The organism is Aeromonas sp. OTU364 (genome assembly GCF_038440395.1).
GTDB lineage: Bacteria > Pseudomonadota > Gammaproteobacteria > Enterobacterales > Aeromonadaceae > Aeromonas.
The window spans coordinates 1-53,669 of the sequence record NZ_JASATR010000014.1 but is presented as its reverse complement, the minus strand read 5'-3'; the positions used below and the strand labels follow the sequence as shown (position 1 = coordinate 53,669).

The following is a 53,669-nucleotide window of genomic DNA, read 5'->3' as shown; positions in this document are numbered from 1 at the left end:
GGTCTCCCCCAGCGCCAGCTTGGCGGCCACCCAGTCCTGCAGTTGTTGCTGCCAGCCACCGGTCAGAGCAGGCTGGCCGGGCTCCGCCGTGCTGGTGATGGGAGTCAGCAGCTCGGTGGGCAGATCGCCGACCAGCACCTCCTGACCGGAGGCCATCACGGTCAGCCAGCGGCAGACGTTCTCCAGCTGGCGCACGTTGCCGGGCCAGGGCAGGCGGCTGATGTAGGTCTGGGTATCCGGGTGCAGGCTCTTGGCCTCCACGTTCAGCTCCTTGGCGGCTCTGAGCAGGAAGTGCTGGGCCAGCTGGGGTATGTCCTCCCGGCGCTCCTTGAGGGCGGGGATATGGATGCGGATGACGTTGAGGCGGTGGAACAGATCCTCCCGAAATTCGCCGTCGGCGACCCGTTTCTCCAGATTCTGGTGGGTGGCGGCGATGATCCGCACATCCACCTGCACCGGTTGATGGCCGCCGACCCGGTAGAACTGGCCGTCCGCCAGCACCCGCAGCAGCCGGGTCTGGACGTCCAGGGGCATGTCGCCTATTTCGTCGAGAAACAGGGTACCGCCGTCGGCCTGTTCGAAGCGGCCGTGACGTATGTTGTTGGCGCCGGTGAAGGCCCCCTTCTCATGGCCGAACAGTTCGGATTCGATAAGATCCTTAGGGATGGCGGCCATGTTGAGGGCGATGAAATTCTTGTGGGCGCGCGGGCTGTGCTTGTGCAGGGCATGGGCGACCAGCTCCTTGCCGGTGCCGCTCTGGCCGTTGATGAGCACCGAGATGCTGGAGCGCGACAGCCGGCCGATGGCGCGAAACACCTCCTGCATGGCGGGAGCCTCACCGATGATCTCCGGGGTGGTGGTGGCCTCCTGCTGGCGCGCCTTGCGCTTGGTGCGCTGCTCTTTCAGATGATTCTCGGCGCGGCGCACCAGGGTGACCGCCTCGTCGATGTCGAACGGCTTGGGCAGGTATTCGAAGGCGCCGCGCTGGTAGGCGTTGACCGCGCTGTCGAGATCCGAGTGCGCCGTCATGATGATGATGGGCAGATCGGCCTGGCGGCGGTGGATCTGCTCCAGCAGGCTGAGGCCGTCGATGCCCGGCATGCGGATATCGGAGAGGATCACGTCCGGTGAGCGCATCTCCAGCGAGCTCAGCAGGGCTTCGCCGTCGGCAAAGCTCTCGCATTCGAAGCCTTCGCTGCCAAGGGTACGCTCCAGGACCCACCGGATGGAGCTGTCGTCATCGACGATCCACACTTTTGCTGTCATGAGGTTCCCTTACTTGCGAAGTGGTAGGTAGATGGTGAATTCGGTGTGGCCGGGCCAGCTGATGCAATCTATGCGTCCCTTGTGCTGATCGATCAGGTTCTGGGCGATGGAGAGGCCAAGGCCTGTGCCCCCCTCCTTGCCGGTGATCATGGGATAGAAGAGGGTGTCGCGAATGGCATCGGGAATGCCGGGACCGTTGTCGATGATCTTGATCTCGGCGGCCAGGCGGTAGCGCTGACCGTGGATGGTGATCTGGAAGGCGGTGCGGGTCTTGATGCGGATGAGCCCGGTCTGATCGCCGAGGGCCTCGGCGGCATTGCGGACTATGTTGAGAAACGCCTGCTGCAGCTGGTCCGGCTCCATCTCGAACTCGGGAATGCTGGGATCGTAATCCCGCTCTATGCGGATCTGGGGCGGCAGCTCCAGATCCACCAGACGACGCACCTGCTCCAGCACCGAATGCACATTGTGCATCTGATGGCGTCCCGGTCGTTGGGGGCCGAGCAGACGATCGACCAGCACCCGCAGGCGATCGGCCTGCTCGATGATGATGCCGGTATATTCACGCAGGGCCGGGTCCGGCAGCTCCTTTTGCAGCAGCTGGGCGGCGCCGCGCAATCCCCCGAGGGGGTTCTTTATCTCGTGGGCCAGCCCACGCACCAGCTCCTTGGCGGCCTGCTGCTGGGCATGTTGCTGCAGCTCCTGGCTGATCTTCTTCTGCTGATCGATCTTGCGCAGCTCCACCACCATCAGCCGCTGCTCGTGGTCGGCCATGGGGCTCACGCTGATCTCCACCAGCCTGGGCTCTCCCTCCACCACCAGGGTGACTTCGCTGTCGGTGAAGCCCTGCCCTGAAATGAGGCACTGCTTGAATCGTTGCAGGTCGAGGGAGATGTGCTCCAGCAGATGGGGCAGTTCGATCCCGATCAGTCGCCGTTCGCTGAGGGAAAGCAGCTGTTCGGCCGCCGGGTTGACGAATTGAATGCAGAGCCGCTCATCCATCAGGATGACGGCGGTCAGCAGGTTGTCCAAGAGTGTCTTGGCGTGATCCAAGCGGGTTGGCACAGGTTTCTCCCTAAAACGGTGCTTTACACCTGTTATGCACCGATATGGTGCATTGAGTTTACCCGCATCGGTGCGTCACATCACCCCTAATTGGCCTTGGGGGTGGCTTTGGGAGCCTGATTCACAGTCGTTCTATGCAGGTAAAAGGTGGCTGCTTTGGATTTAGCAAGGATCGTACCGTCTTTGGCGAGCAGCTCGAGCCGCGCCTCGTAGGCGCCGCGAGGGAGGTTCTCCACCCGGATGGCCAGGCTGTTGTGAACGAGGGGAATGGCCTTGTCGTTCAGCAGCAGGCGCACGTCATATTGCACCGGCGCCTGGGGGTGGACCTGGGCCTGGAAGACGATGTTGCCCGTGTTGTCGCGCAGTGTGCTGCCCGGCTCGGGGGAGAGCAGTTCTATCTCCAGGGGGGCGGCCTCCAGGGCCTTCCTGGCATCGACGCCGGTCAGGCTGTTGAAGTCGTCGACCTGGACCGAGTGGGGCGAGGTGCCGATGAGGGGGGAGACCCGCAGGTCGATTTCCCTGGCGTTCTTGCCGGGGGGAGGGGCGTCAGTGTAATGGGTCACCCCTTGGGGATCTATCCAGGAATAGACTCTGGCCGCCTGGGCGGTGCAGGAGATCATCAGCAAGAGGCCCAGCGTCCATGTCGGGTGTACTGTTTTCATCCATCTCTCCTTGACGGGGTTCACCTTAATCCTATCAGAGAAAAAAATGTCGGGCTTATTGTCGGATCCGCGGTGAAGAATGGGCTCGACGAGCCGTATGCCCCATGCTATGTGAGGCCATGAGTCATGATATTTCAGCCCCTTAGATAAAAAACCCGCCAGATGGCGGGTTTGTCATGATGAAGCAAGGACACCGGATTAGACGGAGTAGTACAGCTCGAACTCCAGCGGGTGCGGGGTCATGCGGACACGATCCACGTCATGCTGCTTCAGCTCCAGGTAGGAGTTGATGAAGTCGTCGCTGAAGACGCCGCCACGGGTCAGGAACTCGCGATCAGCATCCAGTGCGGACAGGGCCTCGTCCAGGGAACCGGCAACGGTCGGCACTTCTGCGGCTTCTTCCGGCGGCAGGTCATACAAGTTCTTGTCCATGGCATCGCCCGGATGGATCTTGTTGATGATGCCGTCCAGACCGGCCATCAGCTGGGCAGCGAAGGCCAGGTAGGGGTTGGCAGCCGGATCCGGGAAGCGCACTTCGATGCGGCGGGCTTTCGGGCTCGGCACAACCGGGATACGGATGGAGGCAGAACGGTTGCGGGCGGAGTAGGCCAGCATGACAGGAGCTTCATAGCCCGGCACCAGACGCTTGTAGGAGTTGGTGGTCGGGTTGGCGAAGGCGTTGATGGCCTTGGCGTGCTTGATGATGCCGCCGATGTAGTGCAGCGCCATCTCGGACAGACCGCCGTACAGGTCGCCGGCGAACAGGTTGACACCGTTCTTGGCCAGGGACTGGTGGCAGTGCATGCCGGAGCCGTTGTCACCGAACATGGGTTTCGGCATGAAGGTGACAGTCTTGTTGTAGGCGTGGGCCACGTTGTGGATCACGTACTTCAGGACCTGCACTTCGTCCGCTTTCAGCGTGAGAGTGTTGAAGCGGGTTGCGATCTCGTTCTGACCGGCAGTGGCCACTTCGTGGTGGTGGGCTTCAACGACCTGGCCCATCTCTTCCAGCACCAGACACATGGCGGCACGGATGTCCTGGGAGGAGTCAACCGGCGCAACCGGGAAGTAACCACCCTTGACGAAGGGACGGTGACCCTTGTTGCCGTGCTCGTACTCGGTACCCGAGTTCCAGGCAGCTTCTTCGGATTCGATCTTCACGAAGCTGTGGCCCATGGTGTTGGAGAAGGTGATGTTGTCGAACATGAAGAATTCCGGCTCCGGCCCGAACAGCACGGTGTCAGCGATGCCGCTGGCTTTCAGGAAATCTTCGGCACGCTTGGCGATGGAGCGCGGATCGCGGTCATAGCCTTGCATGGTGGCAGGTTCAAGCACGTCACAGACGATGTTCAGCGTGGTCTCTTCGGTGAACGGGTCCAGTTTGGCGGAGGCCGGATCCGGCATCAGCACCATGTCAGACTCGTTGATGCCCTTCCAGCCGCCGATGGAGGAGCCATCGAACATCTTGCCGTCTTCGAAGAAGTCTTCGTCGACCTGGTGGGAAGGAATGGATACGTGCTGCTCTTTACCCTTGGTGTCGGTAAAACGCAGATCAACAAACTTGACTTCGTGTTCCTGGATCAGGGCCAAAACGTTCTGGGCTGACATGCTAAGTAACCTCCGGTGTTAAAACTCTTTGGGTGAATGCGTCATCACATTCACATAAGCCAGTATCGTGCCAAGTTTGTGACAGCTTGATTTCAGGGCATTTGCACCCTTTCAGGCTGTCGGGACACCCGCTTTCATGCTTGGCTGCGCCTCAAAGTGGTGCAACCTTGGATCGTTTTGGTGCACCATTGTGGTGCGCCAACGTGCCAAGGCCATCTAAGCAGGCTTTTGGCGCGGGGTCCATGATCCAGATCCCCTGTTGTACGCGAATGGTCTGCAATTCTGCTAGGCAGATCACAAAGGCGAGAGTACAATTAGCGCCCAATTTTACCCGGTGATTTGAGGCGAGAATGTTAGAGAATTTACGCAATATTGCGATTATTGCGCACGTTGACCACGGCAAAACGACTCTGGTTGATAAGCTGCTGCAGCAATCCGGCACTCTGGATCGCACCAGCGAAGGTCAGGAACGGATCATGGACTCCAATGATCTGGAACGGGAACGTGGCATCACCATTCTCGCCAAGAACACTGCGATCCGCTGGAACGACTACCGTATCAACATCGTGGATACCCCGGGTCACGCCGACTTCGGTGGTGAAGTTGAGCGCGTGCTCTCCATGGTTGACTCCGTGCTGCTGCTGGTTGACGCCGTTGACGGCCCGATGCCGCAAACCCGTTTCGTGACCCAGAAGGCATTCGCCCAGGGTCTGAAGCCCATCGTGGTCATCAACAAGATCGACCGTCCGGGTGCTCGTCCTGACTGGGTAATGGATCAGGTCTTCGATCTGTTCGACAACCTGGGTGCCACCGATGAGCAACTGGACTTCAAGGTTGTTTACGCCTCTGCACTGAACGGTTGGGCCACCCTGGACCAAGACGTACCGTCCGACAACATGGAACCCCTGTTCCAGGCCATCGTCGACAACGTCGAAGCCCCTGCTGCGGATACCGAAGGCGGTTTCCAGATGCAGATCTCCCAGCTGGACTACAACTCCTACGTGGGCGTCATCGGCATCGGCCGTATCACCCGTGGTCGCGTCAAGACCAACCAGCAGGTCACCATCGTTGGTGCCAACGGCAAGAACCGTACCGGCAAGGTCGGTCAGGTGCTGGGTTACCTGGGTCTGTCCCGTACCGAAGTGGCCGACGCGCAAGCGGGCGACATCATCGCCATCACCGGTCTGGGCGAGCTGAAGATCTCCGACACCATCTGTGACAACAATGCCGTCGAAGCCCTGCCGCCGCTCTCCGTTGACGAGCCGACCGTGAACATGACCTTCCAGGTCAACACCTCGCCGTTCGCCGGTAAAGAAGGCAAGTTCGTCACCTCCCGCAACATCCTGGAGCGTCTGAACCAGGAGCTGGTCCACAACGTGGCCCTGCGCGTGGAAGAGACCGAAGATCCGGACAAGTTCCGCGTTTCCGGCCGTGGTGAACTGCACCTCTCCATCCTGATCGAAAACATGCGTCGCGAAGGTTACGAGCTGGCGGTATCCCGTCCGGAAGTTATCCTGCGTACCGTTGACGGCGTTCTGCAAGAACCGTTCGAAACCGTTACCGTCGACGTGGAAGAGATCCACCAGGGTTCAGTGATGGAGCAACTCGGCCTGCGTAAGGGCGAGATGACCAACATGACCCCGGATGGCAAGGGCCGTGTCCGTCTGGACTTCATGATCCCGAGCCGTGGCCTGATCGGCTTCCAGACCGAGTTCCTGACCATGACTTCAGGTACCGGCCTGCTGTACCACACCTTCGACCACTACGGTCCGCACAAGGGTGGCAGCATCGGTGAGCGTCAGAACGGCGTGCTGATCTCCAACGCTACCGGCAAGGCCCTGACCTTCGCCCTGTTCGGTCTGCAAGACCGTGGTCGTCTGTTCATCGGTCACGCGACCGAAGTGTACGAAGGCCAGGTGATCGGGATCCACTCCCGCTCCAACGACCTGACCGTCAACTGCCTGAAAGGCAAGCAGCTGACCAACATGCGTGCCTCCGGTACCGACGAAGCCCAGGTGCTGACTCCGCCGATCCGCATGACCCTGGAGCAGGCTCTCGAGTTCATCGACAACGATGAGCTGGTCGAGATTACTCCGAAGGCCATCCGTATCCGCAAGAAACTGCTGACCGAGATGGATCGCAAGCGCGCCGGTCGTGCTTGATCGATAGCTGTTCATCGACAGACCAAAGAGAGGCCTTATGGCCTCTTTTTTTATGGGCGCGCGGTGGTCTCTTGCTCCTGCATGGTCGATTTTTATGGTCGCGCGGCGGTCTCTTGCCTCTTGGATGGTCGATGCGATGGCCGTGAGCCGGCTGATGGGTGGTCAGATGGGCACCCTATCTGACACAATATCTGCATGATGACGCTTACGAGAATCAAGATGCAGCAGCAAATCCGCGGCCGCCTGGCCCACGCAGTCTCCTTCTTGCGCCACGATGGTGCCCATTTCGCCCAGTTTGTCTGGGGTCGTTTCCAGCAGGACAGGCTGACGGTCACCGCCGGCTACCTGGCCTATGTGACCCTGCTCTCCCTGGTGCCCATGGTGGCCGTGGTGTTCGGCATGATGTCGGCCTTCCCGGTGTTCCAGACCCTGAAACAGCAGATGGAACAGTTCGTCTATCACAACTTCGTGCCCACCGCCGGCGAGATGCTCAAGGAGTACATAGACGGCTTCGTGGCCAATGCCACCAACACCACCGCGGTCGGCATAGGCGCCCTGATAGTGGTGGCCCTGATGCTGATCTCGGCCATCGACAAGAACCTCAACTACATCTGGCGCTCGACCCAGAATCGACCGCTGGCCCAGGCCTTTGCCATGTACTGGATGATCCTGACCCTGGGCCCCGTGCTTATCGGAGCCAGCCTCGCCATCTCCTCCTACATACTGTCGCTGAAGCTGTTTGCCGCTGACAGCCTGTTTGGCGCTGGCTACCTGGTGCTGCGCAGCCTGCCGTTCCTGTTCTCTGTGTTCGGCTTCCTGCTTATCTATACGGTGGTGCCCAACTGCAAGGTGCGGCTGACCCACGCCTTGATCGGCGCCCTGGTGGCGGCCACCCTGTTCGAGCTGGCCAAGCGCGGCTTCTCCATCTACATCACCAACTTCCCCTCCTATCAGGCCATCTACGGCGCCCTGGCGACCATCCCCATTTTGTTCGTCTGGGTCTATCTGAGCTGGTTGGTGGTCTTGCTGGGGGCAGAGACCACCGCCTGCCTGGGGGAGTACGAGAAGCCCGGCAATGAGGAGCTGGCCTGAGTCAGCCACTCATTGTTGGCACCGATATTCATTCTGTTCGTCTGGGTCTATCTGAGCTGGTTGGTGGTCTTGCTGGGGGCAGAGACCACCGCCTGCCTGGGGGAATACGAGAAGCCGGGTGCCGAGGAGCTGGGCTGATCCCCTCGCTTATTGCTAACATCAACGACCGCCTTTGGGCGGTCGTTCGTTTCTGACAAGACAAAGGAGTTGCGGGTGATTGCATTGATCCAACGGGTATCCGAGGCCAGCGTGACCGTCGAGGGGGAGGTGACCGGGGCCATAGAGCAAGGGCTGCTGGTGCTGCTCGGGGTGGAGCAGGGGGATGACGAGGCCAAGGCCGACAAGCTGCTGCACAAGGTAAGCGGCTATCGCATCTTCTGTGACGAGAACGGCAAGATGAACCTCAACGTGAGCCAAGTCGGTGGCAGTCTGCTGGTGGTCTCCCAGTTCACACTGGCGGCGGATACCGGCAAGGGGATGCGACCCAGCTTCTCCGGTGGTGCCCACCCGAGCGATGCCGAGCGGCTCTATGACTACTTCGTTGCCCAGGCCAGGGAAAGCGGCGTGCCGACGGAGACGGGACGCTTTGCCGCCGACATGAAGGTCAGGCTGCTCAACGACGGCCCCGTGACTTTCTGGCTGCAGGTGTAGGGCCAACAGTAACAGCTCGCCAAGGGGCGTTAAGCCCCCTGGCTGATGGCGTGCAGTATGACGTTGCGATAGCCCGGCACCCCGTGGGCCGTGGTGGGGCCTATCCACTCCTCGGCCAGCCTTTTGGCCTGCGCCAGTTCGAGATGGGTCCGTGGCAGCAGGTTGACGATGAGGGTGCCGTGCAGGCATCTGGCCAGCGCCTGATAGATGGGAGCCTGGAACAGCAGCAGGGGATTGCCGTCCTGGCTGAACAGGTCCAGCAGCACCAGGTCGTACTGCTCCCGACTCTCCAGCAGGAAGTGCAGTGCATCGGCGTGGTGCAGCCGTGGCGCACCTCCAGTCGGGGGCAGGAAAAACTGCTGGAACAGGGTGAGGATCTCGGCGTCCAGATCCACGCAGTCGTGGCGGGCTTCGGGCCAGCGAGCACCCAGGTGACGGGTGAGATCCCCCCCTCCCAATCCCAGCTCCAGGATCCGGCTCGCCTGTGCGGGCAGCCGCTCGGCGATGCTCTGCTGATGGGGCAGGCAGAGGTGTTCCGGTTGGCTCAGGCTCATGGCGGATTGCACCACGCCGTCCATTTCCAGCCAGCGGTGGCGGGCATTTTCCAGGATGGAGAGGCGGCGTTCGGGTTTGGCGCTGAGGTGCAATAAGTGATCGGCTTGGTACGCTTGCAGATTGAAGTCCATGAATTTGCACGGCAAGATGGCTTTCGACCAGTGTAACTCAAGGATGTCGCTATGTACCGGGTGGTCACCCCTCAAACGCCAGCGGAGCTGGATGCCTGCTACCCGCTGCGCCGGGAGGCATTGGTGCGCAAGCCCTTCCATCTGCCCGTCGGCGCAAACTCAAGGATCGCTTTATGTATCGGGTAGTCACTCCCCAAACGCCAGCGGAGCTGGATGCCAGCTACCCGCTGCGTCGGGAGGCATTGGTGCGCAAGCCCTTCCATCTGCCCGTCGGCGCAAACTCAAGGATCTCTTTATGTATCGGGTAGTCACCCCCCAAACGCCAGCGGAGCTGGATGCCTACTACCAGTTGCGCTGGGAACTACTGCGCAAGCCTTTCAATCTGCCCGTGGGCTCCGAGCGTGACGAATACGATACCGTCGCCATTCATCGGCTGATGCTGGCCGAAGACGGCACCCCCATCGCCGTCGGCCGCCTCTTCATCGGGGGTGACGAGGCCCAGATCCGCTTTATGGCGCTGCGTACAGAGTACCGGGGTCAGGGGCTGGGGGCCCGCATGGTAGAGGATCTCGAACAGCTGGCCCGGGACGAGAAGGTGAAACGGCTGGTGATGAACGCACGCCAGGAGGCGGTGGAGTTCTATCGCAGGTGCGGCTTTCTCGAGGTGGGTGAGGGGCCCGTCTCCTTCGGCCGCATTCCCCATCGTCAGATGATCAAATCCATCAGTCCGCTGCAGACCATACAGTATCGCCCCGAGTGGTGTCAGGATCTCACCACCCGCTGGTCGAGGGGGATCCCCATCAGCGAGAAGATGGGGGTGCACATCACCCACTACGACGGCCAGACCTTCCACCTCAAGGCCAACCTGGCGGCCAACCTCAACGTCCACGACACCATGTTCGCCGGCAGCATTTACAGTCAGTGCGTGCTGGCGGGCTGGGGCCTCATCTGGCTGCAACTCAAGGAGGCCGGTCTGGGCGGGGATACTGTGCTGGCGGAGGGCAACATCAAATACTACAGACCGGTGAGCGAGGAGCCTGAGGCCAGGGTCGCCCGGGAGGGGATGCCCGCCGTGCTGGCGCCGCTCAAGAACGGGGAGTCCGCCAAGTTCAGCCTGCGGGTGCAGCTGTTCAGCGGCCGCAAGCTGGCGGTGGAGTTTGTCGGCCAGTACGTGGTGCTGCCCATCAAGCGGGCGGGACACTAACCCCCTCGTCCGGCATCCGATAGCAACAAGGCCTCATGATGAGGCCTTGTTCGTCATTGCGCCGCGGTGGCGGGGGGCGTCTGGGGTCGCCGGAGCGGGCCGCTGCGCCCCTGGGCCGGGTAGCGTACGCCAGTCTCCCAGTCGCAAGTGGCTTCCCCGCTCGGGAAGCGCCATTCAAGGGTCGGGCTCTCAAGGGGGCCGCGCCAGCGCGCCAGCAGCTCGGCGCAGCGCCGCTTGTTCAGCACGCCGAGATCCAGCTGCCACTGGTCGCTGGCGAGATCGACCCCGCCCTGCAACCCGAGCAGGTGGGTGATGGTGGAAGCCCCGCCCTGCTCGATCTGCAGCTTGCCCTGCTCAGCCCTGGCCTTCAGCCTGATGTGGTAGAAGGGGGTATCCCCCTGCTGCATCGCCTGCCACAGGGTCTCGGGGGTCAGGGTGGGCGGGGTCGCCTCCTTGAACCAGTTGTCCAGCAGCGGGTCTATCCCGACCTTGTCCCAGAAGGGATCCCTGGCCTCCAGGCTCAGGCTGCCCTGCAGGGTGTGGCGCCAGTTGCCGGGGGCCTGCTCCGGCTGCGGGGCCAGATCGGCTTGCAGATCCGTCTCCAGATCCACCTTGCCCGCCAGCGAGACGGGGGCATGGAGCAGTTCGCCCCACTTCTCCAGATCCAGCTGCTTGCCCTGCAGTTGCAGGCGGCTCTCCTGCCCGGGCACCTTGCCCCATTGGCCGCTGAGGCTGAGAGAGCCCTCATCCGGCAGCTCGCTGCCGAGCCTGTTGAGCTGCCAGGCGCTGGGGGTCAGCTCCCCATCCAGCACGCCGTTGCGGGCACTCAGGCCATCCCACACCAGCTCGAACCACTTGCTCTCGATGCGTGTACGGCCGAGCAGCGGGCCCGGCTGGTTGTTCCTCAGGCTGAGATCGCTCAGGTAGAGCTGCCAGCCGGTCAGGGAGAGGGGCAGGGTGTCGTCGAAGGAGAGCACCTTGAGCCTGTCGAAGGCCAGCTTGCGCACGTCGATCTGCTGGGGGCGCCAGCCCTGCCACTCCTGCCACCACCCTTCCGGCAGGCTGATGTCCATGCCGCTCAGGGCCATGTCCTTGAGGGTCAGCTTTTGCTGTTGGGGGTCGAGGGCAAGCTCGACATTGAACTCCCCTTCGTATGCCTTGCCCTGCAGCTCGGCCTCGATCTGCCGGGGGGAGAAGGCGAGCTTGCCCTCGATGGCTTCCAGCTGGAACAGGCCGCGGCCCAGATCCGCCAGGGTGCCGGAGAGATAGCCGCTTGGCTGGCTGCCCGCCTGCCAGTCGAAGGCGGTGAGCTGACCGCTGAAGTTGTTGAGGGAGAGCTCCTGCTCTATGGCATTGACGCTGACCCGATCGAGCTGGCCCCGATCCAGGGTGATGCGGCGCAGGGGGAGCTCGCCAGGGGGGATGTCACCGAGCTCGACCCGCATGCCACGGGCCTTGAGAGCGTGCAGTTGCAGGCTGCGATCCGGCCAGTTCAGCACCATGCCGGTCTCCAGCAGACCCTCGAACAGGTTGGTGGTTAGCTTGTCCGTGCTCAGCACCTGTCCCTCCAGTCGCCCCTTGAGGCTGAGGCGGGCCAGGGTGAGTTGCGGCGTCTCCAGCTGGTTGATGCCCAGGGTCAGGTTGGCCTGGGGCTGGCGTTTCGGATCGATCAGCTCCCAGTCGCTCAGGGTGGCGCTCAGACCGCGCAGGGTCAGGGCCTCGCTGTACAGGCTCAGGTTGTCTATGGTGCTGTCGCTGATGGTGAGGGAGTGCACCGGCAGGGTCGGCAGCTGGTTCGGCAGCGGCAGCTTGATGACGGGGCGGATCAGATCCAGGTGGGCGATGCGCACGTCCCGGTTCAGCCAGTCGATGTTGTCTATCTCCAGATAGATCTTCTCCAGCTGCACCGCATCCCCGTATTGCACCTGCTCCGCCAGCAGGGTGTAGGGGTGAAGCGGGTTGAACACCAGCCGGCCTATGGTGACAGGCACGCCGGTCTGCTGGCTGATCCAGCTGGCGATGGGGCCCTTGGCCCGTTCGGCGTCGAACAGGCCGAGGCCGACCCAGACGAATAGCAGCAGGAAGGCAAACAGATAGAGCAGGGCGCGTAGCCAGGAATTCATGGATGCTTTCCTCCTGTTTTGGGGTGTGTTGTCAGGCGTTTGAGTAGTGGTCCCGCAGGCCGAGCCAGCGGCGGATCAGCGGTTCGACATGGTTGGGATGCCTATCCATGAGGAAGCGCGCCATCTTCTGCACCTGGGGAATAAGCGGCTGGTCGCGCACCAGATCGGCGATCTTGAGATCCGCCAACCCGGTCTGGCGGGTGCCGAGCAGTTCCCCCGGGCCGCGCAGCTCGAGATCGCGCTGGGCGATCAGGAAGCCGTCGTTGGTCTCCCGCAGCACCCCGAGCCGGCTCTGGGCCGTCTTGGAGAGGGGGGCATGGTAGAGCAGCACGCAGTGGGAGGCCACCGAGCCCCGGCCGACCCGGCCGCGCAGCTGGTGCAACTGGGCCAGCCCCAGCCGCTCCGGGTTCTCGATGATCATCAGGCTGGCATTGGGCACGTCCACCCCCACCTCGATGACGGTGGTGGCGACCAGCAGTTGCAATATGCCCGCCTTGAACTCCTCCATCACCCGCTGCTTCTCGATGGGGCGCATCCGGCCATGGACCAGGCCTATGTGCAGGCCGGGCAGCCGGGCTTGCAGCTCGGCTGCCGTGTCTTCGGCAGCCTGGCACTCCAGCACCTCGGACTCCTCGATCAGGGTGCAGACCCAGTAGGCCTGCTTGCCCTCCTCGCAGGCGAGTTTGACCCGCTCGATCACATCCTGACGGCGGCTGTCCGGCAGGGCGACCGTGGTGATGGGGGTACGGCCGGGCGGCAGCTCGTCGATGACGGAGGTGTCGAGATCCGCATAGGCCGTCATCGCCAGGGTGCGGGGAATGGGGGTGGCGGTCATGATGAGCTGGTGGGGATGCACCCCTTCCCGCTCCCCCTTCTCGCGCAGGGCGAGGCGCTGGTGCACCCCGAACCTGTGCTGCTCGTCGATGATCACCAGAGCCAGGCGCTGGAACACCACCTGCTCCTGGAAGATGGCGTGGGTACCCACCACCATCTTGACGCTGCCATCGGCAATGGCGGCCAGCGCCTCCTCCCGCGCCTTGCCCTTCTGCTTGCCCGCCAGCCAGCCCACCTTGATGCTGAGGGGGTCCAGCCAGTGGGCGAAGTTGATGGCGTGCTGTTCGGCCAAGAGTTCGGTCGGCGCCATCAGCCCCACCTGGCAACCGTTGCCTATGGCTTGCAGCGCCGCCAAGGCCGCCACCAGCGTCTTGCCGGAGCCCACATCCCCCTGCACCAGCCGCATCATGGGGTGGCTGCGTTGCAGATCCTGGCTTATCTCCGCCACCACCCGGTTCTGGGCGCCGGTGGGGGTGAAGGGCAGGGCGCTTAGCAGCTTTTCCACCAGGGCCGGTGCCGGCTTGAGGGTGCGGGCCAGCTGGGTCTGCGCCTGGGCGCGGACCTTGAGGACAGAGAGGTTGTGGGCCAGCAGCTCTTCCAGCACCAATCGCTGCTGGGCCGGATGCTGGCCGCTCTCCAGCAGGGCCAGCGCCACCGAGGGGGGCGGGCGGTGGAGCAGACGCAGGGCGGCGGCCAGATCGATCTGCTGGGGGTAGAGACCGGCGGGCAGCAGCTCCTCGACGCCATAGAGGTCGAGCTGGGCCAGCGCCTGATCCGTGAGGCTGCGCAGGCTGAGCTGGCGCAAGCCTTCGGTGGTCGGGTAGACGGGGGTGAGCGCCTCTTCGGTCTGGCCGGCCTGCTCCTCGCCGAGCAGCTTGTACTCGGGGTGGGCCATCTCCAGCCCGTACTTGCCGGGACGAGCCTCGCCGAAGCAGCGGATCAGGCGGCCCTGGGCCAGGCTGTTTTTCTGGGCGGCGGTGAAATTGAAGAAACGCAGGGTCAGGCTGCCGGTGCCGTCGCTGATGCGGCACACCAGCATGCGGCGGCGTCCCATGACCAGCTGGGTGTCCTGGATTTCGCCCTCGACGGCGCCGTGCAGCCCGGGGGGCAGATCGCCGATGGGCCACACCTGGGTGCGGTCCTCGTAGCGCAGGGGGAGGTGGAACAGCAGATCCTGTACCGTGGCCAGCCCGAGCCGCTCGAGCTTCTCCAGCATCTTGCTGCCGACGCCCTTGAGGCTATCGAGAGGAATTTTATCCAATTTCATCAATTAGATGCCCGAAAACACTGTAAATATGTCCAGATGATAGGGGTTGTTGCTGTCTCGATGCAAGCCGCGTTGCAGCGGCAGGGGCTTCCCGGGCGGGGTGAGCGTGCGCATACGACAAAGGCCTGCCGAACACGGGAGGCCTTTGGAGGGACGGACAGGGGAGGCGGAGAGAGCTTAGATGATCCGCTTGAGCAGGATATGGGCCCTGACCCTGTGGATCCTGGCAAGCAGCTTGCGCACCTGCTCGGGGTAATCCTTGATCTGCTCGATCTGATCGAAGTGGCTGATGCGACGGGTATGGGCCAGGATGCAGTCGCGCTCCTCCTGGAAGCGCTCGCGCAGATGGTGGTGGCGGTCATGGACCAGCAGGCCGTTCTCCAGATCCAGAGCCCAGGCGCGGGGATTGAGGTTGTTGCCGGTGAGCAGGGCCCACTCCTGGTCCACGAAGATCCCCTTGAGGTGATAGGAGTTCTTGTCGCAGCACCAGAGCATCAGGTTGAGACGGCCGCTGTCGATGTGGTGCTGGTTGCGCTCGGCAAACTTGCGCAGGTTGGTCTCGTAGAGATAGGGCAGGCCGCCTATGGTGGAGAACTTCTCCTCCGGCGGGATGAAGAAGTCGTTGGCTGTCTTGTCGCCCACCACTATGGTCACCTTGCAGCCGCGCTTGAGCAGGGCTTCCACGTCCTTGTTCAACTCCTTGGGGGGGTTGAAGTAAGGGGTGCAGATGAAGATCTCCCGCTCGGTGGCTCGCACCAGATTGCGGATCATCCGGTTGAGCTGGTTGCCGCGCTTGCCCAGGCCCACCATGGGGGTGATGGCGATCTCCTGGCTGTTGGCCGGTATGCTCTCGAATCGGTACTGGCTGGTGCGCAGGTTGTGCTTGAAGCGGCGGATCTGCCCCTTGAGCTGCTTGGCACCCGGGATGCCGGGGCGATCCAGCCGCTGCACGGCCTCGCTCTTGAGGAAGACGTCATCCACGTAGTTGACCATGCTGCGGGTCAGGGCCTGGCTGTGGATCTGGTGATAGCGATCGAAGCGGTAGCGCTCCTGCTGGTGCAGGTAGATGTCGTTGAGGCTGGCACCCGAGTAGAGCAGGATGTCGTCGAAGATGAAGCCCTTGAGGTGCAGGACGCCGAGCAGCTCGCGGCCCTTGACCGGCACGCCGTAGATCTCGATCTGGTGTTCATGGCGGGCGGCCATGGTCTGATACATCAGGTGGTTGCCCCCCTGCTTGCCCTTGCCGATCAGGCCGCGCTGGGCACGGTGGAAGTCGACGAAGACCTTGATGTCGAGGGCGGGGTTGCGCTGCTTGGCGGCGTAGAGGGCAGAGAGGATCTCCCGTCCCGCCTCGTCATCCTGCAGGTAGAGGGCGATCAGATAGATACGCTGGGTCGCGCCCGCGATGAGCGAGAGGATACGGCTCTTGAAATCCTTGGCGCTGTTGAGTACCTGGAACTGATCTGCGGCAACCGCGATCTGGGGTAAACGTGCCAGCAACTGTCGATAATGTGCCGATGAATGCATAGAGAAGCCTGAAATCACGGGATGAAGCGTTCCACTCGGGGCGATGAATAGGCAATTCTAGCAATCTGTGGCGACGGGCCCAAGCAAGAATCCGTAAAAATGTCGATGGAACGCCATATCGGGGCCGCCGGATGGGGCCCCGATATGGGGGAGTTAGAAGACGATGCTTGCCATGGCAACGATGAGGAAGGCGATGGTACCGAGCAGTGTCTCCATCACGGTCCAGGTCTTGAGGGTGGTCTTCTCGTCCATGTTGAGGAAGCGGCTGACCAGCCAGAAACCGGAGTCGTTGAAGTGGGAGAGCACGGTCGCCCCACCGGCGATGGCGATGACGATGAAGGTCAGGTCCAGATCGCTCAGCCCGGCCGTGGCCGCGACCGTCGGCGCCATCAGGGCGGCCGTGGTGGTCAGGGCCACTGTGGCAGACCCCTGGGCCACCCGCAGGGCGGTGGAGACCAGGAAGGCGGCCAGGATCACCGGCATGCCGGTGTCGGAGAGCACGTCGGCCAGGGCCGTGCCGATGCCGCTGGCACGCAGCACGCCGCCGAACATGCCACCGGCACCCGTTACCAGGATGACGGCGCAGACCGGGGCCAGGGCGTCGTTGCAGAACTTCTCGAGCTGCACCTTGCCCTGGGTCTGACGGAACAGCCAGAGGGCATAGAGCACTGTGATGAGCAGGGCCACCGGGGTCTTGCCGACCATGCGCAGCACGTTGACCCAGTCCGCACCCTTGTCGATGACACCCATGACGCCCAGGGTGTTGAGACCGGTATCCATGAAGATGAGCACCAGCGGCAGCAGCAGGATGGAGATCACCTGGCCAAAGCTCGGCGCCTTGTCGGAGAGTCGCTCCGCGGTCTCGGTGAAGCTCGGGGGCAGGGGCAGCTCAAACTTCTTGCCGGACCAGAGCCCGAACAGATAGGCACCCAGGTACCAGGTCGGCAGCGCGACCAGCAGACCCACGACGGTGAGCAGCCCAATGTTGGCGCCCAGCAGTTCGCTGGCGGCCACCGGGCCCGGGTGCGGCGGCAGGAAGGCGTGCATCACCGCGAAGGCACCGGCGGAGGGCAGGGCATATTTGAGGACTGAGCCGCCGAACTGCTTGGCCACGCTGAAGATGATGGGCAGCATGACGATGAGGCCGGCATCGAAGAAGATAGGGAAGCCGAACAGCAGGGAGGCGATCCCTAGCGCGAAGGGGGCGCGGTGGGAGCCGAAGCGGTTGATCAGGGTGTCGGCAAGCACCTTGGCGCCCCCCGTCATCTCCAGGATCCTGCCTATCATGGCCCCGAGGCCAACCAGCAGCGCGACCGAGGCCAGGGTGCCGCCGAAACCGGTCAGCATGGTGGGGATCACCTGGTCATAGGTGACCCCGGTGGCCAGGGCCGTCAGCATGCTGACCAGGGTCAATGCCACGAAGGCATGTACCTTGAATCGCATGATCAGCACCAGCAGCATGACGATAGCGCCAGCGGCTACCGAGAGCAGGTAGGCGACATCGGGTGTGTTCATCGCTCCGTCCATAAAATGTCCTCAAATGGTTCTAGTAGTTGTTCTGCACATTTCTGTGCTCCACTTCACATTGCGCAACGTTACCGGTAACATGTTACCGGTAACGTGCTAACTTAGAACCCATCAGGTAAACGTTTTTTGAAAAGTGAGAGAGAGGTCAAATAATGGCGGGCAAGAGCATTATCGTGATGGGTGTGTGTGGCAGTGGCAAGTCCAGCATAGGCCTCAAGGTGGCCAGCGCCCTGGGCGCCAAGTTCATCGACGGTGATGATCTGCACCCCCGCGCCAACATCCAGAAGATGGCGGGCGGCAACCCTCTCAACGACGAAGACAGGGCGCCCTGGCTGGAGCGGATCCGCGATGCGGCCTACAGCCTGGAGCAGAAGAACGAGCTGGGCGTCATCGTCTGCTCGGCCCTCAAGAAGCAGTACCGCGACCAGATCCGCGAGGGCAACGAATCGGTGCACTTCCTGTTTCTGGACGGCAGCCAGTCCCTCATTCTCGACCGGATGCGGGCACGCCAGGGCCACTTCATGCGGGAAGGCATGGTAAAGAGTCAGTTTGAGACCCTGGAGCGGCCGGATGGCGAGGCCGGTGTGTTTCGCGTCGACATAGACGGCACCTTCGAGCAGGTGGTCGACCGCGCCGTCACCGCCCTGGCGCAGGTGCAATGAGCCATTTCGCGCGCCCGGCCCCGGTCGATCGCGCCCGTATTTCCGTGTTGGAGACAATCCTATGACCCATCCCGTGATCACCGAGGTGACCAACCGCATCCGCGAGCGCAGTGTCGCCCGCCGCCAGGCCTTCCTGGCCCGCATCCAGCGCCAGGCCGAGCAGGGCAAGACCCGCGCCTCCCTCTCCTGCGGCAACCTGGCCCACGCCGTGGCCGCCTCCAGCTGTGACGACAAGGGGCGCATCCTCGACATGACCCGCGCCAACGTGGCCATAGTCACCGCCTACAACGACATGCTGAGCGCCCATCAGCCCTATCAGGGCTACCCGGACATCATCAAGGGGGCGCTGGCCGGACTCGGCCACAGCGCCCAGGTCGCCGGCGGCGTGCCCGCCATGTGCGACGGCGTGACCCAGGGCCAGCCGGGGATGGACATGTCCCTGTTCTCCCGGGATCTCATCGCCCAGGCCACCGCGGTCTCCCTCTCCCACAACACCTTCGACGCCACCCTGCTGCTCGGCATCTGTGACAAGATAGCCCCGGGCCAGATCATGGGGGCCCTCTCCCACGCCCACCTGCCCACCGCCTTCGTGCCCGCCGGCCCCATGGCGAGCGGCATAGGCAACGACGAGAAGGTGAAGGTGCGCCAGCAGTACGCCGCCGGCGAAGTGGGCCGCGATGCTCTGCTGAAGATGGAGTGCGGCGCCTACCATTCGGCTGGCACCTGTACCTTCTACGGCACCGCCAACACCAACCAGCTGGTGTTCGAGGCCATGGGGCTGATGCTGCCGGGCTCCGCCTTCGTCCACCCCCACAGCGAGCTGCGCCACGCCCTCACCGAGGAGGCGGCCCGTCGTATCAGCGCCATGATCCCGGGCTCCCCGGCCTACCGCCCCCTGAGCCAGGTGCTGGACGAGCGCGCCCTGGTCAACGGCCTGGTGGCCCTGCTCGCCTCCGGCGGCAGCACCAACCACAGCATCCACATGGTGGCGCTGGCCCGCGCCGCCGGCCTGGAGCTGACCTGGGACGACTTGAGCGACCTCTCCGACGTGGTGCCGCTCTTGGTGCGCATGTACCCGAACGGCCCGGCGGACGTGAACGCCTTCGAGCAGGCGGGGGCCGTGCCTGGCCTGATGCGCCGGCTGGCGGAGGCGGACCTGATCCACCTGGATGCCACCCCGGTGTTTGGCGAGATGCAGGATTACCTCAGCCGCCCCGCGCTGGTGGAGGGCAAGCTGGTGTGGCAGCCGGTGGGGGAGAGCACGGATCCGAGCGTGTTGTCCGTCGCTGGCAGCGTGTTCCAGGCCACCGGCGGCACCAAGCTGCTCAGTGGTAACCTGGGCCGCGCCGTGGTCAAGGTCTCGGCGGTCGCCCCCGAGTATCGTGTCATCGAAGCGCCGGCCCGGGTCTTCTCCTCCCAGCATGCGGTGGAGGCGGCCTACAAGGCCGGTGAGCTGAACCAGGACGCCGTCATCGTGGTGCGCCACAATGGTCCGGCGGCCAACGGCATGCCGGAGCTGCACAAGCTGATGCCGGTGCTCGGAAACCTGCAGAAGGCGGGTCACAAGGTGGCTCTGGTCACCGACGGCCGTCTCTCCGGCGCCTCCGGCAAGATCCCGGCCGCCATCCACGTCACCCCGGAAGCGCTGCACGGCGGGGCCATAGGCCTGCTTGTCGATGGCGATCTGCTGCGGGTGGACGCGGTGACCGGCAGCCTCGACTGCCTGACCGATTTGAGCGGCCGCACCCAGGCCGAGATCGACCTCACTCTGGAACAAGAGGGGTGGGGCCGTGAACTGTTCAGCGTGATGCGTCGCGCGGTATCGAGCGCCGAGTGCGGCGCCACCATCTTTGACTGAGGAAGAGCTATGCAGAACTGGAAAGTGACCCCTGCCGAGGTGTTTGCCGCCTCCCCCCTGGTGCCCGTGATGGTCATCAACGACCTGGAGCAGGCCCTGCCGATGGCCAAGGCGCTGCTCGACGGTGGCATCTCTGTGTTCGAGATCACCCTGCGCACCCCGGTGGCCCTCGATGCCATCGCCCTGATCGCCAAGGCGATGCCGGATGCCATGGTCGGTGCCGGTACCGTGCTCAACTGCGCGCAGTTTGACGCCGCCGTCGCCGCCGGTGCTCGCTTCGTCATCTCCCCGGGGATGACCCCGGCCCTGTTGACCCATGCGGCCAACAGCACTGCGCCGCTGATCCCGGGCGTCGCCACGCCGTCCGAGGTGATGCAGGCGCTGGAAGCGGGCTACGACCATCTGAAGTTCTTCCCGGCCGAAGCGAACGGCGGCACCAAGGCGCTGGCCGCCATTGCCGCGCCGCTGCCCCAGGTACGGTTCTGCCCCACCGGCGGTATCGGCCCGAAAAACGTCGCCGACTACCTGGCGCTCAAGTGCGTGGCCACCGTCGGCGGCTCCTGGATGCTGCCGGCCGATGCGGTCAAGAGCGGCAACTGGGAGGAGGTGACCCGCCTCTCCCGGGAAGCGGTTGAAATGGTTAAACGCTAAGTGCCTATCGTTTAGATAAATTGAACAGGCCACCCTTGGGTGGCCTGTTGTTTTTCCGGCTCCGGGAGGCCGGAAGGCCATTTACACTGAGCCGTCGGCTGGCTTAAGGTCGGGGGCCTGTCCTCCACGCTGTCGCCCCTTATGAGCTTTCTTCATCACGCCTACCCGCTAGGGCACCTCACCGCGCTGCACAGCCACCCCCAGGCCCAGTACTGCTACCTGCACCAGGGGGGCGGCGTCATCACAGGCTGCGACGGCGGCGGCTTGCTGGTGGCCGGCCAGCTCTGCCTGATCCCCGCCGGCTGGGCACACGAGTTTCGCGTGCTGCGCCACTCCCGCCTCTCGCTGCTCTACACCCCGCAATCGGCATCTACCACTTTCAGTCAGTTGCAGGTGAGCCCAATGCTGGCGGGTCTCTTCGCCCGTCTGCCCGAGCTGGAGGAGGGGGAGACGCGGGATGCCTATCTGAAGGTGCTGCGCCACGAGCTGGCACTCGCCCCCCCGCTGGCGGGGCAGATCCCCCTGGCCGCGGATCTGGATCCGCGCCTGCTGCGAGTGCTGGAGAGGCTGTGTCAGGCCCCCTCCGTCAAGGTGACGCTGGAGGCACTGGCGGTCGATTGCGGCGCCTCGGTGCGCACCCTCAATCGCCTCTTTGCCCGGCAGCTGGGGTGCAGTTTCCGCCAGTGGCGGGAGCGGGTGCTGATGGGGCGGGCCCGTCAGTTGCAGCATCAGGGGATGGCGCCTGCCGAGATTGCCGGGATCCTCGGCTATGAGGATCCCGACGCCTTCTCGGCGGCCCTGACGCGGGTGATGGGCCGCGGCTCAGCGCCGTGAGCCTATGTCTGCGTCCTCCTTGCCCCCCGCCAGCAGGCAGGTGACCTCCTCGGTGTGACAGAGCCGGCCCTCGCGAAAGGTGAAGAGGCCGCTCACCTTGCAGGCCAGGGTGCCGCCATCCTGGCGGGTGGCTCGAACCAGGTGGGTGGAATGGACCCGCTCCCCCAGCTCCAGGGTGGCGACAAACTCGATGGTGGCCTCGGCCAGATGGCTTCTCAAGGCGGCGATATGCTGGCGAAAGGCGGCGTAGTCGAGGGTCTCGCCATTCACCTGCTGGCAGTAGTCCGGGCTGAACCAGGCGTCGAGCTCGGCCAGGGTGAAGCCGGGATCGCAGATGACACGCTGCAGGCAGGTCTTCAATCGTTCGGTGTGGTTCATCTTCTGCTCCTGAATGTGGGACAAGCTGCGCCAGCATAAGTCAGTGAGCAGGGAGGATCCCGGGAGGACGCGCCATCATGGCGGCCACAGGCGCCAAGGTGGCGCCGGGGGATGAAGGAGCGGGATCAGCCCAGGCTCTCCCCCTCATAGAGGGAGAAGCCCATGTCCTTGCGGTGCTCGGCCTGGGGTTGCCCATTGAGCCTGGCCAGCAGCATGGCGGCCGCCTCGCGGCCGATGGCCTCGCGCGGGGTGCTGATGCTGGCGAGCTTGGGGGTCATGGCGTGGCCGATGTCGAGGGCGTTGCAGCCGGCGATGGCGATCTGCTGGGGCACGGGTATCCACCTGGCCTGGCACTGCAGCAGGGCACCGACCGCCACGTCGTCGTTGGTGCAGAACAGACCGTCGAGATCGGGATAGCGGGCCATGGCCTGCTCCAGCAGCTGGCCACCCAGGGTGAAGCTGGAGGACTGCTCGGTCAGCAGGTGCTGGCCATCCAGGCCGAAGTCCGCCATCGCCTGGTAGTAGCCCTCCATCCGCAGCTGGGTACGCACGTCGAGGCGCGCCCCCAGGTAGACCACCTTGCGCCGTCCCCGGCGCAGCATCTCTGTTACCATGGCCCGGGCGGCGGCCCGGTGATCCATGCCCACCACCATGTCGATGGGGGAGAGCGGCAAGTCCATGGTCTCCACCACCGGAATGCCGGCGGTGGCGATCATCTTGCGGGTGCGATCCGTGTGCTGGGTATCGGCGAGGATGAGACCATCCACGTTGTAGGAGAGCAGGGAGGCGACCTGCTCCTCCTCCCGCTCCGGGCTGTAGCCGTAGTGGGCGAGCAGGGTCTGGTAGCCGGCGGGCCGGGTCACCGCCTCTATGCCGTGGATCACCGCCGAGAAGACCTGGTTGGAGAGGGAGGGGATCAGTATGCCGATCGCCTTGCTGGTGGCGTTGGAGAGCATGTCCGGTGCCCGGTTCGGGATATAGCCGAGCTCCTCCACCGCCGCGGCGATCCGTTCACGGGTGCCTTCGGCCACGGCGGACGGGTCACGCAGGTAGCGGCTGACGGTCATCTTGGTGACCCCGGTCAGGTCGGCGATGTCCTGCAGGGTGGGGCGGCGCTTGCGGGTGTCGTTCATCTCGGGGTCCGGCAAAGAATGTTACAGGTAACATTACCGTTTTTGCGCAACAAAGTCAGCATATGACGCCATGACAGGAGAGGCTGGGGATGATCAAGGGCAAGTGCTTCGAGGGGAAAAGGTTCGAGCAGCAGGAGGTGGAGGGGGAGCAGTTCTCGGAGTGCCGCTTCGTCGACTGCAACTTCTCCTGGCTGGATCTGAGCGATAGCCGCTTCATCGATTGCAGCTTCTATGAGCGGGAGCGCGAGCTCGGCTGCCTGTTGCAGGGCTGCGATATGCGGGAGGCGAGCTTCCTGCGCTGCGATCTCACCCTGGCGGATCTTAGCCGCAGCCAGTGCCTGGGGCTGGAGATGCGCGACTGCCAGGCCATGGGCATCAACTTCGCCCACGCCAGCTTTGCCAACCAGATCACCGCCAAGAGCTACTTCTGCGAGGCCCATCTGACCGGCAACAATTTCAGCTACGCCAACTTCGACGGCTGCCTGCTGGAGAAGTGCGAGCTCGGCGGCAACCGCTGGCAGGGGGCCAGCCTGCTGGGGGCCTCATTGGCGGGATCCGATCTCAGCGGCTCCGAGTTTGGCCAGATCGACTGGACCAGCTTCAACCTGCAGGGCTGCGATCTGCGCCAGTGCGACCTGCCCGGGCTGGATCTGCGCCGGGTCAACCTGGACGGCGTGCAGATCAATGAAGAGCAGCAGCAGGGGCTGCTGGAGCAGATAGGGCTGGTGGTCTTCCCCTGAGCGGGGTGGAAAAGAGGTAAATTTTCATCAATGGGGGAGCGGTTGACCTGAGGGTATGCCGCCATTCGCTCCCTTCTCCCCTCGCGGGAGAAGGGCTGGGGATGAGGGGGCGCTGGCTCAGCGTCTGGCCAGCCACTTGGTCGGGTTGATCGCCTCACCCTGATAGCGGATCTCGAAGTAGAGGCCGGAGCGCTCCTGTCCGCCGCTGTCGCCGACCAGGGCCACGGGTTCCCCCTGCTCCACCTTCTGCCCCACCTGACGCAGCAGCGACTGGTTGTGGCCGTAGAGGCTCATGTAGCCGCGGCCATGGTCGATCACCAGCAGCATGCCGAAGCCGTCCAGCCAGTCCGCATAGACCACCTGGCCCGGTGCCACCGCCTTGACCTGGGTTCCCTCGCTTGCGCCTATCAGGGTGCCCTTCCACTTGAGCTCGGCGGTGCGCGGCGAGCCGTAGGAGATGAGGATGGGGCCCTGCACCGGCCAGCGCAGGTTGCCACCCGTGCTCAGACCGCCGTAGCCGTTGCTGCTCGCCTTGGCGCTGCTGCGCGCGGCGGCTTGCTGCTTCGCCACCCGGTTCTGCTGTTCGGTGACTCTCTGCTGCTCGGCGGCGAGCCTTTGCTGTTCGCCGGCCTGGCGCTGCTGGGCCGCGATCCGTTGCTGCTCGGCAATCCGCTTCTGCTCCGCGGCCAGGCGCTGGGCCTCCAGGCGGCGCTGGCGCTCCTGCTCGGCCTTGATCTTGGCGAGGCGCTCCCGCTCGGCCCGTTCGCGGCGTTCCTGCTCTTCCCGCTGGCGGCGCAGCTCTTCCAGCCGGGCCTTCAGGGCCTTCTCCGCCTTGACCAGCTTGGTGAGCTTCTGCTCGTCGTTTTGCACCGATTGCTGCAACTGGTTGCGCACCTTGGCCCGGCTCTGCTGGCTGGCCAGCAGGCTCTGGTGATGCTGCTGCTGTTCGCCGAGCAGGGTCTGCAGCCGGGTCTCGGTCTCTTTGGTGGCCAGCTGGTTTTTCGCCAGCTTGTTGCGGGTGGCGCGCAGGGCGTCTATGGCCTCGATGCGGGCCTTGTTGAGATAGTCGTAGTAATCGAGAGAGCGGCTCAGCTTGGCCGGATCCTGCTGGTTGAGCAGCAGCTTGAGGTAGTCGTGGTTGCCCGCCTGGAAGGCGCTTTCCGCCTGCTTGGCCAGCAACTGTTTCTGGTGTTTCGCTTGTTGTTCCAGCGCCAGCTTGTCCTGCTGCAGCTCGGCCAGCTTCTGCTGGTTCTGCTTCAGTTGCAGTCTGGTCTGATCCAGCTTGGCGGCGGCGGCCGAGATGGCCTGCTCGTCAGCCTTGAGCTGGGTGTTGAGCTTGGCAAGCTCCTGCTTGCTGAGCTTGAGGGTCTTCTGCTGTTCCTTGATCTCGGACTGCATGGCTCCCAGCTGCTGGTTCGCAGCCTGGGCCGTGCCGGCACCGCCGACCAGGCAAAAAAACAGCGCGCCGGCCAACAGGCCGACGCGACTGGTTTTCTGTGAAATAACTTCGCATCCCCGCATGGGGCAGGATTATTTCAGAATCATCAGGGGCTTGCCAGTCATTTCCGGCGGGACAGGCAGACCCATCAGAGTCAGCATGGTCGGGGCCAGATCGGACAGTTTGCCCCCTTCCAGCACCTCGGCCTTGCGACCGAAATAGATGAGGGGAACCGGCAGATTGGTGTGGGCGGTGTGCGCCTGACCAGTCTCTTCGTCCAGCATCTTCTCGGCGTTGCCGTGGTCGGCGGTGATCAGGCACTCGCCACCCACTTCGGCCAGGGCCTCGGTGACGCGACCGATGCAGTGATCAACGGCTTCGCAGGCCTTGACGGCCGCATCGAACACGCCGGTGTGGCCAACCATGTCGCCGTTCGGGTAGTTGCAGATGATGACGTCGTACTTGCCGCTCTTGATGGCACCGACCAGCTTGTCGGTCAGCTCTTCGGAGCTCATCTCCGGCTGCAGATCATAGGTGGCCACTTTCGGGCTGGCGACGATCTCGCGATCTTCGCCGGTGAAGCAGGACTCTTCGCCACCGTTGAAGAAGAAGGTGACGTGAGCGTACTTCTCGGTCTCGGAGATGCGCAGCTGGGTCTTGCCCTGCTTGGCCAGCCATTCACCCAGGGTGTTGACCAGGGCGGTGGGCGGGTAGGCGCAGGCAGTCTTGATGTCGGCCGCGTATTCGGTCAGCATCACGAAGTTCAGCGCCGGGGTGGCGGCGCGGGCGAAGCCGGTGAAGTCGCTGTCTACGAAGGCGCGGGTGATCTCGCGGGCACGGTCGGCACGGAAGTTCATGAAGATCAGCGCATCGCCATCTTCCATCGGTGCGGCGTCGCCGATGCGGGTGGCCTTGACGAACTCGTCGTTCTCGTCGCGGGCATAGGCGGCAGCCAGGGCTTCGGTGGCGCTGTCGGCGGTGAACTCGCCCTTGCCCTGGGTCATCAGGTCATAGGCCTGCTGCACGCGATCCCAGCGGTTGTCACGGTCCATGGCGAAGTAGCGGCCGATCATGGAGGCGAAACGACCCTTGCCCAGCTTGGCGAACAGGGCGTCGAACAGCTCGATGGAGGACTGGGCGGAGCGCGGCGGGACGTCGCGGCCATCCAGGAAGGCGTGGAAGTAGATCTTCTCGGCGCCACGCTTGGCGGCCATCTCGATCATGCCCATGATGTGCTCTTCGTGGCTGTGTACGCCACCCGGGGACATCAGGCCCATGATGTGCACGGCCTTGCCCTTGGTCACGGCGGCGTCAACAGCCTTGCCCAGCTCGACGTTCTGGAAGAAGTCGCCGTCCTGGATGTCCTTGGAGATGCGGGTCAGCTCCTGATAGACGATGCGACCGGCGCCGATGTTGACGTGGCCCACTTCGGAGTTGCCCATCTGGCCGTCCGGCAGACCCACATCCAGGCCGGAGCCGGAGATCAGGGTGCTGGTGTAGTCGCGGGCCAGGCGGTCCAGGTTCGGGGTCTTGGCGGCGGCAACGGCGTTGTGCTCTTGCTTGGTGCTGTAGCCCCAACCGTCCATGATGACCAGAACCAAAGGTTTCTTAGCTGTTGACATAAGACTATGTCCTCTCGGATAGGAATGAATTGCGGGAAGTGAAACTAGCGTAATATTACTACATCTGCCGAAATAGTCACCTGATAGCCAAGTCCTTCTCTAGCCTCGTTTTTTAACTGTTATCCCACTGTTTTCGGCATGTTACCGGCTTGTCTTTGTGCACGATTCTCCCCCTGGCGCCTCTCTCCCGAGGCGGGTGGCGGCCCCTTCCCCAAGGCGGTCTGGGGGCGGGCAATCCCTGATGGGAGCTTGCTCTCGCTTTGCCGCCAAGATGGCTGATCTTATCAAGGGCCCCATGTATACTCGGGCCCTTGTCTTGGTCCCTGGATAGTAGAAGATGCAAGAGTATTTGGATTTTGCGGCCCGCAACCCGCTGCTGACCGCAGCCTGGTTGGGCCTGGCAGGCACCCTGGTGTATACCACTGTGCGTGCTCGTTTTTCTCCGGTGAAGGCGGTGAACAATCACGGCGCCACCCTGCTGATCAACCGTGAAAATGCCACTGTGGTGGACATTCGCAGTCAGGATGAGTTTGCCAAGGGTCATCTGGCCGGCGCCCATCACCTGCCCCTCACCCAGATCCAGGCGAACAATCTGGGGCCGGTTGAAAAGCACAAAGATGCCCCCATCATAGTGGTGTGCGAGTCGGGGATGACCGCTGGTGGCGCGGGTCGCCAACTGAGCAAAGCCGGTTTCAAACAGGTATATGTGCTCAGCGGTGGCATGGCCCAATGGCGTGCAGATAATCTGCCGGTGACCAAAAAACGCTGATTTAAGGGCCTGCGCCCACTCATTTTCTTAAAAAGGAATCAAACGAAATGGCTGACGAAATCAACAACCAGGAAGTGCAACCGGAATTCCACATCCAGCGTGTCTACACCAAGGATGTCTCCTTCGAAGCCCCGAATACTCCGCACATCTTCCAGAAAGAGTGGCAGCCGGACGTCAAGCTGGACATGGACACCAAGACCAATGTCCTGGCTGACGGCGTGTACGAGGTCGTGCTGACCCTGACCGTGACCTGCAAGCTGGAAACCGAGACCGCCTTCCTGTGTGAAGTGCAGCAGGCCGGTATCTTCACCATCGGCAACCTGCCGGAGCCGCAGCTGGCACACTGCCTGGCCGCCTTCTGCCCGAACATCCTGTTCCCTTATGCCCGTGAAGCCGTGGCCAACCTGGTGAGCAAGGGTTCCTTCCCGCAGCTGAACCTGGCACCGGTCAACTTCGACGCCCTGTTTGCCCAGCACATGGCACAGGTTCAGGCCCAGCAGGCGACTGCGGAAGCCTGATAATGGCCGACCAGATCGCAATCTCGGTCTTGGGGGCGGGGTCTTATGGCTCCGCCCTTGCCATTTCTCTGGCGCGCAACGGCCATCCGACCCTGCTGTGGGGTCACGATCCCGCCCATGTCGCCGAGCTGGAACAAGACCGCTGCAACAAGGCGTTTCTGCCTGATGTCCCTTTCCCCGCCGATCTGCAGCTGACTGCGGATCTGCAGGCGGCGGTGCAGGCCGCACCAGTGCTGCTGCTGGTGGTACCGAGCCATGTGTTCGGCCAGGTGCTGGCCCGGGTCAAACCCTTCCTGCGTCCCGATACCCGTATCGCCTGGGCCACCAAGGGGCTGGAGCCGGACAGCGGCCGCCTGCTGCAGGACGTGGCCCGTGACGTGCTGGGGGAGACTATCCCGCTGGCGGTGATCTCGGGCCCGACCTTCGCGAGGGAGCTGGCCGCCGGCCTGCCGACCGCCATCTCGGTGGCGTCGACCCACGACGACTTCGCCGACGATCTCTCGCAACTGCTGCACTGCGGCCGCTCGTTCCGGGTCTATACCAATCCGGACTTCATCGGTCTGCAGCTGGGGGGGGCGGTCAAGAACGTCATCGCCATCGGCGCCGGTCTCTCCGACGGGCTGGGCTTTGGCGCCAACGCCAGAACCGCGCTCATCACCCGCGGTCTGGTGGAGATGCAGCGCCTCGGTGCCGCCCTCGGGGCCGATGCCAAGACCTTCATGGGGATGGCAGGGCTCGGGGATCTGGTGCTGACCTGTACCGACAACCAGTCCCGCAACCGTCGCTTCGGTCTGGCCCTCGGGGCCGGCAAGTCGGTGGAAACCGCCATGACCGAGATAGGTCAGGTGGTGGAAGGCTATCGCAACACCAAGGAGGTGCATCTGCTGGCGGCCCGTTGCGGCGTCGAGATGCCCATCTGCGAGCAGATCTTCAAGGTGCTGTACGAAGGCAAAAACCCGAAAGAGGCGGCCATCGCCCTGCTGTCGCGAGACAAGAAGGACGAGTGATCTGCCCGCCGCAGAATGCAAAAGGCCCCGCCAGCTGGCGGGGCCTTTTCTTTGCCGCAGAGCAGCAAATCAATAGTAGGAGTGATCGCCACGCTGGTGCTCGGTGGCATCCTTCACGCCGTTGAGCTCGCCCGGGAATTTCTCCAGCAGCTGCTTCTCGATCCCCTCTTTCAGGGTGTAATCCACCTGAGAACAGCCGTTGCAACCACCACCAAACTGCAAAATCGCCAGCTTGTCGTCGGTAATGTCAATCAAGGTCACCTTGCCACCGTGACCGGCCAGCATGGGGTTCACTTCAGACATCAGCACGTACTCGATGCGGTCGGCCAGGGGCGCATCGTCGGCCACCTTGCGCATCTTGGCGTTTGGCGCCTTGAGGGTGAGCTGGGAGCCCATCTGATCGGTGACGAAATCGATGGTGGCATCGACCAGGTAAGGGGCGCTCAGGGGATCGACCAGGCAGTCGAAGCCGCTGAAGGGCAGGTGTTGATCTTCCGGATCGACCGCGTCGGGTGGGCAATAGGATACGCCGCACTCGGCATTCTGGGTTCCCGGATTGACCACAAACACCCGGATGTTGGTGCCATCAGGCTGCTTTTCCAGCAACTTGCGGAAGTGGGCCTGGGCGGTGTCGGAAATGCTGATCATCACTATCCTCATAAACCTGAGTGTACGACTAGGGTATTCATGATAACTCGCTTGGCGGGGCTTGGGTAGCGTGTCGATGGCGAGCTTGTGAGCCCGGGCGTATCGGAATCATGCCGCCATCGGCCTGCTTGGCCGGATCCCTGCCAGGTTATTTGGGGTGTCTGAGGGTACGGCAGATGGCCCACACCTCCACCTCTGTTATGCCACTCTCATGAAGCAACCGGGTGAGCTGACCTGCGGTGGCTCCCGTGGTGACCACGTCGTCGAGCAGGGCCACGTGGCGGTAATGGTGGGGCGCTATCTGGAAGGCGCCGCGCAGGTTGCGCCGCCGCTGGCCGGCACTGAGCCGGGTTTGCTGCGGTGTGGCCCTGATCCTGCGCAGCAGCCGGGTGTCGCAGGGGATGCCGGTGAGCTCGCCGAGGGCGGTTCCTATCTCCTCTGCCTGATTGAACCCGCGCCACCACTGGCGCCACCAGTGCAGGGGGACGGGGATGATGGCCTCGGGAGGATCGTCTCCCTCCAGATGGTCGGCCAGCAGGCGAGCAAGCAGCGGCGCCAGCAGGATCTGGCCCGAGTATTTCAGCCGGGGAATAAGCAGGGAGTAGGGGAGCTGATAGTCACCGATCACCTGCAGCCGCTCCCAGGGAGGGGGCCTGCGCTGGCAGCGTCCGCACAGCAGCTCGTTTCCTGCCTGGTGCTCTGGCAAGGGGGTCGCGCACAGCCTGCATTTGCGGCAAGGCTGGTGCAGGGACTGCTGACACCAGCGGCACAGCAGAGGCTGATCATCACAGGGCTGGCGACAGAGCAGGCAGAGGCCGAGCCAGTCGGACCGGCTGCCGAGGATCGGACTTGCTTTGGCGAGCAGCCGCTTTAACATGCAGGCTCCAAGCAGATGAACAGGGATCTTGAGTCTAGATGAGCGTATCGGTTGAGCGGTTTGGCCAGGGGCAGGACCTGGTGTTGTTGCATGGCTGGGGCATGAATGGTGCTGTCTGGCACGGTATTGCCCAGCAGTTGGCGGCCCACTATCGGTTGCACCTGGTGGACTTGCCCGGGTTTGGCAACAGCCCCCTGCAGGAGGGGAGTGACTACTCCCTGCCCTGGCTGGCGGAGCAGGTCGCCACCGTCCTGCCGGAAAAATGCCATCTGCTCGGCTGGTCCCTCGGCGGCCTGGTGGCGAGCCAGCTGGCCCTGACTCGGCCCGAGCGCCTCCACTCCCTCATCACTGTCGCCAGCTCCCCCTGCTTCATGGCCCGGGATGAGTGGCCCGGGATAGCCCCCAAGGTGCTGGCGGGGTTCAACCAGATGCTGGCGGGGGACTTCATGCAGACCATAGAGCGCTTCCTGGCGATCCAGGCCATGGGCAGCGAACATGCCAGAAACGACATTCGCCAGTTGCGCCACTGGCTGGCAGAGCGTCCGGCTCCCCGGCTTGCCGCGCTGGAGGCGGGTCTCGGCCTGCTGGCCGACGTGGATCTGCGGGATGCGCTGGTCGGCCTGGATCTGCCCTGGCTGCGCATCTATGGCCGGCTGGATTCCCTAGTGCCCAAGGCGGCCATACCGCTGCTGGACGAGCGCTATCCCGCGAGCCGCAGCCTGGTGCTGGAGAAGGCCTCACACGCCCCCTTTATCTCCCACCCAGAGCCCTTCATCACCCTGTTGCGGCAGTTCATTGGCTGATCCTTGAGCGACATGCTTCAATAACGCTTCGAGGTGGTGGATAATCAGCCAACCATGAAAGGAGTGAGCCGATGCGTATCGATTCTGCCATGACCACGGGCGTACAGGGATTCCAGCGGGCCGAGCAACTGGCCGGCCAGGCATCCGGCCAGCTCGCCCGCCTCAACACCCCGTCGGGCGACCAGGTACAGGTGACGGACGAGCTGGTGAATCTCAAGGTGGCCGAGCTGCATGCCGGCGCCTCCGCCAAGGTGATCCAGACCGCCAGCGACATGCTGGGCACCCTGATCGACATCAAGGTGTGAGATGAACGTCAACGTCGCTCTGCCGTCCTTCATCCTCCATCGTCTGCAACCGCAGGCTGACATGGTTGGGGACCTTGATCGACATCAGGGTATGAGATGAACGTCAACGTCGCTCTAGCATCCCTCATCCCCCATCAACTGCAACCGCAGGCTGACATGGGTGGGGACCTTGATCGACATCAGGGTGTGAGATGAACGTCAACGTCAGTCTGCCGCTTCTGATCCCCAATCAACTGCAGCCGCAGACGGAATCAGCGCAGACTGACAACCGCCGCGCAGAGCTGGTGCCTCCCAGCCGCCAGAGCGAGGCCTCCAACGCCGAGTCCGGCGTCGCCTCCCAGAAAGACAAGTCCAGAGCCGCCCAGACCAATTCCAATCCGCCCGCCGTTTCGACCCGGGATAATGCGCAGGCCAGCCCGACGACCCCGTCCCATCGCTTCGTCGAGGCCACGGGGGAGGAGAGCCAGCGCCGACAGCAGCAGGATCCCGAACAGCAGGAGCAACAGAGGCAGCAACGCCAGCTGGCCGCGCTGGTGGAGCGGGATCTCGAGGTGCGCAAGCACGAGCAGGCGCACCAGATGGCAGGCGGCGAGCATGCGGGCAGCCCCAGCTACCAGTTTTCCCAGGGGCCGGATGGCAAGCGTTACGCCACCGGGGGTGAGGTGCCCATCGACATCGGCACCATCCCGGGCGATCCGGCTGCCACCCTCGTCAAGATTCAGCAGGTGCGTGCCGCCGCCCTGGCACCGGCAGAACCCTCGTCACAGGATCTGAGCGTGGCCCGCGCAGCCTCTGCCAAGGAAGCCCAGGCCCGCAAGGAGCTGATGACCCTCAGGCAGGAAACCACAGGTCCGCTCGGTGCCTATATGGACAACCGAAATCAGGTGATTGCCAGGCACTATCAGCAAGCGGTTAGGCCGGCTTCCCCACATAGCCTGAGTCAGGACGTCTGATCCCGTCCCGTGCCAGCGCGGTACAGACAAGAAAAAGCCCCTTTCGGGGCTTTTTGCATTGTCGGGATCCTATTTCTTCAGCTTGGAGAGGGCGGCGGCGAAGGCGTTGCCCATGGCACCACCGGCAGGGGCGCCCTGTTTCGGCTCCTGTCTGGGTCTGGCGCTGCCTGTACCCGATGGGCGGGATTCCGCCGGCTTGCGGGCGGGTTGTCCCGCTTTCTCGTCGAGGCGCATGGTCAGGCTGATGCGCTTGCGCGGTGCATCCACCTCCAGCACCTTGACCCGCACAATGTCCCCCGCCTTGACCACCTCGCGGGGATCCTTGACGAAGCGGTCGGTCAGGAAGGAGATGTGCACCAGGCCGTCCTGATGGACGCCGATGTCGACGAAGGCGCCGAAGTTGGTGACGTTGGTGACCACCCCTTCCAGCACCATCTCGGGCACCAGGTCGCTGATTTTCTCCACCCCGTCCCTGAAGGTCGCGGTCTTGAACTCGGGGCGCGGGTCGCGGCCCGGCTTGTCCAGCTCGCCGATGATGTCGGTGACTGTGGGCACGCCGAACTGCTCGTCCGTGTAGTCGGCCGGTTTCAGGCTGCGCAGCAGGCTGCTGTTGCCGAGCAGGCTCTCCACTGTCTGTTCCAGCTTGGCGAGGATCCGCTCCACCACCGGATAGGACTCCGGGTGTACCGCCGAGCCGTCGAGGGGATTGCTGCCGCCGCGAATGCGCAGGAAGCCGGCGCACTGCTCGAACGCCTTGGGCCCGAGCCGGCTCACCTTCAGCAACTGCTGACGGCTCTTGAAGGCGCCGTGCTCATCCCGGTAGGCGACTATGTTCTGGGCCAGGGTCTGGGAGAGGCCGGAGACCCGGTTGAGCAGGGCGACCGAGGCGGTATTCACATCCACACCGACCGCGTTCACGCAATCCTCGACCACGGCATCCAGCCGGCGGGCCAGCTGGCTCTGGCCGACGTCGTGCTGATACTGGCCCACCCCGATGCTCTTGGGATCGATCTTGACCAGCTCGGCCAGGGGGTCTTGCAGGCGACGGGCGATGGAGACGGCGCCACGGATGGAGACGTCGAGATCCGGGAACTCCTGGGAGGCGAGCTCGGAGGCGGAGTAGACAGAGGCCCCCGCTTCGCTCACTACTATCTTCTGCGCCTTGGCGGCCGGGTAGCGCTCGAACAGATCGCTGACCAGCCGGTCGGTCTCCCGCGAAGCGGTGCCGTTGCCTATGCTGATGAGCTCGACTTTGTGCTTCTGGCACAACTCGCTCAGGGTCTTGAGGCTCTGATCAATCTGGCGTTTCGGTTCGAACGGATAGATGGTGGCGTGATCGACCAGCTTGCCGGTGGCATCCACCACGGCCACCTTGACCCCGGTGCGGATGCCCGGGTCCAGCCCCATGGTGCAGCGCATGCCGGCCGGGGCTGCCATCAGCAGATCCTTGAGGTTCATGGCGAATACCTTGATCGCCTCGTCTTCGGCACTCTCGCGCACCCGGCCGATAAGCTCTGTCTCCATCTGGAGCGACAGCTTGATCTTCCAGGTCCAGCTCACCACCCCCTGCAGCCATTTGTCGGCTGGGCGGTTCTGCAGATTGAGCCTGAGGTGGTGGGCGATGATCCCTTCGCAGGGACTGGCACTCTCATCGTCACCCGTGACCAGCGCCAGGTTGAGGATCCCCTCGTTGCGGCCGCGCAGCATGGCCAGCACCCGGTGGGAGGGGGCCTTGTGCAGGGGCTCGTCGTGCTCGAAGTAATCCTTGAACTTGGCCCCTTCCTGCTCCTTGCCCGCCACCACCCGGGCGCACAGGGTGGCGTTCTGCCACAGGTAGTCCCGCAGCTTCTCAAGGAGATCCGCCTGCTCGGCGAAGCGCTCCATCAGGATGTAGCGGGCACCGTCGAGGGCCGTCTTGCTGTCGGTGATCCCCTGCTCGGCATTGAGGAAGCGGGCCGCCGCTTGCTCCGGATCCTGCATGGGGTCGGTGAGCAGCAGGTTGGCCAGCGGCTCCAGCCCGGCTTCGATGGCCATCTGCCCCTTGGTGCGACGCTTGGGCTTGTAGGGGAGGTAGAGGTCTTCCAGCCGGGTCTTGCTGTCGGCACCGTTCAGCTCGCGGGCCAGCTCGGGAGTCAGCTTGCCCTGCTCCTCGATGGAGCGAATGATCACCTGGCGGCGATCTTCCAGTTCACGCAGATAGCCGAGGCGGCTCTCCAGGGTACGCAGCTGACTGTCGTCCAGACCGCCGGTCACCTCCTTGCGATAACGGGCGATAAAGGGAACGGTCGAGCCTTCATCCAGCAGGCGCACGGCGGCCTGCACCTGTTCCGGACGGGCATTCAGCTCACCGGCAATCTGTCTCTCAATTACATGGCTGTGCATCTGGGGTCTCTGTGGTCGGGTCTGTCCAACGGGCCGGCAGTGGCTGGGAATGGTCGCGGCGGGCTCGCCAGCTGACTCCCGGTGCGCCTCTGCGGCCGGTGTGCGCCTTGCGGCGCCGGGTGTGAGCACTATATGAGGTCGACGCTGGGGATGCCACCCCGGGCAAGGGAGTCAGTCTGGACTCGAGGGTACAGGCTGGCCTGCTCTCCCCGGCAGGATCACTTGGGGTAGCTGATGTCGTTGACATACCAGCAGGCGTCACCCACTGGCGTACGCACTATGGCCTCGTCGCCGACCTCTTTCTTGAGCAGGGCGCGGGCCATGGGGGAGTCGATGGAGATGTAATCCTTGCGACCGAAGATCTCGTCATAGCCGACGATGCGAAAGCGCTTGGTCTCTCCCTCTTCGCTCTCCACCTCGACCCAGGCGCCGAAGAACACCTTGCCCTCCTGGGAGGGGGAGTAATCGACTATGGTCAGCTCCTCCAGGCACTTGCGCAGGTAGCGGACCCGGCGGTCTATCTCCCGCAGCCGCTTCTTGTTGTACTGGTAGTCGGCGTTCTCGCTGCGATCCCCGAGGCTCGCCGCCCAGGCCACCTTCTTGGTGACCTCGGGTCTCTCCTCGCGCCACAGGGTGTCGTGTTCCTGCCGGAGCTGGTTGTAGCCTTCACGGGTGATGAGTTTGGTTTTCATGGGGTTATCAGTCCCTGCTGCCTGCGTGGCGGGTTGCGTCGTCTTGCTCGGGATCTTAGCCATTGGCGTCCGAGTGTCGAGCAGAAATGCATGGTGAGCGGCTCGTTCGGAACCGCACCATCCCCGGGATCCCCAGGCCAAGGGTAATAACCGGTAACATATTTATGCTTTGTGGTTGCCAGAGCGGGCCCTAGTATTGGGAAGAGACAGAGAGGAGAGGCGGCAATGAGTCAGCAATACAAGGTCCTGGTGGTCGACGACGACCTGAAACTACGCTCCCTGCTGGAGCGTTACCTCACCGAACAGGGATTTGTGGTGCGAGGCGTTGCCAACGGGGAACAGGCGGATCGTCTGCTGACCCGCGAGAACTTCAGCCTGATGGTGCTCGACCTGATGCTGCCGGGGGAGGACGGGCTCTCCATCTGCCGCCGTCTGCGGGAGGCGGGCAACCAGATCCCGGTGCTGATGCTCACCGCCAAGGGAGACGAAGTGGATCGCATCGTCGGGCTGGAGATGGGGGCGGATGACTATCTGCCCAAGCCCTTCAACCCCCGTGAGCTGCTGGCCCGGATCCGCGCCGTGCTGCGCCGTCATACCGTCGAGCTGCCCGGTGCACCGTCCACCGCCGAGAAGATGGTGAGCTTTGGCTCCTATCAACTCAACCTGGCGACCCGCGAGCTGAGCCGCGACGGGGATCCGGTCGCCCTCACCAGCGGCGAGTTTGCCGTCCTCAAGGTATTGGTGAGCCACCCCCGCGAGCCGCTCTCCCGGGACAAGCTGATGAACCTGGCCCGGGGGCGGGAGTACACAGCCACAGAGCGCAGCATAGATGTGCAGGTCTCCCGCCTGCGCCGCCTGCTGGAGCAGGACCCGGCCCAGCCCCGTTACCTGCAGACGGTGTGGGGCCTGGGCTATGTCTTCGTGCCGGACGGTGACGGGGAATGAAAAAAGTGGGCAGCATGTTCTCCCGCATGCTCTGGTTCCTGGCCGCCGTGCTGGTGGTTTATCAGGTCGTCTCCTACGCCACCTTCTACAACTATCTGCTGGCGCCCACCGTCAAGCAGATCAGTCACCTGCTGGCCAATCAGGTCAAGCTCATCTTCCCGGTCGACAGCAACCAGCTTGCCCTGAGCGAGGATGCCGAGGCGCTGGTCTATGTGACCACGGGCAGCGACATCTACACCCAGAGCGAGGCGGAGCAGCACGGACTCAAGGAGTCCAAGCCCTACCCCTATCTGGAGGAGAACATCAGTCGGGAGCTGAAGGGGGAAACCAGGGTCAGGGTCGAGATCCAGGATCACTACATCATCTGGATCCAGCCGCCCCAGGCCAGCCAGATGTGGGTACGCATCCCCCTGACCGAGATAGAGGATGACGACATAGAGCCTCTCATCATCTACATGAGCGTGCTGCTGGTGGTGACCCTGTTTGCCGCCTGGCGTTTCGCCCGTCAGCTGGTGCGGCCGCTGGAGGATCTGGAGGCGGGGGCCGTGGCGGTGGCGCGAGGCAACTTCCCCGATGCCCTGGGAGAGCACGGTTCGCGGGAGGTGCGCCGCCTGACCCGCACCTTCAACCACATGTCGCACTCCATCAAGGGCCTTATCGAAGAGCGCAACCTGATGATGGCCGGGGTCTCCCACGATCTGCGCACGCCCCTGACCCGCATCCGGCTGGCGACCGAGATGATGTCCTCCGGTGACGAGTATCTCAAGGAGAGCATCAATGCGGACATCGACGAGTCCAACGGCATCATAGATCAGTTCATCGACTACATACGCCCGAACGAGGGGCTGGATGCCCAGCCCATCGATCTGACCCAGCTCATCCACGATGCGCTGCTGATGCAGACCGATCAGGGGCTGGAGGTGGAGCTGCACCTGCCGGAGCAGGCGGTGCGGGTGGCATGCCATCCCATCAGCATACGCCGCATCCTCAACAACCTGTCGGGCAATGCGGTGCGCTACGGCGCGACCCGGTTGCAGGCGGAGCTGAAGGACGATGGTCACTGGGTCAGGTTGCGGCTCTCCGACAATGGCCCCGGGATAGCAGAGCAGGACTATTCCCGGGTGCTCAAGCCCTTTACCCAGGGCAATGTGGCGCGCACCGGCGGCGGCAGTGGCCTGGGACTGGCCATAGTCGCCAAGATAGTCTCCCAGCACCACGGCACCATCAGACTGGGCCGCTCCGAGCTGGGAGGCTTGCTGGTGGAGATCCGGCTACCCAAGCACCAGCCGCTGGAGTGGATGGATTGAACGAAGGGCGCATCTGTGGATGCGCCCTTCGGCATTGTCAGGCTTGTGGCTCGGCTGTCTTGCGGTAGCGCTTGCCGTATTTGAGTTGCTGGATCAGCAGGGCGGCGACGATCAGCGCCAGCCCTATGGGAGTGGCCGGGTGGATGCTCTCGTCGATCAACAGGTTGAGCAGTACCAGTGACGCAAACGGCGAGATGAAGATAAGGTTGCTGATGGGGGCGGTGTTGGTGGCGTGGCGCAGGGCCATCAGCCAGAGCACGAAGCCGAAGCCCATCTCGAACAGCCCCACATAGATGGCACCGAGCCAGCCCTGCCAGGCGGTCATGGCAAAGTCGGCGAGCAGCCAGGTCGCCACCACGATGAAAGGCAGGCTGATGAGGAAGCCGAGCAGCAGGCTGACAATGGGATCCCCCTGATTGCGGGTATTGAGGATCCAGTAGCCCGCCCAGATGAGGGTCGAGACCAGGGCCAGCGTCACGCCTAGCGGGCTGTCGAATTGCAGGCCGAACACATCCCCCCTGGTGGCGATCACCAGGGCGCCGAAGTAGCCCAGCACTATGGCCACGCCGTCACGGCGACGGAGCTTCTGGCCGAGGAAGGGGACGGCCAGCAAGCTCAAGGTGATGGCCCAGGTGTAGTTGAGGGTCTGGGCCTGCTGGGCCGGCAGCAGATCATAGGCCTTGAACAGCAGGAGATAGTAAAGGAAGGGATTCAGTACCCCCAGGGCCAGATAGTAGAAAGGGCGTGCCCTGAGATAGCTCAGCAGCAGGGGCAGCTTGCCCTGGATCGCCACGATGGACCCCAGGGTCAGGGTCGAGGTGATGGCGGCGACCAGCAGCAGCTGCACCGGCTCGAAGTAGGCGAGGGAGATCTTGAAGGCGGTGGCCACCGTCGACCAGAGGGCGACGGCGCAGAGTCCGTATTGATAGGCTTTCTTCTGATTCTTGAGCATCGGGGTCGTTCCGCTGACTGAGGCAAGGGGGCAGTCTATCAGCCTGTTTGCAACATTGTCGTTACCGCTTTTTGGCGGGCAGGGGAGCGATCGCCGGCGAGATCCATCCGCCACACAAAATTGCGCACAATCTGTCCGCCTTCTCTTGCGCGAATTGAAAAAATCCGTATAATCCCCTCCGCTTGCCCATGAGGCATGCCAGACGATATGTCTGCTTGCTGAGCTTCCCGTTTACGAGTCGCCAGCCATACAGTCCTCCCGATATGGGAGGAAACGTGAAAAATCGCACCTCTGGCGGGAGTATTCTCGGTCGGGCGGTGTTGATTTATGTTCTTTTATCTATTGGAGCTCTGTCAATGCAGAACCAAAGAATCCGTATCCGCCTGAAGGCTTTTGATCATCGCCTGATCGATCAATCCACTGCGGAAATCGTTGAAACTGCAAAGCGCACCGGCGCGCAGGTTCGCGGTCCTATTCCGCTGCCGACTCGCAAAGAGCGCTTCACCGTCCTGATCTCCCCGCACGTCAACAAAGATGCGCGTGATCAGTACGAGATCCGCACTCACAAGCGTCTGGTAGACATCGTTGAGCCGACTGACAAGACCGTAGACGCCCTGATGCGTCTGGATCTGGCAGCTGGTGTAGACGTCCAGATCAGCCTGGGTTAATTACGGAAAGAGGTTGATAACAATGACAATCGGTCTTGTAGGTCGCAAAGTGGGTATGACTCGCATCTTCACTGAAGATGGCGTTTCTATCCCGGTGACTGTTATCGAAGTTGAAGCTAACCGTGTAACTCAGGTCAAATCTGTAGAAACCGACGGCTACAACGCTATTCAGGTTACCACTGGCGCCAAAAAAGCCAGCCGTGTGACCAAGCCGGAAGCTGGCCACTTCGCCAAAGCTGGTGTAGAAGCCGGTCGCGGTCTGTGGGAATTCCGCCTGAACAACGGTGAAACTTTCACTGTTGGTAGCGAGCTGAAAGTAGATCTTCTCGCTGACGTTAAGCTGGTAGACGTTACCGGCACATCCAAGGGTAAAGGTTTTGCCGGTACTGTTAAGCGCTGGAACTTCCGCACCCAGGATATGACCCACGGTAACTCCCTGTCCCACCGTGTACCTGGCTCCATCGGTCAAAACCAGACCCCGGGCCGTGTATTCAAGGGCAAAAAGATGGCTGGTCACATGGGTGCTGAGCGTGTAACGACTCAGAACCTGGAACTGGTTCGTGTTGACGCTGAACGCAACCTGCTGCTCATCAAAGGCGCAGTACCGGGTGCAACCAACGGCAACGTGATCGTCAAACCTGCCGTCAAAGCGTAACGTCTGAGGAGATAGTAATGGAATTGGTAATGAAAGACGCCAAGAGCGCTCTTGAAGTTTCCGAGACTACCTTCGGGCGCGAATTCAACGAAGCTCTGGTTCACCAGGTCGTCGTTGCATATGCCGCTGGTGCCCGTCAGGGTACTCGTGCGCAGCTGACTCGCTCTGAAGTGTCTGGTGGCGGCAAAAAGCCGTGGCGTCAGAAGGGTACTGGTCGTGCCCGTGCTGGCTCCATCCGTTCGCCCATCTGGCGTTCCGGTGGTGTGACCTTTGCTGCTAAGCCGCAAGATCACAGCCAGAAAGTAAACAAGAAGATGTACCGCGGCGCTATCCGTAGCATCCTGTCCGAGCTGGTACGTCAAGAGCGCCTGATCGTTGTCGAGAAATTCGGCATCGAAGCGCCGAAGACCAAAGAACTGATCGCCAAGCTGAAAGAAATGGAACTGACTGACGTTCTGATCGTGACTGCTGAAGTCGATGAGAACCTGTTCCTGGCTGCTCGCAACCTGTACAAGGTCGACGTGCGTGATGTTGCCGGTATCGACCCGGTCAGCCTGATCGCTTTCGACAAGATTCTGATGACTGCTGACGCAGTTAAGCAAATCGAGGAGATGCTGGCATGATCCGCGAAGAACGTCTGTTGAAAGTTCTGAAGGCTCCGCACATCTCTGAAAAGAGCACCATGGTCGCAGAAAAGCAGAACACTATCGTGTTCAAAGTTGCTGTTGATGCCACCAAGGCGGAAGTCAAAGCTGCAGTTGCGAAACTGTTCGAGGTCGAAGTTGAGACCGTCCGTACCCTGAACATGAAGGGTAAGACCAAGCGCTCAGGTGCGCGTGTAGGCCGTCGTTCCGATTGGAAAAAGGCTTATGTGACCCTGAAAGCTGGTCAGGACATCGACTTCATGGGCGCAGCCGAGTAAGAGGAGTTCTCAAAAATGGCAATCGTTAAGTGCAAGCCTACTTCTCCGGGCCGCCGCCACGTCGTCAAGATCGTCAACCAAGAGCTGTACAAGGGCAAGCCCTTCGCCGCTCTGCTGGACAGCAAAAGCAAGTCCGGTGGTCGTAACAACAACGGCCGTATCACTACCCGTCATATCGGTGGTGGTCACAAGCAACACTACCGTATCGTCGACTTCAAACGCGACAAAGACGGCATTCCGGCCAAAGTAGAGCGTCTGGAATACGATCCTAACCGTACCGCAAACATCGCCCTGGTGCTGTATGCAGACGGTGAGCGTCGTTACATCCTGGCTCCGAAAGGCCTGAAAGCAGGTGATGCTATCGCTTCTGGTGCTGATGCTGCGATCAAGGTAGGTAACTCCCTGCCGATGCGTAACATCCCGGTTGGTTCTACCGTTCACGCCGTAGAAATGAAGCCTGGTAAAGGTGCTCAGCTGGCTCGTTCCGCTGGTACTTTCATCCAGATTCTGGCTCGTGAAGGTAACTATGTAACTCTGCGTCTGCGTTCCGGCGAAGTACGTAAAGTTCTGGCCGAGTGCCGCGCCACCATTGGTGAAGTGGGTAACTCCGAGCACATGCTGCGTCAACTGGGTAAAGCCGGTGCAAACCGCTGGCGTGGTATTCGTCCGACCGTTCGCGGTATGGCGATGAACCCGGTTGATCACCCGCACGGTGGTGGTGAGGGTCGTAACAAGGGCATGCAGCCTGTGTCCCCATGGGGCCAGAAGGCTAAGGGCTTCAAGACCCGTAAGAACAAGCGTACCGACAAGTACATCGTACGTCGTCGTAACAAGTAATTGTTAACATAGAGGAATCACCATGCCACGTTCTCTCAAGAAGGGTCCATTTATTGACCTGCACTTGCTGAAGAAGGTAGAGAAAGCGGTGGAAAGCGGGGATAAAAAGCCGGTTAAGACCTGGTCCCGTCGTTCAATGATCATCCCGAACATGATCGGTTTGACCATCGCTGTCCATAATGGTCGTCAGCACGTTCCGGTTTTCGTTACCGAAGAAATGATCGGTCACAAACTGGGTGAATTCGCACCGACTCGTACTTATCGCGGCCATGCTGCTGATAAGAAGGCTAAGAAGCGCTAAGGGATAAATGATGGAAGCTATCGCTAAACACCGTTATGCCCGTACTTCTGCCCAGAAAGCTCGTCTGGTAGCCGATCAAGTACGTGGTCTGTCCGTAGACAAGGCTCTGAACATCCTGACCTTCAGCCCGAAAAAGGCTGCGGTTCTGGTGAAGAAAGTGCTGGAATCTGCCATTGCAAACGCTGAGCACAACGAAGGCGCCGACATCGACGCCCTGCGTGTTGCCACCATCATGGTAGACGAAGGTCCCTCCATGAAGCGCATCCGCCCGCGTGCCAAAGGTCGCGCGGATCGTATCCTCAAGCGTACCGCTCACATCACTGTAGTGGTATCCGACGCTAAGGCTGGGAGATAAGCAATGGGTCAGAAAGTACATCCTAATGGCATTCGCCTGGGTATTACCAAGCCTTGGAATTCTACCTGGTTCGCGAACACCAAAGACTTCGCTGACAACCTGTACAGCGATTTCCAAGTACGCCAGTTCCTGACCAAGGAGCTGAAAAACGCTTCCTTGTCCAAGATCACCATCGAGCGTCCGGCCAAGAGCATCCGTGTGACCATTCACACCGCTCGTCCGGGTGTCGTGATCGGCAAGAAAGGCGAAGACGTTGAGAAACTGCGCAAAGCTGTAGCCGCTATTGCTGGCGTGCCTGCTCAGATCAACATTTCCGAAGTCCGCAAGCCGGAGCTGGATGGCAAACTCGTTGCCGACAGCATCACTTCTCAGCTGGAACGTCGCGTAATGTTCCGTCGCGCTATGAAGCGCGCCGTACAGAACGCCATGCGCCTGGGTGCCAAGGGCATCAAAGTAGAAGTGTCCGGTCGTCTGGGCGGCGCTGAAATCGCGCGTACCGAATGGTATCGTGAAGGTCGTGTGCCTTTGCACACCCTGCGTGCCGACATCGACTACGCAACTTCTGAAGCCCACACCACTTACGGTGTGATCGGCGTCAAAGTTTGGATCTTCAAGGGCGAAGTTCTGGGCGGTCTGGCTGCTGTTAACGCTGCCGCTGCTCAAGAGCAAGCTCCTGCAAAGCCCAAGCGTGACAACAAGCGCCGCGCTGCTAAGTAAGGAGATTCGGTAAATGTTGCAACCTAAGCGTACTAAATTCCGCAAGACCCATAAGGGTCGTAACCGCGGTCTGGCCAACTCTGGTAACGAAGTATCCTTCGGTACCTTTGGCCTGAAGGCGACATCTCGTGGTCAACTGACTGCTCGTCAAATCGAAGCAGCCCGTCGTGCCATGACCCGTCACGTAAAGCGTCAAGGTAAGATCTGGATCCGTGTGTTCCCGGACAAGCCCATCACCGAAAAGCCCCTCGAAGTTCGTATGGGTAAAGGTAAGGGTAACGTGGAATATTGGGTCTGCCCGATCCAGCCTGGCAAGGTTCTGTACGAGATGGATGGTGTACCTGAGGCTCTGGCGCGTGAAGCGTTTGCCCTGGCCGCAGCTAAGCTGTCCGTTCAGACCACTTTCGTAATTAAGACGGTGATGTGATGAAAGCCCAAGATCTGCGTCAAAAGAGCGTCGAAGAACTGAACCAGGAGCTGCTGGGTCTGCTGCGTGAGCAATTCAACATGCGCATGCAAGCTTCCACCGGCCAACTGGCTCAGACTCACACTCTGAAACAAGTGCGTCGTGACGTCGCACGTATCAAGACTGTACTGACTGAGAAGGCAGGTGCGTAATGACTGACAAGATCCGTACTCTGCAAGGTCGTGTAATCAGCGACAAGATGGACAAGTCCATCACCGTCGCTATCGAGCGCAAGGTAAAGCACCCGATCTACGGTAAGATCATCAAGCGCACTACCAAGCTGCACGTACATGACGAGAACAACGAGTGTAAAGCTGGCGACCTCGTGGAAATCCGCGAATGCCGCCCGCTGTCCAAGACCAAGTCCTGGACCCTGGTTGCTGTCGTAGAAAAGGCCTAATTCGGTACTTTCTAGCCCAAACGGCCCCCCATAGGGGCCGTTTGTTTTTTAGGCTACCTTTTCAAAAATACCTGTGTTATAGTTTCGCGCCTTTTGAAGGCAGCCAGATCCCATCAGGGATAAGAAGTAAACAAAGCGGAGCACTAAGATGATCCAGATGCAAAGTATGCTGGGTGTTGCCGACAACTCCGGCGCTCGCAGTGTAATGTGTATTAAGGTTCTGGGTGGTTCGCACCGCCGTTATGCCGGCATCGGCGACATCATCAAGGTTTCCATCAAGGAAGCTATTCCTCGCGGTAAAGTGAAGAAAGGTGATGTGTATAACGCGGTGGTCGTACGCACCCGTAAAGGCGTTCGTCGTCCGGACGGCTCTGTCATCCGTTTCGACAACAATGCGGCTGTGTTGCTTAACAACAACCAACAGCCAATCGGTACTCGTATTTTTGGCCCGGTGACCCGTGAACTCCGTAATGAGAAGTTCATGAAGATTGTGTCCCTGGCACCCGAAGTACTGTAAGGAGTCGAACGATGGCAGCTAAAATCCGTCGCGAAGACGAAGTAATTGTTCTTACCGGCAAAGACAAGGGCAAGCGTGGCAAAGTCACTCAAGTCCTGATTGCAAAAGGTAAGGTAATCGTGGAAGGCATCAACCAGGTGAAGAAACACCAGAAGCCGGTACCCGCACTGGGTCAGGCTGGCGGTATCGTCACCAAAGAAGCCCCCATCGATGTATCTAACATCGCGCTGTTCAACTCTGCCACTGGCAAGGCTGACCGCGTTGGTTTCCGGATTGAAGACGGCAAGAAAGTCCGTTTCTTCAAATCCACCGGCGAACTTGTGAAGTAATTGGAGTTTAACGATGGCGAAACTGCATGATTACTACAAATCCGATGTAGTAAATGAACTGTCCAAGCAGTTCGGTTACAAGACTATCATGCAAGTCCCTCGGATCGAGAAAATCACCCTGAACATGGGTGTTGGTGAAGCGATCTCTGACAAGAAGTTGCTGGAAAATGCTGCTGCCGATATGGCTGCCATTTCCGGTCAGAAACCGCTGATCACCAAAGCACGCAAATCTGTTGCGGGCTTCAAGATTCGTGAAGGCTACCCGATAGGTTGTAAAGTAACCCTGCGTGGCGAGCGTATGTGGGAGTTCCTGGAACGGCTGATTTGCATCTCCGTACCGCGTATCCGTGACTTCCGTGGTCTGAACGCCAAGGCGTTCGATGGCCGTGGTAACTACTCCATGGGCGTGCGTGAGCAAATCATCTTCCCGGAAATCGACTATGACAAGGTCGATCGCGTCCGTGGTCTGGATATCACCATCACCACTTCCGCGAATACCGACGAAGAAGGCCGTGCTCTGCTGGCTGCCTTTAACTTCCCATTCCGCAAGTAAGGTTAGGGTTATGGCTAAAACATCCATGAAAGCACGTGAAGCAAAGCGTGCGAAGCTGGCAGCCAAGTTCGCGACCAAGCGTACCGAGCTGAAAGCTATCATCGTTGATATGAACGCTTCTGAAGAAGCGCGTTGGGATGCTGTCTTGCAACTGCAACAGCTGCCCCGTGATTCCAGTCCGTCCCGCCAGCGTAACCGTTGCAACATCACTGGTCGTCCGCACGGTTTCCTGCGGAAGTTTGGCCTCTCTCGCATCAAGGTGCGTGAGCATGCCATGAAGGGCGAAATTCCGGGCCTCAAAAAGGCCTCTTGGTAAGAATCTCGGGAGTTAGACTATGAGCATGCAAGATCCGATCGCGGATATGCTGACCCGCATCCGTAACGGTCAGGCGGCGAGCAAAGTTGCGGTTTCCATGCCTTCTTCCAAGCTGAAAGTGGCTATCGCCAAAGTGCTGAAGGAAGAAGGTTACATCGCTGGCTACAACGTAGCTGGTGACGTGAAGCCGGAACTGGAAATTGAATTGAAATATTTCCAGGGCAAGCCGGTTGTAGAACTGATCCAACGCGTGAGCCGTCCCGGCCTGCGTATTTACAAGCGCACTACTGATCTGCCGAAAGTCATGGGCGGTCTCGGTGTTGCTATCGTGTCCACGTCTAAAGGTGTGATGACCGACCGTGCTGCCCGCAAGGCAAGCATGGGTGGTGAGATCATCTGCTACGTCGCTTAATAGGAGGTCGGAAATGTCTCGCGTTGCTAAGGCACCCGTCACTATTCCTGCTGGCGTAGAGGTGACTCTGAACGGTCAGGAACTGTCCATCAAAGGTGGTAAAGGTTCTCTGGTTCGTTCCATCCACGCCGGTGTAGAAGTGACCAAAGAAGACAATGTACTGAAGTTCGCCCCGCGCGACGGCATCGCTGGTGCTGACGCTCAGGCCGGTACTGCCCGTGCATTGGCTAACAACATGGTAATCGGTGTTACCCAAGGCTTCGAGCGCAAGCTGCAGCTGGTTGGTGTAGGCTACAAAGCCTCCATCAAGGGCAATGCTGTCGCGCTGGCTCTGGGCTTCTCTCACCCGGTTGAGCATGCGCTGCCGGCTGGTGTCACCGCTGAATGTCCGTCCGCCACAGAGATCATTCTGCGTGGTGTGGACAAGCAGCTGGTTGGCCAAGTCGCCGCCGATATCCGTGCTTACCGCGCTCCGGAGCCCTACAAGGGCAAGGGTGTACGCTATGCCAACGAGCAAGTGCGTACTAAAGAAGCTAAGAAGAAGTAAGGTAACACTATGGACAAGAAAGCAGCTCGTCTCCGTCGTGCTACTCGTGCTCGGAAAAAGATGCAGGAACTGGGAGCTACCCGTCTGGTTGTTCACCGTACCCCGCGTCATATCTATGCGCAGGTTATCGCAGCCAACGGTTCCGAAGTTCTGGCCTCTGCTTCTACAGTAGAGAAAGCCATCAGTGAAGCTATTAAATACACCGGTAACGCAGATGCTGCTACCGCTGTAGGTAAAGCAATCGCTGAGCGTGCTATTGCCAAAGGCGTTCAGAACGTATCTTTCGATCGTTCCGGTTTCAAGTATCACGGTCGTGTAGCCGCTCTGGCTGCCGCTGCTCGTGACGCTGGTCTTCAGTTCTAAGCTAGGAGTCGAAGATGGCTAAAGTCGAATCTCAAGCCGGCGAACTGCAAGAAAAGCTGATTGCAGTAAACCGTGTTTCGAAAACTGTTAAAGGTGGTCGTATCATGTCCTTCACCGCGTTGACCGTGGTGGGTGATGGTAACGGCCGTGTAGGTTACGGTTACGGTAAGGCCCGTGAAGTTCCGGCTGCCATTCAAAAGGCAATGGAACAGGCTAAGCGTAACCTGAACAAGGTTGAGCTGAACAATGGCACTCTGCACCACCCGGTGCGCGGTGTTCACTCCGGTTCCACCGTGTTCATGAAGCCGGCCTCACAAGGTACTGGTATCATTGCAGGCGGCGCCATGCGTGCTGTGCTGGAAGTTGCCGGTATCCACAACGTGCTGGCCAAGACCTACGGTTCCACCAACCCAATCAACGTTGTTCGCGCAACTGTAGACGCTCTGGTTCACGGTCAATCACCGGAACAGATCGCTGCCAAGCGTGGTCTGCGCGTTGAAGAAATTCTGGGGTAATGCGACATGGCTAACACTGTAAAAGTAACTCAAACTCGCAGCTCTATCGGCCGTCTGCCAAAGCACAAGGCGACTCTGCGTGGTCTGGGTCTGCGTCGCATTGGTCACACCGTTGAGCTGGAAGATACTCCCTGCGTACGCGGCATGATCAACCAGGTTTATTACATGGTTAAGGTGGAGGGCTAAGCATGCGTCTGAATACTCTGTCTCCGGCCGCTGGTTCCAAGCGTGTTAAGCACCGTCCGGGCCGTGGTATCGGTTCTGGTCTGGGCAAGACCGGTGGTCGTGGTGTGAAAGGTCAAACTTCTCGTTCCGGTGGCGGTAAAGTCCGCAACGGTTTCGAGGGTGGCCAGATGCCTTTGAAAATCCGTCTGCCGAAGTTCGGTTTCTTCTCTCGCAAATCTTTGGTTTCTGCCGAAGTGCGCCTGAACGAAATCGCCCTGGTAGAAGGTGATGTGGTCGATCTGAGCACTCTGAAGCAAGCCGGTGTTGTTACCAAGAACATCGTTTTCGCTAAAGTTGTTCTGTCTGGCAACATTGACCGTGCTGTGACCGTTCGTGGTCTGTCCGTCACCAAAGGTGCACGTGCAGCCATCGAGGCCGCTGGCGGTAAAATCGAGGAATAATCAGTACAATGGCTAAGAAACCAGGATTGGATGTTAAAGCACAAGGTGGTCTGAGTGAACTGAAGAGCCGTCTGCTCTTCGTTCTCGGGGCAATTATCGTGTTCCGCGCAGGCTCTTATGTGCCGATTCCTGGTATTGACGCCGCCGTACTGGCCGAGTTGTTCCAACAACAGAAGGGCACCATCATTGAGATGTTCAACATGTTCAGTGGTGGTGCACTCTCGCGTGCTTCTATTCTTGCGCTGGGGATCATGCCGTACATTTCGGCGTCGATCATTATCCAGCTGCTGACTGTGGTTCATCCTGCTCTTGCTGAACTCAAGAAAGAGGGTGAATCCGGCCGTCGCAAGATTAGCCAATATACCCGTTGGGGCACGCTGGTTTTGGGAACGTTCCAGGCCATTGGTATTGCAACCGGTCTGCCGAATATGATGCAAGGACTCGTGACTCATCCGGGTTTGGGCTTCTATTTCACAGCCGTTGTGAGTCTGGTCACCGGTACCATGTTCTTGATGTGGTTGGGTGAACAGATTACCGAGCGTGGGATTGGTAATGGTATCTCGCTGATTATTTTCACAGGTATCGTTGCTGGTCTGCCTCATGCCATTGGCGCTACGGCCGAACAGGCACGTCAAGGGGAATTGCACATCCTGCTGTTGTTGTTGCTGGGCTTGATTGTTTTCGCAGTGACTTACTTTGTGGTGTTCGTGGAGCGTGGTCAGCGTCGTATCGTCGTTAACTATGCCAAGCGTCAACAAGGCCGCCAGGTATTCGCAGCGCAAAGCACACACCTGCCGTTGAAAGTGAATATGGCTGGTGTGATTCCTGCGATTTTCGCATCCAGCATCATCCTCTTCCCAGGGACCATTACCTCTTGGTTTGGTCAGGGCGAGGGCAAGGTGGCTGATGTCCTGCAACAGGTCTCTATGGTCCTGCAGCCGGGTCAACCCTTGTATGAGATGCTCTATGCAGCAGCCATTATCTTCTTCTGCTTCTTCTATACCGCGCTGGTGTTCAACCCCCGCGAGACAGCAGATAATCTGAAGAAGAGTGGAGCCTTTATCCCGGGGATCCGCCCGGGCGAGCAGACAGCACGTTACATCGATAAGGTTATGACTCGCCTGACATTGGCAGGTGCGCTCTATATAACCTTTATCTGTCTGGTACCCCAGTTCTTGATGACTGCCTGGAACGTACAGTTCTACTTCGGTGGCACTTCGCTGCTGATTATCGTGGTAGTTATCATGGACTTCATGGCTCAGGTTCAGACCCATATGATGTCTCATCAATATGGCGACGTCCTGAGGAAGGCCAACCTGAAGGGCTACGGCCGCTAAAGGTCGGCGTAGTTACGGAGTTAAGCAATGAAAGTTCGTGCTTCCGTTAAGGCAATCTGCCGTAACTGCAAAATCATCAAGCGTCACGGTGTGGTGCGTGTGATTTGCAGCGAGCCAAAGCATAAACAACGCCAAGGCTAATTTTTTACGGTTAGTACTTGCAACAAATAGTTGTGCTGGCTAATATAGCCAGCCAACTTTTGTTGTGTATTGGTTGACCGCCACGTATCCGCTCACGGGCTTTGTGGTGGTCGTTATCTACTATATGTAGGAGTGAATAGTGGCCCGTATCGCTGGCATTAACATTCCTGACCATAAGCATGCAGTCATTGCGTTGACTGCGATTTATGGCGTCGGTCGTACCCGCTCCAAGGCCATCTGTGCCGCAGCCGGTATCGCTGAGAATGTGAAAATTAAAGACCTGGACGAAGCTCAGATCGAGAGTCTGCGTGAACAAGTAGGTAAATTCACCGTTGAAGGTGACCTGCGTCGTCAGATTTCCATGAACATCAAGCGATTGATGGATCTGGGTTGCTACCGTGGTTTGCGTCACCGTCGTAGCCTGCCTGTTCGTGGTCAACGTACCAAGACCAACGCTCGTACCCGTAAGGGTCCGCGCAAGGCTATCAAGAAGTAACGGGAAGGTAGAAAATGGCTAAAACTCCGACTCGTGCTCGCAAGCGCGTTAAAAAGCAAGTGAGCGACGGTATTGCGCACGTTCATGCATCTTTCAACAACACAATCGTGACCATTACTGACCGTCAGGGCAATGCTCTGTCTTGGGCCACCTCCGGTGGTTCCGGTTTCCGTGGTTCCCGTAAGTCCACTCCGTTTGCTGCCCAGGTAGCTGCTGAGCGCGCTGGTGAGATCGCCAAAGAATACGGCGTGAAGAACCTGGAAGTCATGGTCAAAGGTCCGGGTCCCGGTCGTGAGTCTTCCATCCGCGCTCTGAACGCGGCTGGTTTCCGCATCACTAATATTACTGATGTGACTCCGATCCCGCACAACGGTTGTCGTCCTCCCAAGAAGCGCCGCGTATAACGCTGTAGCTACTTGGTCTAGGATTGTTGGAGAAAGAAGATGGCAAGATATATCGGTCCTAAGCTTAAGCTTAGCCGTCGTGAGGGCACCGACCTCTTCCTGAAGTCTGGTGTTCGTGCGATTGATTCTAAGTGCAAGATTGACACCGTTCCTGGTCAACACGGTGCGCGTAAAGCGCGTCTGTCTGACTATGGTGTGCAACTGCGCGAGAAACAAAAAGTACGTCGTATCTACGGCGTATTGGAAAAACAGTTCCGCAACTACTACCGCGACGCTGCCCGTCAAAAGGGTAACACCGGTGAAAACCTGTTGCAGCTGCTGGAAGGTCGTCTGGACAACGTCGTCTACCGCATGGGCTTCGGCGCCACTCGTGCTGAGTCTCGTCAGCTGGTGAGCCACAAAGCCATCATGGTAAACGGCCGCGTTGTGAATGTTCCTTCTTTCCAGGTATCCCCTGAGGACGTGATCTGCGTTCGCGAGAAGGCTAAGAAGCAAGCGCGTATCAAAGCTTCCCTGGAAGTTGCTGGTCAGCGCGAGAAGCCGACTTGGGTAGAGGTTGACGCTGCTAAGATGGAAGGTGCTTTCAAGCGCCTGCCAGAGCGTTCCGACCTGTCTGCCGACATTAACGAACAGCTGATCGTCGAGCTTTACTCCAAGTAAAGCTAGCTTCTAAAGAGAGGACACAATGCTGGGTTCTGTAACAGATTTTCTTAAACCGCGGCTAGTTGACATCGAGCAAGTTAGCCCGACTCACGCGAAAGTGACTCTCGAGCCGCTTGAGCGTGGCTTTGGTCACACGCTGGGTAATGCCCTGCGTCGTATTTTGCTGTCATCTATGCCCGGTTGTGCAGTTACTGAAGTCGAGATCGACGGAGTACTGCACGAGTACAGCAGCAAAGAAGGTGTACAGGAAGACATTCTTGAAATCCTGCTCAACCTGAAAGGTATCGCTGTGAAGCTGGAAGGCAAGGACGAGGTAACTCTGTCCCTGACCAAGTCTGGAACAGGCCCCGTTACCGCTGGTGATATCACTCACGGTGATGAAGTCGAGATCGTAAACCCGGAGCACGTAATCTGCCACCTGACAGGGGCCAATGCTGAGATCAGCATGCGTCTGAAAGTTCAGCGCGGTCGTGGTTATGTGCCTGCTTCTGCCCGTGTTCACAACGATGATGAAGAGCGTCCTATTGGTCGCCTGCTGCTGGACTCCGCGTTCAGCCCCATCGTTCGCATCGCCTACAATGTTGAGGCGGCACGTGTGGAACAGCGCACCGACTTGGACAAGCTGGTTATCGACATGGAGACCAATGGTACTCTGGATCCGGAAGAGGCCATTCGCCGTTCTGCCACTATTTTGGCCGAACAGCTGGAAGCCTTCGTGGATCTGCGCGATGTCAGCGTGCCCGAGAAGAAAGAAGAGAAACCCGAGTTTGATCCGATTCTGCTGCGTCCTGTCGATGATTTGGAGCTGACAGTTCGTTCAGCGAACTGTCTGAAGGCAGAAGCTATCCACTATATTGGTGATCTGGTACAGCGTACCGAAGTTGAGTTGCTTAAAACTCCTAACCTCGGTAAGAAGTCCCTGACTGAGATCAAGGACGTGTTGGCCTCCCGTGGTCTGTCTCTTGGCATGCGCCTTGAGAACTGGCCGCCCGCCAGCATCGCTGACGAGTAATCCAGATTACGGGTTTCACAGATTTAGTTAGAAGGATAAGGTCATGCGCCATCGTTTGAGTGGTCGTCAACTGAACCGGAACAGCAGCCATCGTCAGGCTATGTTCCGCAACATGGCCAGCTCCCTGGTTCGTCATGAGATCATCAAGACGACTCTGCCTAAGGCAAAAGAGCTGCGTCGTGTAGTTGAACCGCTGATCACCCTTGCCAAGACTGATAGCGTTGCTAATCGTCGCCTGGCATTTGCCCGTACTCGCGATAACGCGATCGTGGCTAAGCTGTTCAATGAACTGGGCCCGCGCTACCTGGAGCGCGCCGGCGGTTATACTCGCATTCTGAAATGCGGTTTCCGTGCAGGCGACAACGCCCCTATGGCTTACATTGAGCTGGTAGACCGCCCGGCCGCTGCTGAAGCAGCTGCTGAGTGATAAAGAAAAAGCCGGGCTTGTCCCGGCTTTTCTTTTTAATAGATTCTGATACTGCCTCAACTGCCTCAACTGCCTCAACTGTACTGTGGCTATTAACCTAGCCCTTCGTCTACTTCTTCCTTATATAGGTATTCCTCTTCTTTGCGGCGAGCTTTCATTTACCTGGTGCAGGGGTGCAAGTACCAACAAGATGCAGAGACCATACAAGGAACGCAGCCAACTTGCTCCTAACTTAGGTTCATTCTGTGGATAAGTTTGTATAAAAGCTGTGCTTGGTTATGAATAACTAAAAAATTGCCATTTTCTGCAATTTTATTGCTTTGAGGGGCTTGCCAGAAAGTTTCAGCTCCCTATAATGCGCCTCCATCGACAGGGCAAGCGGCAACGCGGAAAGCCAAGTCGATAGCCTCGAAAAGCCTTTGAAAATAAGGCTTGACTCGAGAAAGCGGTTGAGTAAAATTCCACTCCCGCAGCAACAGACTGTTGCGTCGCTCTTTAACAATTTGAATCAAGCAATCTGTGTGGGCACTCACAGCATCGAA

Annotated in this window: 65 protein-coding genes and 1 pseudogene (1 of these 66 running past the window's edge); 47 read left to right on the top strand and 19 right to left on the bottom strand. The window is 60.7% G+C overall.

Annotation, left to right across the window (positions count from 1 at the left end; translation table 11 throughout):
- The 4 genes from glnG to glnA form a co-directional block, all read right to left on the bottom strand.
- On the bottom strand, positions 1-1,266 hold the 5' portion of the coding sequence (gene glnG / locus AAHB08_RS14350; protein WP_106885257.1) for a nitrogen regulation protein NR(I). The gene continues 153 nt to the left of window position 1, outside the view; only the first 1,266 of its 1,419 coding nucleotides appear in the window; its start codon is at positions 1,264-1,266; its stop codon lies beyond the left edge, outside the window.
- Between the two features lie 9 nt (positions 1,267-1,275).
- Positions 1,276-2,331 (bottom strand): nitrogen regulation protein NR(II), encoded by a 1,056-nt coding sequence (gene glnL, locus AAHB08_RS14345; RefSeq protein ID WP_042648883.1) that lies wholly within the window; start codon positions 2,329-2,331, stop codon positions 1,276-1,278.
- Between the two features lie 86 nt (positions 2,332-2,417).
- The gene (locus tag AAHB08_RS14340; protein WP_139437662.1) at positions 2,418-2,993 is read right to left on the bottom strand and encodes a DUF4124 domain-containing protein; all 576 of its coding nucleotides are present in this window, start codon (positions 2,991-2,993) and stop codon (positions 2,418-2,420) included.
- Between the two features lie 198 nt (positions 2,994-3,191).
- Complete coding sequence (gene glnA, locus AAHB08_RS14335) at positions 3,192-4,601, bottom strand: glutamate--ammonia ligase (protein WP_025325354.1); 1,410 nt, start codon at positions 4,599-4,601, stop codon at positions 3,192-3,194.
- Between the two features lie 350 nt (positions 4,602-4,951).
- Between glnA and typA the strand changes: the two genes are divergently transcribed.
- From typA to dtd, 4 genes are all read left to right on the top strand, one after another.
- The gene (typA, locus tag AAHB08_RS14330; RefSeq protein WP_139437664.1) at positions 4,952-6,763 is read left to right on the top strand and encodes a translational GTPase TypA; all 1,812 of its coding nucleotides are present in this window, start codon (positions 4,952-4,954) and stop codon (positions 6,761-6,763) included.
- A gap of 219 nt (positions 6,764-6,982) precedes the next feature.
- Complete coding sequence (locus tag AAHB08_RS14325; RefSeq protein ID WP_025325356.1) at positions 6,983-7,855, top strand: virulence factor BrkB family protein; 873 nt, start codon at positions 6,983-6,985, stop codon at positions 7,853-7,855.
- 12 nt (positions 7,856-7,867) lie between these two features.
- A complete protein-coding gene (locus AAHB08_RS14320; protein WP_446699535.1) occupies positions 7,868-7,993 on the top strand; it encodes a ribonuclease BN in 126 nt (41 codons plus the stop codon).
- Between the two features lie 75 nt (positions 7,994-8,068).
- Positions 8,069-8,506 (top strand): D-aminoacyl-tRNA deacylase, encoded by a 438-nt coding sequence (gene dtd / locus AAHB08_RS14315; protein ID WP_342059282.1) that lies wholly within the window; start codon positions 8,069-8,071, stop codon positions 8,504-8,506.
- Between the two features lie 29 nt (positions 8,507-8,535).
- On the opposite strand, the gene AAHB08_RS14310 is transcribed toward dtd, so the two are convergent.
- Positions 8,536-9,192 carry a spermidine synthase gene (locus tag AAHB08_RS14310; protein ID WP_342059281.1) on the bottom strand — a complete coding sequence of 219 codons (657 nt, stop codon included), beginning with the start codon at positions 9,190-9,192 and terminating at the stop codon, positions 8,536-8,538.
- Positions 9,193-9,243: 51 nt separating this feature from the next.
- On the opposite strand from AAHB08_RS14310, the pseudogene AAHB08_RS14305 reads away from it, so the two are divergent.
- Positions 9,244-9,348: pseudogene (locus AAHB08_RS14305) on the top strand (GNAT family N-acetyltransferase); the annotation flags it as partial.
- Between the two features lie 139 nt (positions 9,349-9,487).
- Positions 9,488-10,396: a bifunctional GNAT family N-acetyltransferase/hotdog fold thioesterase gene (locus AAHB08_RS14295; protein ID WP_247627707.1), complete on the top strand. Its 909-nt coding sequence runs from the start codon at positions 9,488-9,490 to the stop codon at positions 10,394-10,396.
- 53 nt (positions 10,397-10,449) lie between these two features.
- Here the strand turns inward: AAHB08_RS14295 and AAHB08_RS14290 are convergent, their stop codons facing one another.
- The 4 genes from AAHB08_RS14290 to AAHB08_RS14275 all read right to left on the bottom strand — a co-directional run bounded on the left by AAHB08_RS14290 (position 10,450) and on the right by AAHB08_RS14275 (position 17,662).
- Positions 10,450-12,519: an AsmA-like C-terminal region-containing protein gene (locus AAHB08_RS14290; protein WP_342059280.1), complete on the bottom strand. Its 2,070-nt coding sequence runs from the start codon at positions 12,517-12,519 to the stop codon at positions 10,450-10,452.
- 31 nt (positions 12,520-12,550) lie between these two features.
- Positions 12,551-14,620: an ATP-dependent DNA helicase RecG gene (recG, locus tag AAHB08_RS14285; protein WP_342059279.1), complete on the bottom strand. Its 2,070-nt coding sequence runs from the start codon at positions 14,618-14,620 to the stop codon at positions 12,551-12,553.
- 177 nt (positions 14,621-14,797) lie between these two features.
- Positions 14,798-16,147 (bottom strand): CDP-diacylglycerol--serine O-phosphatidyltransferase, encoded by a 1,350-nt coding sequence (pssA, locus tag AAHB08_RS14280; RefSeq protein WP_162519253.1) that lies wholly within the window; start codon positions 16,145-16,147, stop codon positions 14,798-14,800.
- A 153-nt stretch (positions 16,148-16,300) separates the two neighbouring features.
- A complete protein-coding gene (locus tag AAHB08_RS14275; protein ID WP_236661794.1) occupies positions 16,301-17,662 on the bottom strand; it encodes a GntP family permease in 1,362 nt (453 codons plus the stop codon).
- A gap of 164 nt (positions 17,663-17,826) precedes the next feature.
- Here AAHB08_RS14275 and AAHB08_RS14270 point away from each other — a divergent pair, with 164 nt between their 5' ends.
- The 4 genes from AAHB08_RS14270 (at position 17,827) to AAHB08_RS14255 (ending at position 21,679) form a co-directional block, all read left to right on the top strand.
- A complete protein-coding gene (locus AAHB08_RS14270) occupies positions 17,827-18,336 on the top strand; it encodes a gluconokinase (protein WP_005328545.1) in 510 nt (169 codons plus the stop codon).
- Positions 18,337-18,397: 61 nt separating this feature from the next.
- A complete protein-coding gene (edd, locus tag AAHB08_RS14265) occupies positions 18,398-20,194 on the top strand; it encodes a phosphogluconate dehydratase (protein ID WP_342059278.1) in 1,797 nt (598 codons plus the stop codon).
- Positions 20,195-20,203: 9 nt separating this feature from the next.
- Positions 20,204-20,845: a bifunctional 4-hydroxy-2-oxoglutarate aldolase/2-dehydro-3-deoxy-phosphogluconate aldolase gene (locus AAHB08_RS14260; protein WP_342059277.1), complete on the top strand. Its 642-nt coding sequence runs from the start codon at positions 20,204-20,206 to the stop codon at positions 20,843-20,845.
- Between the two features lie 141 nt (positions 20,846-20,986).
- A complete protein-coding gene (locus AAHB08_RS14255) occupies positions 20,987-21,679 on the top strand; it encodes a helix-turn-helix domain-containing protein (protein ID WP_342059276.1) in 693 nt (230 codons plus the stop codon).
- Here the strand turns inward: AAHB08_RS14255 and AAHB08_RS14250 are convergent.
- Complete coding sequence (locus AAHB08_RS14250; protein ID WP_139437689.1) at positions 21,668-22,057, bottom strand: nuclear transport factor 2 family protein; 390 nt, start codon at positions 22,055-22,057, stop codon at positions 21,668-21,670. The genes AAHB08_RS14255 and AAHB08_RS14250 overlap by 12 nt on opposite strands.
- A gap of 125 nt (positions 22,058-22,182) precedes the next feature.
- Positions 22,183-23,190 carry a substrate-binding domain-containing protein gene (locus tag AAHB08_RS14245; protein ID WP_202047949.1) on the bottom strand — a complete coding sequence of 336 codons (1,008 nt, stop codon included), beginning with the start codon at positions 23,188-23,190 and terminating at the stop codon, positions 22,183-22,185.
- Positions 23,191-23,279: 89 nt separating this feature from the next.
- Between AAHB08_RS14245 and AAHB08_RS14240 the strand changes: the two genes are divergently transcribed.
- Positions 23,280-23,930, top strand: coding sequence for a Qnr family pentapeptide repeat protein (locus AAHB08_RS14240; RefSeq protein ID WP_342059275.1), 651 nt, complete (start codon positions 23,280-23,282; stop codon positions 23,928-23,930).
- A gap of 117 nt (positions 23,931-24,047) precedes the next feature.
- Here AAHB08_RS14240 and AAHB08_RS14235 read toward each other — a convergent pair whose 3' ends face one another.
- Together AAHB08_RS14235 and gpmM are read right to left on the bottom strand one after the other, a co-directional pair.
- Positions 24,048-25,451, bottom strand: a complete 1,404-nt coding sequence (locus AAHB08_RS14235; RefSeq protein ID WP_202047951.1) for a peptidoglycan DD-metalloendopeptidase family protein — start codon at positions 25,449-25,451, stop codon at positions 24,048-24,050.
- A gap of 9 nt (positions 25,452-25,460) precedes the next feature.
- Positions 25,461-26,990, bottom strand: coding sequence for a 2,3-bisphosphoglycerate-independent phosphoglycerate mutase (gpmM, locus tag AAHB08_RS14230; RefSeq protein ID WP_342059274.1), 1,530 nt, complete (start codon positions 26,988-26,990; stop codon positions 25,461-25,463).
- 337 nt (positions 26,991-27,327) lie between these two features.
- On the opposite strand from gpmM, the gene AAHB08_RS14225 reads away from it, so the two are divergent.
- From AAHB08_RS14225 to gpsA, 3 genes are read left to right on the top strand one after another with little or no spacing between them, the layout of a single operon-like run.
- Complete coding sequence (locus AAHB08_RS14225; RefSeq protein ID WP_025325373.1) at positions 27,328-27,759, top strand: rhodanese-like domain-containing protein; 432 nt, start codon at positions 27,328-27,330, stop codon at positions 27,757-27,759.
- A gap of 47 nt (positions 27,760-27,806) precedes the next feature.
- Complete coding sequence (gene secB / locus AAHB08_RS14220) at positions 27,807-28,277, top strand: protein-export chaperone SecB (protein ID WP_005328525.1); 471 nt, start codon at positions 27,807-27,809, stop codon at positions 28,275-28,277.
- Positions 28,278-28,279: 2 nt separating this feature from the next.
- Positions 28,280-29,284, top strand: a complete 1,005-nt coding sequence (gene gpsA, locus AAHB08_RS14215; RefSeq protein ID WP_025325374.1) for an NAD(P)H-dependent glycerol-3-phosphate dehydrogenase — start codon at positions 28,280-28,282, stop codon at positions 29,282-29,284.
- A 69-nt stretch (positions 29,285-29,353) separates the two neighbouring features.
- Here gpsA and nfuA read toward each other — a convergent pair whose 3' ends face one another.
- Both nfuA and AAHB08_RS14205 read right to left on the bottom strand, forming a co-directional pair.
- Positions 29,354-29,932, bottom strand: a complete 579-nt coding sequence (nfuA, locus tag AAHB08_RS14210; protein WP_033129997.1) for a Fe-S biogenesis protein NfuA — start codon at positions 29,930-29,932, stop codon at positions 29,354-29,356.
- 148 nt (positions 29,933-30,080) lie between these two features.
- Positions 30,081-30,809 carry a ComF family protein gene (locus AAHB08_RS14205; RefSeq protein WP_342059273.1) on the bottom strand — a complete coding sequence of 243 codons (729 nt, stop codon included), beginning with the start codon at positions 30,807-30,809 and terminating at the stop codon, positions 30,081-30,083.
- A gap of 38 nt (positions 30,810-30,847) precedes the next feature.
- Here AAHB08_RS14205 and bioH point away from each other — a divergent pair, with 38 nt between their 5' ends.
- The 3 genes from bioH (at position 30,848) to AAHB08_RS14190 (ending at position 32,870) form a co-directional block, all read left to right on the top strand.
- On the top strand, positions 30,848-31,612 hold the full coding sequence (gene bioH / locus AAHB08_RS14200; protein ID WP_342059272.1) for a pimeloyl-ACP methyl ester esterase BioH: 765 nt from the start codon (positions 30,848-30,850) through the stop codon (positions 31,610-31,612).
- Between the two features lie 71 nt (positions 31,613-31,683).
- Positions 31,684-31,917 (top strand): flagellar hook protein FlgE, encoded by a 234-nt coding sequence (locus AAHB08_RS14195; RefSeq protein ID WP_042648867.1) that lies wholly within the window; start codon positions 31,684-31,686, stop codon positions 31,915-31,917.
- Between the two features lie 191 nt (positions 31,918-32,108).
- Entirely contained in the window at positions 32,109-32,870 is a 762-nt protein-coding gene (locus AAHB08_RS14190) for a putative metalloprotease CJM1_0395 family protein (protein ID WP_342059271.1), read from the top strand.
- Between the two features lie 69 nt (positions 32,871-32,939).
- Here AAHB08_RS14190 and AAHB08_RS14185 read toward each other — a convergent pair whose 3' ends face one another.
- A complete protein-coding gene (locus AAHB08_RS14185; RefSeq protein ID WP_342059270.1) occupies positions 32,940-35,252 on the bottom strand; it encodes a Tex family protein in 2,313 nt (770 codons plus the stop codon).
- Between the two features lie 218 nt (positions 35,253-35,470).
- Positions 35,471-35,944: a transcription elongation factor GreB gene (greB, locus tag AAHB08_RS14180; protein WP_025325381.1), complete on the bottom strand. Its 474-nt coding sequence runs from the start codon at positions 35,942-35,944 to the stop codon at positions 35,471-35,473.
- Positions 35,945-36,169: 225 nt separating this feature from the next.
- Here greB and ompR point away from each other — a divergent pair, with 225 nt between their 5' ends.
- Together ompR and envZ are read left to right on the top strand one after the other, a co-directional pair.
- Positions 36,170-36,889: an osmolarity response regulator transcription factor OmpR gene (gene ompR / locus AAHB08_RS14175; RefSeq protein ID WP_342059269.1), complete on the top strand. Its 720-nt coding sequence runs from the start codon at positions 36,170-36,172 to the stop codon at positions 36,887-36,889.
- The gene (envZ, locus tag AAHB08_RS14170) at positions 36,886-38,196 is read left to right on the top strand and encodes a two-component system sensor histidine kinase EnvZ (protein WP_342059268.1); all 1,311 of its coding nucleotides are present in this window, start codon (positions 36,886-36,888) and stop codon (positions 38,194-38,196) included. The genes ompR and envZ overlap by 4 nt, the downstream gene beginning before the upstream one ends.
- A 37-nt stretch (positions 38,197-38,233) precedes the next feature.
- On the opposite strand, the gene AAHB08_RS14165 is transcribed toward envZ, so the two are convergent.
- On the bottom strand, positions 38,234-39,148 hold the full coding sequence (locus AAHB08_RS14165; RefSeq protein ID WP_342059267.1) for a DMT family transporter: 915 nt from the start codon (positions 39,146-39,148) through the stop codon (positions 38,234-38,236).
- A 356-nt stretch (positions 39,149-39,504) separates the two neighbouring features.
- On the opposite strand from AAHB08_RS14165, the gene rpsJ reads away from it, so the two are divergent.
- The 28 genes from rpsJ to rplQ all read left to right on the top strand — a co-directional run bounded on the left by rpsJ (position 39,505) and on the right by rplQ (position 53,127).
- Positions 39,505-39,816, top strand: coding sequence for a 30S ribosomal protein S10 (gene rpsJ, locus AAHB08_RS14160; protein ID WP_005307944.1), 312 nt, complete (start codon positions 39,505-39,507; stop codon positions 39,814-39,816).
- A gap of 22 nt (positions 39,817-39,838) precedes the next feature.
- Positions 39,839-40,471, top strand: a complete 633-nt coding sequence (gene rplC, locus AAHB08_RS14155) for a 50S ribosomal protein L3 (protein ID WP_010672559.1) — start codon at positions 39,839-39,841, stop codon at positions 40,469-40,471.
- A 17-nt stretch (positions 40,472-40,488) separates the two neighbouring features.
- Positions 40,489-41,094 (top strand): 50S ribosomal protein L4, encoded by a 606-nt coding sequence (rplD, locus tag AAHB08_RS14150; protein ID WP_025325386.1) that lies wholly within the window; start codon positions 40,489-40,491, stop codon positions 41,092-41,094.
- Positions 41,091-41,393, top strand: coding sequence for a 50S ribosomal protein L23 (gene rplW, locus AAHB08_RS14145; protein ID WP_005331199.1), 303 nt, complete (start codon positions 41,091-41,093; stop codon positions 41,391-41,393). Before rplD ends, rplW begins: the two co-directional genes overlap by 4 nt.
- 15 nt (positions 41,394-41,408) lie before the next feature.
- Complete coding sequence (gene rplB, locus AAHB08_RS14140) at positions 41,409-42,230, top strand: 50S ribosomal protein L2 (protein ID WP_005331177.1); 822 nt, start codon at positions 41,409-41,411, stop codon at positions 42,228-42,230.
- A gap of 22 nt (positions 42,231-42,252) precedes the next feature.
- Entirely contained in the window at positions 42,253-42,531 is a 279-nt protein-coding gene (gene rpsS, locus AAHB08_RS14135; RefSeq protein ID WP_005307960.1) for a 30S ribosomal protein S19, read from the top strand.
- 10 nt (positions 42,532-42,541) lie between these two features.
- Positions 42,542-42,886: a 50S ribosomal protein L22 gene (rplV, locus tag AAHB08_RS14130; RefSeq protein WP_005319741.1), complete on the top strand. Its 345-nt coding sequence runs from the start codon at positions 42,542-42,544 to the stop codon at positions 42,884-42,886.
- A gap of 3 nt (positions 42,887-42,889) precedes the next feature.
- Positions 42,890-43,603, top strand: coding sequence for a 30S ribosomal protein S3 (rpsC, locus tag AAHB08_RS14125; protein ID WP_005331168.1), 714 nt, complete (start codon positions 42,890-42,892; stop codon positions 43,601-43,603).
- 13 nt (positions 43,604-43,616) lie between these two features.
- On the top strand, positions 43,617-44,030 hold the full coding sequence (rplP, locus tag AAHB08_RS14120; protein ID WP_005307963.1) for a 50S ribosomal protein L16: 414 nt from the start codon (positions 43,617-43,619) through the stop codon (positions 44,028-44,030).
- Entirely contained in the window at positions 44,030-44,221 is a 192-nt protein-coding gene (gene rpmC / locus AAHB08_RS14115; protein ID WP_005307965.1) for a 50S ribosomal protein L29, read from the top strand. Before rplP ends, rpmC begins: the two co-directional genes overlap by 1 nt.
- Complete coding sequence (gene rpsQ, locus AAHB08_RS14110) at positions 44,221-44,469, top strand: 30S ribosomal protein S17 (protein WP_005307966.1); 249 nt, start codon at positions 44,221-44,223, stop codon at positions 44,467-44,469. The genes rpmC and rpsQ overlap by 1 nt, the downstream gene beginning before the upstream one ends.
- Positions 44,470-44,617: 148 nt before the next feature.
- Entirely contained in the window at positions 44,618-44,986 is a 369-nt protein-coding gene (gene rplN / locus AAHB08_RS14105) for a 50S ribosomal protein L14 (protein ID WP_005307975.1), read from the top strand.
- A gap of 11 nt (positions 44,987-44,997) precedes the next feature.
- Positions 44,998-45,315, top strand: coding sequence for a 50S ribosomal protein L24 (rplX, locus tag AAHB08_RS14100; RefSeq protein ID WP_025325387.1), 318 nt, complete (start codon positions 44,998-45,000; stop codon positions 45,313-45,315).
- A gap of 13 nt (positions 45,316-45,328) precedes the next feature.
- Positions 45,329-45,868, top strand: coding sequence for a 50S ribosomal protein L5 (gene rplE, locus AAHB08_RS14095; RefSeq protein ID WP_005331162.1), 540 nt, complete (start codon positions 45,329-45,331; stop codon positions 45,866-45,868).
- Positions 45,869-45,878: 10 nt separating this feature from the next.
- A complete protein-coding gene (gene rpsN / locus AAHB08_RS14090; protein WP_005331161.1) occupies positions 45,879-46,184 on the top strand; it encodes a 30S ribosomal protein S14 in 306 nt (101 codons plus the stop codon).
- A 19-nt stretch (positions 46,185-46,203) separates the two neighbouring features.
- Positions 46,204-46,596: a 30S ribosomal protein S8 gene (gene rpsH / locus AAHB08_RS14085; RefSeq protein ID WP_010672564.1), complete on the top strand. Its 393-nt coding sequence runs from the start codon at positions 46,204-46,206 to the stop codon at positions 46,594-46,596.
- A 13-nt stretch (positions 46,597-46,609) separates the two neighbouring features.
- Positions 46,610-47,143: a 50S ribosomal protein L6 gene (gene rplF / locus AAHB08_RS14080; RefSeq protein WP_025325388.1), complete on the top strand. Its 534-nt coding sequence runs from the start codon at positions 46,610-46,612 to the stop codon at positions 47,141-47,143.
- A gap of 9 nt (positions 47,144-47,152) precedes the next feature.
- The gene (gene rplR / locus AAHB08_RS14075; protein ID WP_025325389.1) at positions 47,153-47,506 is read left to right on the top strand and encodes a 50S ribosomal protein L18; all 354 of its coding nucleotides are present in this window, start codon (positions 47,153-47,155) and stop codon (positions 47,504-47,506) included.
- Between the two features lie 14 nt (positions 47,507-47,520).
- A complete protein-coding gene (gene rpsE, locus AAHB08_RS14070; RefSeq protein ID WP_005340605.1) occupies positions 47,521-48,021 on the top strand; it encodes a 30S ribosomal protein S5 in 501 nt (166 codons plus the stop codon).
- Positions 48,022-48,027: 6 nt separating this feature from the next.
- Positions 48,028-48,207 carry a 50S ribosomal protein L30 gene (gene rpmD, locus AAHB08_RS14065; RefSeq protein WP_005307985.1) on the top strand — a complete coding sequence of 60 codons (180 nt, stop codon included), beginning with the start codon at positions 48,028-48,030 and terminating at the stop codon, positions 48,205-48,207.
- A 2-nt stretch (positions 48,208-48,209) separates the two neighbouring features.
- Positions 48,210-48,647, top strand: coding sequence for a 50S ribosomal protein L15 (gene rplO / locus AAHB08_RS14060; RefSeq protein WP_025325390.1), 438 nt, complete (start codon positions 48,210-48,212; stop codon positions 48,645-48,647).
- 8 nt (positions 48,648-48,655) lie between these two features.
- On the top strand, positions 48,656-49,984 hold the full coding sequence (gene secY, locus AAHB08_RS14055) for a preprotein translocase subunit SecY (RefSeq protein ID WP_042652867.1): 1,329 nt from the start codon (positions 48,656-48,658) through the stop codon (positions 49,982-49,984).
- 27 nt (positions 49,985-50,011) lie between these two features.
- Positions 50,012-50,125, top strand: a complete 114-nt coding sequence (gene rpmJ, locus AAHB08_RS14050; RefSeq protein WP_005319705.1) for a 50S ribosomal protein L36 — start codon at positions 50,012-50,014, stop codon at positions 50,123-50,125.
- Between the two features lie 139 nt (positions 50,126-50,264).
- A complete protein-coding gene (rpsM, locus tag AAHB08_RS14045) occupies positions 50,265-50,621 on the top strand; it encodes a 30S ribosomal protein S13 (protein WP_005307991.1) in 357 nt (118 codons plus the stop codon).
- A gap of 14 nt (positions 50,622-50,635) precedes the next feature.
- Complete coding sequence (gene rpsK / locus AAHB08_RS14040) at positions 50,636-51,025, top strand: 30S ribosomal protein S11 (protein WP_005319702.1); 390 nt, start codon at positions 50,636-50,638, stop codon at positions 51,023-51,025.
- Positions 51,026-51,064: 39 nt separating this feature from the next.
- On the top strand, positions 51,065-51,685 hold the full coding sequence (rpsD, locus tag AAHB08_RS14035) for a 30S ribosomal protein S4 (protein ID WP_010672568.1): 621 nt from the start codon (positions 51,065-51,067) through the stop codon (positions 51,683-51,685).
- Positions 51,686-51,710: 25 nt separating this feature from the next.
- Complete coding sequence (locus tag AAHB08_RS14030; RefSeq protein ID WP_005307997.1) at positions 51,711-52,700, top strand: DNA-directed RNA polymerase subunit alpha; 990 nt, start codon at positions 51,711-51,713, stop codon at positions 52,698-52,700.
- A 43-nt stretch (positions 52,701-52,743) separates the two neighbouring features.
- Entirely contained in the window at positions 52,744-53,127 is a 384-nt protein-coding gene (gene rplQ, locus AAHB08_RS14025) for a 50S ribosomal protein L17 (RefSeq protein ID WP_005307999.1), read from the top strand.
- Positions 53,128-53,477: 350 nt separating this feature from the next.
- Here rplQ and AAHB08_RS14020 read toward each other — a convergent pair.
- Positions 53,478-53,669, bottom strand: a 192-nt coding sequence (locus AAHB08_RS14020; protein WP_342059266.1) for a hypothetical protein, incomplete at its 5' end; no start/stop codon positions are given.

Coding starts and splice junctions, on each gene's coding strand:
- AAHB08_RS14340 (WP_139437662.1), bottom strand. CDS start 2,993: ATGAAAACAGTACACCCGACATGGACGCTGGGCCTCTTGCTGATGATC.
- glnA (WP_025325354.1), bottom strand. CDS start 4,601: ATGTCAGCCCAGAACGTTTTGGCCCTGATCCAGGAACACGAAGTCAAG.
- typA (WP_139437664.1), top strand. CDS start 4,952: ATGTTAGAGAATTTACGCAATATTGCGATTATTGCGCACGTTGACCAC.
- AAHB08_RS14325 (WP_025325356.1), top strand. CDS start 6,983: ATGCAGCAGCAAATCCGCGGCCGCCTGGCCCACGCAGTCTCCTTCTTG.
- AAHB08_RS14310 (WP_342059281.1), bottom strand. CDS start 9,192: ATGGACTTCAATCTGCAAGCGTACCAAGCCGATCACTTATTGCACCTC.
- AAHB08_RS14295 (WP_247627707.1), top strand. CDS start 9,488: ATGTATCGGGTAGTCACCCCCCAAACGCCAGCGGAGCTGGATGCCTAC.
- AAHB08_RS14290 (WP_342059280.1), bottom strand. CDS start 12,519: ATGAATTCCTGGCTACGCGCCCTGCTCTATCTGTTTGCCTTCCTGCTG.
- recG (WP_342059279.1), bottom strand. CDS start 14,620: ATGAAATTGGATAAAATTCCTCTCGATAGCCTCAAGGGCGTCGGCAGC.
- pssA (WP_162519253.1), bottom strand. CDS start 16,147: ATGCATTCATCGGCACATTATCGACAGTTGCTGGCACGTTTACCCCAG.
- AAHB08_RS14275 (WP_236661794.1), bottom strand. CDS start 17,662: ATGAACACACCCGATGTCGCCTACCTGCTCTCGGTAGCCGCTGGCGCT.
- AAHB08_RS14270 (WP_005328545.1), top strand. CDS start 17,827: ATGGCGGGCAAGAGCATTATCGTGATGGGTGTGTGTGGCAGTGGCAAG.
- edd (WP_342059278.1), top strand. CDS start 18,398: ATGACCCATCCCGTGATCACCGAGGTGACCAACCGCATCCGCGAGCGC.
- AAHB08_RS14260 (WP_342059277.1), top strand. CDS start 20,204: ATGCAGAACTGGAAAGTGACCCCTGCCGAGGTGTTTGCCGCCTCCCCC.
- AAHB08_RS14255 (WP_342059276.1), top strand. CDS start 20,987: ATGAGCTTTCTTCATCACGCCTACCCGCTAGGGCACCTCACCGCGCTG.
- AAHB08_RS14250 (WP_139437689.1), bottom strand. CDS start 22,057: ATGAACCACACCGAACGATTGAAGACCTGCCTGCAGCGTGTCATCTGC.
- AAHB08_RS14245 (WP_202047949.1), bottom strand. CDS start 23,190: ATGAACGACACCCGCAAGCGCCGCCCCACCCTGCAGGACATCGCCGAC.
- AAHB08_RS14240 (WP_342059275.1), top strand. CDS start 23,280: ATGATCAAGGGCAAGTGCTTCGAGGGGAAAAGGTTCGAGCAGCAGGAG.
- AAHB08_RS14235 (WP_202047951.1), bottom strand. CDS start 25,451: ATGCGGGGATGCGAAGTTATTTCACAGAAAACCAGTCGCGTCGGCCTG.
- gpmM (WP_342059274.1), bottom strand. CDS start 26,990: ATGTCAACAGCTAAGAAACCTTTGGTTCTGGTCATCATGGACGGTTGG.
- AAHB08_RS14225 (WP_025325373.1), top strand. CDS start 27,328: ATGCAAGAGTATTTGGATTTTGCGGCCCGCAACCCGCTGCTGACCGCA.
- secB (WP_005328525.1), top strand. CDS start 27,807: ATGGCTGACGAAATCAACAACCAGGAAGTGCAACCGGAATTCCACATC.
- gpsA (WP_025325374.1), top strand. CDS start 28,280: ATGGCCGACCAGATCGCAATCTCGGTCTTGGGGGCGGGGTCTTATGGC.
- nfuA (WP_033129997.1), bottom strand. CDS start 29,932: ATGATCAGCATTTCCGACACCGCCCAGGCCCACTTCCGCAAGTTGCTG.
- AAHB08_RS14205 (WP_342059273.1), bottom strand. CDS start 30,809: ATGTTAAAGCGGCTGCTCGCCAAAGCAAGTCCGATCCTCGGCAGCCGG.
- bioH (WP_342059272.1), top strand. CDS start 30,848: ATGAGCGTATCGGTTGAGCGGTTTGGCCAGGGGCAGGACCTGGTGTTG.
- AAHB08_RS14195 (WP_042648867.1), top strand. CDS start 31,684: ATGCGTATCGATTCTGCCATGACCACGGGCGTACAGGGATTCCAGCGG.
- AAHB08_RS14190 (WP_342059271.1), top strand. CDS start 32,109: ATGAACGTCAACGTCAGTCTGCCGCTTCTGATCCCCAATCAACTGCAG.
- AAHB08_RS14185 (WP_342059270.1), bottom strand. CDS start 35,252: ATGCACAGCCATGTAATTGAGAGACAGATTGCCGGTGAGCTGAATGCC.
- greB (WP_025325381.1), bottom strand. CDS start 35,944: ATGAAAACCAAACTCATCACCCGTGAAGGCTACAACCAGCTCCGGCAG.
- ompR (WP_342059269.1), top strand. CDS start 36,170: ATGAGTCAGCAATACAAGGTCCTGGTGGTCGACGACGACCTGAAACTA.
- envZ (WP_342059268.1), top strand. CDS start 36,886: ATGAAAAAAGTGGGCAGCATGTTCTCCCGCATGCTCTGGTTCCTGGCC.
- AAHB08_RS14165 (WP_342059267.1), bottom strand. CDS start 39,148: ATGCTCAAGAATCAGAAGAAAGCCTATCAATACGGACTCTGCGCCGTC.
- rpsJ (WP_005307944.1), top strand. CDS start 39,505: ATGCAGAACCAAAGAATCCGTATCCGCCTGAAGGCTTTTGATCATCGC.
- rplC (WP_010672559.1), top strand. CDS start 39,839: ATGACAATCGGTCTTGTAGGTCGCAAAGTGGGTATGACTCGCATCTTC.
- rplD (WP_025325386.1), top strand. CDS start 40,489: ATGGAATTGGTAATGAAAGACGCCAAGAGCGCTCTTGAAGTTTCCGAG.
- rplW (WP_005331199.1), top strand. CDS start 41,091: ATGATCCGCGAAGAACGTCTGTTGAAAGTTCTGAAGGCTCCGCACATC.
- rplB (WP_005331177.1), top strand. CDS start 41,409: ATGGCAATCGTTAAGTGCAAGCCTACTTCTCCGGGCCGCCGCCACGTC.
- rpsS (WP_005307960.1), top strand. CDS start 42,253: ATGCCACGTTCTCTCAAGAAGGGTCCATTTATTGACCTGCACTTGCTG.
- rplV (WP_005319741.1), top strand. CDS start 42,542: ATGGAAGCTATCGCTAAACACCGTTATGCCCGTACTTCTGCCCAGAAA.
- rpsC (WP_005331168.1), top strand. CDS start 42,890: ATGGGTCAGAAAGTACATCCTAATGGCATTCGCCTGGGTATTACCAAG.
- rplP (WP_005307963.1), top strand. CDS start 43,617: ATGTTGCAACCTAAGCGTACTAAATTCCGCAAGACCCATAAGGGTCGT.
- rpmC (WP_005307965.1), top strand. CDS start 44,030: ATGAAAGCCCAAGATCTGCGTCAAAAGAGCGTCGAAGAACTGAACCAG.
- rpsQ (WP_005307966.1), top strand. CDS start 44,221: ATGACTGACAAGATCCGTACTCTGCAAGGTCGTGTAATCAGCGACAAG.
- rplN (WP_005307975.1), top strand. CDS start 44,618: ATGATCCAGATGCAAAGTATGCTGGGTGTTGCCGACAACTCCGGCGCT.
- rplX (WP_025325387.1), top strand. CDS start 44,998: ATGGCAGCTAAAATCCGTCGCGAAGACGAAGTAATTGTTCTTACCGGC.
- rplE (WP_005331162.1), top strand. CDS start 45,329: ATGGCGAAACTGCATGATTACTACAAATCCGATGTAGTAAATGAACTG.
- rpsN (WP_005331161.1), top strand. CDS start 45,879: ATGGCTAAAACATCCATGAAAGCACGTGAAGCAAAGCGTGCGAAGCTG.
- rpsH (WP_010672564.1), top strand. CDS start 46,204: ATGAGCATGCAAGATCCGATCGCGGATATGCTGACCCGCATCCGTAAC.
- rplF (WP_025325388.1), top strand. CDS start 46,610: ATGTCTCGCGTTGCTAAGGCACCCGTCACTATTCCTGCTGGCGTAGAG.
- rplR (WP_025325389.1), top strand. CDS start 47,153: ATGGACAAGAAAGCAGCTCGTCTCCGTCGTGCTACTCGTGCTCGGAAA.
- rpsE (WP_005340605.1), top strand. CDS start 47,521: ATGGCTAAAGTCGAATCTCAAGCCGGCGAACTGCAAGAAAAGCTGATT.
- rpmD (WP_005307985.1), top strand. CDS start 48,028: ATGGCTAACACTGTAAAAGTAACTCAAACTCGCAGCTCTATCGGCCGT.
- rplO (WP_025325390.1), top strand. CDS start 48,210: ATGCGTCTGAATACTCTGTCTCCGGCCGCTGGTTCCAAGCGTGTTAAG.
- secY (WP_042652867.1), top strand. CDS start 48,656: ATGGCTAAGAAACCAGGATTGGATGTTAAAGCACAAGGTGGTCTGAGT.
- rpmJ (WP_005319705.1), top strand. CDS start 50,012: ATGAAAGTTCGTGCTTCCGTTAAGGCAATCTGCCGTAACTGCAAAATC.
- rpsK (WP_005319702.1), top strand. CDS start 50,636: ATGGCTAAAACTCCGACTCGTGCTCGCAAGCGCGTTAAAAAGCAAGTG.
- rpsD (WP_010672568.1), top strand. CDS start 51,065: ATGGCAAGATATATCGGTCCTAAGCTTAAGCTTAGCCGTCGTGAGGGC.
- AAHB08_RS14030 (WP_005307997.1), top strand. CDS start 51,711: ATGCTGGGTTCTGTAACAGATTTTCTTAAACCGCGGCTAGTTGACATC.
- rplQ (WP_005307999.1), top strand. CDS start 52,744: ATGCGCCATCGTTTGAGTGGTCGTCAACTGAACCGGAACAGCAGCCAT.